The organism is Microbulbifer epialgicus (genome assembly GCF_041447265.1).
Lineage (GTDB): Bacteria > Pseudomonadota > Gammaproteobacteria > Pseudomonadales > Cellvibrionaceae > Microbulbifer > Microbulbifer epialgicus.
Genome location: NZ_JBGMEK010000025.1, coordinates 1 through 57671, shown reverse-complemented (window position 1 = coordinate 57671; position 57671 = coordinate 1). Strand labels below are relative to the sequence as shown.

Here is a 57671-nt window from a genome sequence, read left to right as displayed (position 1 = left end):
CATATTGCGTGTAGACCCCAGCCTGCAAATTCCCTGAGATCAATCAGTAGTTGCACTTTAGGGCTTTTTACACCCTCAAGAGCATATTCGAGCAATGGTGTGATACGTTCATAATCTTCATGTGTCAGCTGGCCGATTGCTTTAATGTAGAGAAAGAAATCATTGTCAATTCGCTCCATGCCAATAGAGATGCCGTGGCGCTTTATTTTCATACTTCCTCCTTTTAATAAACTTGTTACTAACTATGGCCCATCAGGCGAGGGCTTTTACAGGCCTTTCTGGCTGAATAAGATTTTCACGCAGTGATTCGTAGACTTTTTTCGTGCTCTCATTAAAAACTGGGCTGTTGATTTCCTCAACTTGTTTATGTATTTGCTTCCAATCTTCAGTGTTTAGATACTGTTCGACCTGAGGAAATATTGCCGAATTTTCCAGGTTGATATGGCTGCGCTGTAGCTGTACGTAGGCGTTGCAGGCCCCCTGTAATACCCTCCTTTCAACCATAGCGTCGTTGGCTACAGCGTAGAAGAGGGCACACATATGCTTGGTAGCTGTTGCAATCTGCTCATGTTGCATCTGTGCCTCATAAATCGAGTTCCGATCATGTACTGGCTTGGTTAACAGTCGAGCAAAAATTAAATCTTCGACTGGGTGGTGGTACTTGTTTGGGTAAACAGAGAAATAATCCAACGCATCGAGAATACAAGACAGTGTGTTGGGGTCACGGTCGCTACGCCCAAAGAGACCCAAAAGAAGCTGCTCAAAGACACCAAGCATTTGTTGCATATGTTTATGGTCACTGCACAGTTGCCGGTAGATGGTGTTCATCCCAGACCTCCGCGATCGGTTTCTGCATACATTGTTGCCGGCATAGGCAAGAAAGGATTGATTTGGATCAAGTGGTAAGGAAATTGTGAAAAGGCAGGAAGAATACAGCGAAAATAGCAGTCTTTTGTAATTGAATTTCTTTGGCTTAGCCATATTTGGCGGCTGTTACACCAGGTTAGCTTATTGATTACTTTCAAATTGTGAATAATTTTTGCTAATGCTAATTTGACCGCCTACCAATCCACGCTACTTTCAATCTAACCCCGCTAGTTTGTTCAATTTCTCGATTATACCTCATTAATCGAATTTTTTTTGGGGGGTAATTCTGCTTTTTTCTTAAAATTGTCACTGGCTTTAACTTGCCTGCATTGATCTGCTCTTAAGGGGGTAATCAGCCTTCGGTGCATGGAAAGAGGGAAGACATCAGGGCTTTTATTTCGCTGAAGCCATCATTTGGAAACCAGGGGAATTTCTATGAAAACAACTACAAAAACATTCGGTGCTTTAACAATTATCTTATCTTCCAGCGTATTTGCAGAGGGTGGCTACTGGGGAGCGACTGCGGGAGTAATGGATTTTGACTTCCAAGGTGTCGATAACCCTATGGGGCTTGGATTAAGGGCTGGCTATTCTCAGCTATCAGGATGGGGGCTTGAGGCGGAGTATATCGGCTCCTTGGTGAGTGGTGAGATAGAAGTGATCGGGAAGGAGGTTGATGTAGATATGCATAGCCTGGCTGGTTATGCCACCTACCGCTCCTTTGGTGATATCTATTTCAAGGGGCGCCTTGGATTGTTGTATGAGGATATCACTGTCGGGCGAAACAGTGGTGATGATTTTGGTGTCAGTGTCGGAGCTGGAGTTGGTTTTATTCTTTGGGGTGACAGCAATATTGAACTGGAATATACGATTCTTGAAAAAGATGTGGAATATTGGTCGGGAGCTTTCAGTTATCGGTTTTGAGGTTGTCCCAGTTTATCCATGGGTGACGCAGTGGAGTGGTCAAATTTTATACTTGATGTTTTGGCTTCAACTATTGTCGTATTTTCAATTTAGCCTTGGTTATCTCTAGCTGTGCGATGTGAGTACTTGCATACATTGCGCCCCTTCCTATAATCCGCCTGATTTTGTTTCTTTATAAAAATAGGGGGAGGTTGATGCATATTAATCTTAAGGCTCTAGCTGCAGCGGTAGCTTTAGTTTGTTCAGCTGCTGCTCAAGCGGAAGGCGCGTATGTCGGTGGCGTTTTTGGTGTGATGAAAACCGATGTCAGCGGAGTCAGCGGAGATAGCCCCCTGAATGCTGGCATCCGCGCTGGTTACACCTGGAATTCAGGTTGGGGTGTTGAGGCTGAACTCACCGATTCTCTGGTAGAGGGCGAGTTTGACTCCTACTGGGGGGATGAAAATTACTCCTTCGCTACCATGGCGCTTTATGCCACTTATCGTTCACAAGGCGATATTTATTTCAAAGGACGTCTCGGTTATCTTCGTGAGGAGCTGTATGTCGATTATTTTGGCGAGTATTCCGACAGTGGTACTTCTGCCGGTATTGGTGCTGGTTTCAAGCTCACTGAGAAGGTCACCTTTGAAGCTGAGTACACTATTATTGAGGCAGACGTGGATTACTGGTCTGGCTCTCTAGTTGTTCGTTTCTAAACTGATAGTATCGCCTCAAAACGCGGCCATTTGGCCGCGTTTTCGTTTTTGCGCAATCCCTTTGTCCTTGGTGTACAATGCGCGCCTTTCTAAAATGCTCAGGATTCTTTGAGTAGTCCATGTGGCCCGATTGGCGCCAGAAGCCAAGCTGTAAGACCTGAGCAAAGTGGTACCGAGCTACACAAATCTCTACTCAGCCCGCATTACCGAGGGAACACCATGTTTGATTCATCAGTCACACTCGCTTCTTATGATCCCGAAATCTGGGAAGCCATTCGGGAAGAAGACTCTCGTCAGGAAGATCATATTGAGCTGATCGCCTCTGAGAACTACACCAGCCCGCAAGTCATGGAAGCCCAGGGCAGCAGCCTGACCAATAAATACGCAGAGGGTTATCCGGGAAAGCGTTACTACGGTGGCTGTGAGTATGTGGATATGGTGGAAACTTTGGCGATCGAGCGCGCCAAAGAGCTGTTCGGTGCCGATTATGCCAATGTGCAGCCTCACTCCGGTTCTCAAGCTAACTCTGCTGTTTACCAGGCGTTATGCGCGCCAGGAGACACCGTTTTAGGAATGAGTCTGGCCCATGGTGGTCACTTGACCCATGGTGCTCGAGTCAACTTCTCAGGCAAGATTTACAACGCGGTCCAATACGGGTTGAACCCGGAAACTGGCGAAGTAGATTATGAAGAAGTGGAGCGTTTGGCTCTCGAGCATAAGCCTAAGATGATTGTTGCCGGCTTCTCTGCATACAGTCGTGTAATGGATTGGGCTCGTTTTCGTGAGATTGCGGATAAGGTTGGTGCTTACCTGTTTGTCGATATGGCACACGTTGCTGGCCTGGTTGCTGCTGGAGAGTACCCTTCGCCAATTCCCCATGCGGATGTAGTGACCTCTACGACTCACAAAACCCTACGGGGTCCACGCGGAGGCATTATCCTGGCACGCGCCAATGAAGAAATTGAGAAGAAGCTGAACTCCGCCGTATTCCCCGGTGGTCAGGGTGGCCCGCTGATGCACGTTATTGCAGCCAAAGCGGTTTCTTTTAAAGAAGCGATGAGCCCTGAATACAAGGCTTACCAGAAGAAGGTGGTAGAGAATGCTCGCGCAATGGCGGAGACCTTCCTGGATCGTGGTATCAATATCGTTTCCGGTGGTACCGATGACCACTTGATGCTAGTGGACCTGATTGGTAAAGAATACACTGGTAAAGATGCTGATGAGGCCCTGGGTAATGCAAATATTACTGTGAACAAGAACGCAGTCCCCAATGACCCGCGCTCTCCATTTATCACCAGCGGCCTGCGTGTTGGAACCCCGGCGATTACTACCCGTGGCTTCGGTGTGAAGGAAACCCAGCAATTGACTCAATGGATTTGTGACATTCTCGATGCCTTGGAAAAGGGTGATGCAGAGTCCACTATTACCGAAGTGAAGCAGAAGGTTCTTGAAATCTGTGCGCAATTCCCTGTGTACAAGAAGGCCTGATAGCTCTTCCAGTTAAAAAAGCGGCTTGTTGGGCCGCTTTTTTTATGGGAGTACATGCCCGTTCTTAACCTGTCTGACCGACTGCACCGGTGCGGTGCGTCGCGCAGACACACAGTGCAACGGCTGTGGTAAACTGCGGCCCATTTTCACTCCCCTGGGGGCGATCCCACATGCACTGTCCGTTCTGCAGCGCAGAAGAAACCAAAGTAGTCGATTCCCGCTTGGTGGCCGAGGGCGACCAAGTGCGCCGCCGGCGCGAATGCCTTGAGTGTCACGAGCGTTTTACCACTTTTGAAACAGCGGAATTGCTTCTGCCGCGGGTAATCAAACAAAACGGTCAACGTGAACCGTTTAACGAGGATAAGCTGCGCGCGGGTATTCAGCGTGCGGTGGAAAAGCGCCCGGTCAGCACTGAGCGGGTAGAATCTGCAGTATCTCAAATCAAGCATGCTTTACAGGCGACTGGTGAGCGCGAACTACCGGCGCGCGCTATTGGTGAACTGGTTATGGAGCAGCTGCGGGAATTGGACCAGGTGGCCTATGTGCGATTTGCTTCGGTCTATCGGCGCTTTGAGGATGTCAGTGACTTCAGTGAAGAGATTGAGCGCCTGACCAGTAAGGAAACCCAACGGAAATGATTCAAGTGGCTGTAAATACACCCCAATCCCTGATGGCCCGAGCTATCCAACTGGCGGAGCGTGGGCTGTATACCACTATGCCCAACCCCCGTGTGGGTTGTGTGATCACCGATAGCAAGGGTGTTGTTGTCGGCGAGGGCTGGCATCAACGTGCTGGTGAGCCCCATGCAGAAATTGAAGCCCTACGCGATGCAGGAGAGCGAGCCCGGGGTGCTACGGTCTATGTGACCTTGGAGCCCTGTAGCCATACTGGTCGCACTGGCCCTTGTACAGAGGCGTTGATCGAAGCTGGTGTCTCTCGTGTGATATACGGAATGCAGGATCCTAACCCCAAGGTGGGTGGCAAGGGGCTACAAAAACTACGCGATGCCAATATAGAAGTGGAGGGGCCTCTTTTAGAGGATCAGTGCCGCGCGCTCAATCCGGGTTTTATCAAGCGGATGACTTTGGGGCTTCCCCTAGTGCGCAGTAAATCTGCGATGAGCTTGGATGGACGTACGGCGATGGCCAGTGGTGAGTCCAAGTGGGTGTCCGGACCTGCGGCGCGTGCCGATGTACAGCGTTTACGGGCACGCAGTTGCGCAATTGTGACCGGCGTAGAAACAGTGCGATTCGACAACCCAAACCTAAATGTGCGCGCCGATGAAATGGCCCTTGAGCTGCTCGCTGCTGAACAGGCAGCTGAGGTACAGCCACTGCGGGTGATTGTTGATAGCCAGCTGCGCACCCCGGCAAAAGCCTTTATTTTACAGGGCGATGCCCCCACACTGGTGTGCACCACCGAGCGTGCGGACCCGGAGCGTCGCGAGCGCCTGGAACGGGCAGGTGCTGAAGTCATCATTCTGCCACAGGGCAAAGAGGGGAGGGTGGACCTGCTCGCTCTGCTCGAGGAGCTGGCGCGACGCCAATGTAATGAGATCCTGGTGGAGAGTGGTGCGACCCTTTCCGGTGAGTTCCTATATCGCGGCCATGTAGATGAGCTGATAGTCTATTTGGCTCCCAAGCTACTCGGCAGCACGGCGCGGCCGCTATTCGAGCTGCCAATTGAGCGTATGGGCTCGGTGCTGCCGATCACGATCACTGATATGCGCGCCGTCGGTCACGACTGGCGTATCACTGCAACTACCGATATTGAGCGCTGATGTTTACCGGAATTATTGAAGCTGTTGGTGAAATCGCCGAGCTGCAGCCCCAAGGGGGAGATCTGCGTGTGCGCGTCAGGAGTGGCAAGCTGGATCTTACCGATGTCCAGCTTGGGGATAGTATCGCAACCAATGGCGTTTGCCTAACAGTAGTGGATCTGCCTGGTGATGGTTATTGGGCGGATGTCTCTGCAGAGACTCTCGATGTTACTAGTGTCAGTAGCTGGAAAAAAGGTGACCGAGCTAATCTGGAAAAAGCACTGACACCCCAGACCCGCCTTGGTGGGCATATTGTCAGTGGCCATGTGGATGGCATTGGTGAGGTTGTGTGGCGTAAATCCGAGGCCCGGGCCGAGCGCTTTCGTTTGCGCGCGCCGGAAAATCTGGCCCGCTATATTGCGCTCAAAGGGTCGATCACTGTTGACGGCACCAGCCTCACGGTCAACGCGGTGGATGGTGCAGAGTTTGAACTGACGATTGTGCCGCATACGCTGCAGGAAACCATTATGGGAAGCTACAGCGCAGGTACCCAGGTCAACCTCGAGGTAGATCTTATTGCACGCTATCTTGAGCGCCTGCTGCTCGGTGATAAAGCAGCCAAATCCAGCGGTGAGGGTATGACTCTTGAATTTCTCGCCCAGCATGGGTTTTACAAGCGCTAGCCGGTTTCGTCCCGGCATGCCGCGCCAGTGAGGGCGGGTGGGAGTGAATAGCAGGGATAGCCGCTCAATTAGCAATTGATAAATTTATCCAGAGTTAACAATGGAACTAAATACGGTTGAAGAACTGATCGATGATATCCGCCAGGGCAAAATGGTGATCCTGATGGATGATGAAGATCGTGAGAATGAAGGTGACCTGGTGATGGCGGCGGAGCAGGTACGCGCCGAAGACATCAATTTTATGGCTACCCATGCCCGCGGACTGATTTGTATGCCCATGTCCAAGGAGCGCTGTGAGCAACTGGACCTGCCGCTGATGTCGCGGGACAACGGTGCCCAGTTCAGTACAAACTTCACTGTATCTATTGAGGCTGCTGAGGGGGTTACTACCGGTATTTCTGCTGCAGATCGAGCGCGCACCGTACGCGCCGCAGTGGGCAGGAATGCCAAGCCCAGTGATATCGTACAACCCGGCCATATTTTCCCGATTATGGCCCAGCCTGGGGGCGTATTGAGCCGTGCGGGCCATACCGAGGCAGGCTGCGATCTGGCGCGTCTGGCGGGTTTCGAGGCCGCCGCTGTGATCGTTGAGATCATGAATGAAGACGGCACTATGTCGCGCCGCCCGGATCTGGAAAAGTTTGCTAAGGAACACGATCTCAAGATCGGTACTATCGCCGACCTGATTACCTATCGCGCTTTGAATGAAAAGACCGTTGAGTGTGTTAATGAGCGCAAAGTGCGTACCGAATTTGGTGAGTTCAAATTGCGTACCTATCTCGATAAAGCACGACGGGAGAGACATTTCGCATTTATTAAAGGGGATCCCACTCCGGAAGAGCCGACTCTGGTGCGGGTGCATGTGGGCAATACACTGCGTGATGTACTCACGATTCGCCGAGGCGACGAAAAATTTGTCCCCTGGACTTTCCGCCGCGCAATGCAGCGTATTGAGAAAGAAGGTAAAGGCGTTGTGGTGCTTATCTGCCACAACGAAACCACCGAAGAGATTGAGGAAAGTATCGACTGGCTGATCAGCGGCAAGCAGCAGCGCCCCAGCCAGGACCTGGTCTACAAGCAGGTGGGCACAGGTTCTCAGATACTGCGTGACCTCAAGGTACGCAAGATGCGCCTGATGAGTGCACCGTTTAAGTTCAGTGCCATTTCCGGATTTGAATTGGAAGTGGAAGAGTATCTGAACGCCGAAGAGTAAATAGAGCTGTAACGTCGACAAGTACCGGCGTTATAGAAAGAAATATGGACTGGAAATTATGAATAATATTCAAGTGATCGAAGGGGATTTTGTCGGCAGCACTGGCAAGTATGCGCTGTTGGTCAGTCGCTGGAATAGTTTTGTCGTTGAGAGCCTGAAAGATGGTGCGCTGGATACCCTGCGTCGTAAGGGCATCAAGGATGAAGATATCACTATTTACTATGCGCCGGGTGCTTTCGAATTCCCATTGGCCGCTCAAAAATTGGCTGATACTAAGAAGTTCGATGCCATTATTGCCCTGGGAGCGGTGATTCGTGGCGGCACCCCACATTTTGAATATGTGGCTGGCGAGTGCACCAAGGGCCTGGCCCAGGTATCACTGAATACCGGTATCCCGGTGACTTTCGGTGTGCTTACCGTGGACTCTATCGAACAGGCGATTGAGCGATCCGGCACCAAGGCCGGTAACAAGGGTTGTGAGGCCGCCGAGACAGCCCTGGAAATGGTTTCCCTGCTCGGCAAAATTTAAATTGCCGAAGTGCCGGCCTATTTTGCCGGCACTCCCCATTCTGTGAAGTATCTACCGGAAAAAACAATGACCGTAACTGCATCCGCTCGCCGCAAGGCGCGTCACTACGCCATGCAGGCGCTCTATCAGTGGCAGATAGCCGGCGCCAGCCTCAATACGATTGAAGCCGAATTTCATGCTGACAATGATATGAGCAAGACCGACGTGGAATATTTCCGCGATATTTTCCACGGTGTTGCCAAGAACCTGGACGAAGTTGAGAGTGCTTTCACTCCACACTTGGATCGTAAAGTGGATGAGCTTGACCCAGTTTCCAGAGCCCTTCTGCGTATGTCCACCTACGAGTTAAAAAATCGTATTGATGTGCCTTACAAAGTTGTCATTAACGAAGCTGTAGCCTTGGCGAAAAAATTTGGTCCTACCGATGCCTTCAAATTCATTAACGGCATCCTGGATAAAACCGCTGCGGATCTGCGTGCGCCTGAAGTGGCGGCGGACAAGAAAGCCTGAAGCAGAAAATGGGAGCTTCACCGGGCGAGTTTGAAATTATCCGTGACTTTTTTGCCAGTGCCCCGCAAGGGGAGGGTGTGGTCCTGGGAATTGGCGACGATTGCGCCTTGCTACAGGCTCCCAGCCAGGGCCAATTGGCTACGTCTATGGATACTTTGGTGGCGGGTCGGCACTTCCCCGCCGATGCTGACCCGGCGGCAATAGCTGCCCGAGCGCTGCGGGTTAACCTCAGTGACCTGGCTGCCATGAATGCCCGACCACTCTGGTTTACCCTGGCGCTTACCTTACCTGAGAGTGATGCTAACTGGTTGCGCAAATTTTCCAGTGGCTTATTGCAAACCGCTGCACAGTTTGGCGTTTCCCTGGTGGGGGGCGACACTACAGCCGGCCCCCTGTCGATTACTATCCAAGTGATTGGACAGACTGCCCGGCCATTGCGCCGTGATGGTGCCGGTTGCGGAGATTCTATTTATGCTAGTGGCCCTCTGGGGGCGGCAGCTGCTGCCCTGCCGGTAATTCTCGGTGATCAGCGGGTGCCAGCTGAGGTGCAACATCAGGCTGAGCGCGCCTTTTATTTTCCCGAGCCGCAATTCGCCACTGCGGCAGCGATTTCTGACTTTGCCAGCAGCGCTTTGGATATTTCCGATGGCTTGATTGCAGACCTGGCCCATATTTGTGAGTCCAGCCACGTCAGTGCTGATATTTATCTGGAGCGCCTGCCTGTTTCTTCTCTAGCGCAGTCACTTGCTGGTGCGAACGCATTGTCCTTGTCTGCCGGTGGTGGCGATGATTACCAGCTTTGTTTTACTGTGCCCCCGGACAAGGTGGAATCAGTGGAAAAGCTGGGGTTGGGAGTAACTGCTATTGGCACTCTAAGTGCTGGCGATGCCAAAGTGCGTTGTTGGCACAATGGAGAGCCCTGGCAAGCACCCACGGCGGGTTACCAACACTTTTGAGCTAGTGTTTTTTTACGAAGGAATGCCAATAGAGGCCCTGGATACAAACATTATGAGTGCACAGAACCCGACTTTTTCCCAGCTCCTGCGTGACCCCACCATGCTACTGGCTTTTGGTTTTGGTTCCGGCCTCGCTCCAAAGGCGCCTGGCACCTTCGGCACCTTGGTTGCGATCCCTTTTTGGTGGTTAATGCAGGGGTTGTCACCGGCTTGGTATCTTGGGATTGTTGTTGTTACGGGCCTGCTGGGTTGTTACTTGTGCGGCGAGGCTGCCCGCAAGCTGGGTGTACATGATCACGGTGGGATTGTCTGGGATGAAATGGTGGGGTATTGGCTCACCATGTTTTTGGCCCCTGCTGGTTGGGCTTGGGCACTGTATGGTTTTGTACTTTTTCGCTTGTTTGATATTACCAAGCCCCCTCCTGTCAATTGGGCCGATAAGAAAGTAGGTGGTGGCATCGGGATTATGCTGGACGATATACTGGCTGCTGCTTACGCAGGGTTGGTGCTGCAATTGACCGCCTGGATATTGGGAGCCTAGCGTGATAAGGAAGGCGCGATGCGCAGTTACATACTGTTTTTATTTGGGTTGCTGATTACCGTCGAGGTAGGGGCACAGCAGGTGCAGTTGAAAGGCCTGTTCGGCGATAGTGCCTTATTGGAAATCGATGGTCGCCAGCGAATATTGAAAAGTGGAGATAAATCTCCTGAAGGCGTCACTCTTCTGGAGGCAACTACCAGCCACGCACGCATCAATGTGGCCGGGCGCGAGCAGAAACTCACCCTGGATGCACCCATAGCGGCAAGCTATACCAAAGCTGGAAAGGCGGAGGTCCGACTTTCCGCTGATAGTCTAGGCCACTACAGCATAGATGCCTGGGTGAATGGAATGCGGGTACCGATGATGGTGGATACTGGGGCAACCAGTATCTCTATCAATTACCCTACTGCGCGGCGCCTTGGTTTGAACCTCAACTCAGCCAGGAAAATACCCATTTCAACCGCAAATGGGGTGACGAGTGCCTACCTGATAAATCTCAGCAGTGTCACGATTGGCGGTATTAAATTGCACAATGTTGCGGCCACGGTGCACTCCGATGACTTCCCCCGCGTCGTCCTCCTGGGAAACAGTTTCCTTAGCCGGGTGGATATGGAACAGCAGAATGGCGTACTTGTTTTGCGCGCCCGGCACTGAATTGAAGAGGTATTAAGTTGACCATTCGATATGTAGAGTCCTCAAAGCTACCCACATCCTGGGGAATGTTTGAGATGCACGGTTTCGAGGAAGTGGAAACCGGTAAAGAGCACGTAGTGCTCACTATGGGTGACTTCGATACCGAAGAGCCCCTGCTGGCTCGGATTCATTCAGAGTGCCTCACCGGGGATGCGCTCTTCTCCCTGCGCTGTGACTGCGGTGCTCAGCTACAGCATGCGATGCATCGCATCGCTATGGAAGGGCGTGGAGCTATTTTCTATCTCCGCCAGGAGGGCCGTGGTATAGGCCTTTTAAACAAGATTCGTGCTTACCACTTGCAGGATTGTGGTGCGGATACGGTGGAAGCCAATGAGCAATTGGGCTTTGGCGCCGATATGCGGGATTACTCGATTCTGAAAGCGATGATCGAGCACCTGGGAATCCACGCCATTCGCCTGATGACCAATAACCCGCGCAAGGTAAAAGCGCTGGAGGATCTGGGCATTAATGTGACTGAGCGCTTACCGCACCAGTCCGGCCGCAACCCGCACAATGCCAAGTACTTGTCCACCAAGAAAGGTAAGCTTGGTCATTTGATTGAAAACGAGGATGAAGAAGGAGGAGAGGAAAAGTAACTCTCACTCCATTTCAGGCACCCCCAATAAAAAGGCTGGTTAATTCCGGCCTTTTTATGTTATGGAAATTATTTAAAGCCGAGTTCGGGTATTTTTAGCCCGGCTTTAAATCATATATCGGGCTCTTAATCTTTAAAGACCTTGCCCCCTTTCATTACAAAATCCACGTCTAGGAGTTCCTCAATATTATCCAGTGGCGAGCCTTCGGTGGCGATAATATCGGCGTATTTACCGGATTCAATGGTGCCCAGTGAATCGTTCATATCTATCAGGTCTGCGGCATTAACGGTAGCGGATTGCAGGATGGCCATATTGTCCATACCCGCTTCACTCATCAGGACTGCTTCGCGGGCATTGATGCCGTGCTTGGATACACCTGAGTCGGTGCCGAAAGCAATTTTTACCCCGGCACTTACCGCTTTGCGGAAATTACTGCGCATATCACTACCCACGCGAATCGCTTTTTCTTTCTGTGCCTCGGATAAAACATCGGTGTTTTTAGCCAGCTGCACCACAGTATCGCCGGCGAGCAGAGTTGGAACCAGGTAGGCACCGGTTTCTTTAAAGAGCTTATGGGCGCGGGGGCCTGCATAGGTGCCGTGCTCAATACTATCTACACCGGCTTCCAGTGCAGCGATAATGCCTTCTTCCTGGTGCGCATGGCTGGCGACTTTGCGCCCCATGCGCTGGGCTGCCTGCACGACTTCTTTCAGCTCATCCATTTCCATCTGCTGGCCGGTACCGGTAGCGCGATCAGTAAGCACACCACCGGTAGAGGTAATCTTGATAAAGTCAGCGCCGTATTTGATCGCATGGCGGGTCGCGCGGCGGCAATCATAGGGGCCGTCGCATACAGTTCTGGTTTTGTCGTCATGCAGCTCCATTAATTCAGGGCTGACTCCGCTGATATCTGCGTGGCCACCGGTAATACCCACTCCGCCGGCTGCGATAATGCGTGGGCCATCTACCCAGCCTTTGTTGATAGCGTCACGCATTGCATACATTTCTTCACCGCTATTGCCCGCATCGCGCACAGTGGTGAAACCAGATTTCAGAATACGCATGCCAAACATTTGCGAGCGCATCTGGGTCAGTGGCATGGACATCTTTAGGGCTTCGGAATCGTTTCTCGGGCCCAACTCAGTTTGTAGATGAACGTGCATATCCATTAAACCCGGCATCACGAAGCTGTCCTTAAGATCAATGACTTTGGCACCATCTCTGTTCACATAACCAGGGCTGACAGAAGTGATCTTGCCATCCTCGATAATTACGCTTTGCTCTTTTAAAGGTTTTTTACCGGGAACGGCGAGTAGTGTGCCTGCGTGAATAACCGTGGTTTCTGCCAGTACTGCGGATGAGAAAAGAGTCGCTGCGATACCGCAAAGAAGGAGACGCTTCATGATTTGTACACCTATTTATTATTTAGGCACACGCTAAATCAATCTGCGGAATATGACAATTGCGGGTTAATCACTTGGTGAGGGCCGGGAAATAGTTTCTAAAAAATGCAAAAAAAGGCCAAAAAATCCGGCCTTTTTAATTTTACGGAGAATTAATATCTACTGCGTGGCTGCACAAATACTGCGGTAGTACGGCCGGGCAGGGTAAAGGTACCGCTGCTCCTATCAAATTTCACTTTGTACAGGCGTGAGTCTACAGAGCGGCGCTGACGTGGGTGCTTGAACAGGTACTCACCAATGAGGTTTTCGCTGGTAAATTCCAATGATTCGTCATCGCCATTAAACAGCACCACAATACGTTCAAAGCGGCGATCGATGCTGCCACTGGAATCGGATAACTCCATCACAATCAGTCCAGGAATCTGGTCGGGTCCGGTGTTGAGGAAATTGAGGTGTGCCTCTACGGACTCTGCATCAGACAAGCGGAACAGGGGAGAGCTGTTGCGAATCGCCAGCTGCTCGCGGAATAGAGCGGAGCTCCACAAGCGGTGCCGGCGCTCGGGAGCCAATTCCGGGTTTGCCAGTAAAGGTTGCATCAGGGACCAGTTATCTTCGTTTTTATCGGCGATAGGCAAACCCGCACCCCAGTTATCGGTGGCGAGGCTGAAGTCCAGTGCATTAAACCAGTCACCGGAGTTGTAACTGTCCCGATCCATCGACTTTGAGCGCAGGAAATCCTGGCCTGCGTGGATAAACGGCACTCCCTGGGCGAACAGAACCAGGGAATTACTGAATGCCTGGATACGCACTCGTTCAGCCAAGTCGGCGCTGTCGCTGGCTTTGATCTGAACTCCGTCGAACAGCGTCTCGTTGTCATGGGCGGCAATATAATTAATGGATTCCTGCGGGTCGGCGGTATAGCCGGTGGGCTGGCCGTTATAGACCAGCTCGCTGCCGGTAATGATATTGCCGTTGGCATCTTCAAAAGGGTAATCCGCCAGGTTGCCGGCGAGGGAAACGCGGACTTTATCTGCCAGGGTTAGCAGTGTGGCACGCTCATCTTCTCCCTCAAACTTACCGTTGCTGTCGGTGAACAGACCGGTACCAAAGCCCTGCTCCTCAAAGCCTCCGAAGGGGTTGCCGCCACGCACGGAATCACGCAGGCGATCGTTAAAGGTGCCGACACCGCTGCCGGCCATATTTCCCTGGCGGGCCTGTACAAAGCGAGCATCGTCAGCCACCTCGCCAAAATTCCAGCCTTCGCCGTACAGATAGATATCGTTGCCATCGACACCATCGGCTGCCGGGGTCAGTGATTGCAATGCCGCTTGCGCATTGAGGATATTGTCGAGGCTGTGGTGTCCCATCAGATCGAAACGGAAGCTGTCCACCTTGTAGGACCGGGCCCAGGTGACCAGGGAATCGATCATCAGCTTTTCCATCATGGCGTGCTCACTGGCGGTATTTGCGCAGCAGCTGCTCATTTCCACACCGCCCTCCAGATTGCGGCGGTGATAATAGCCGGGGACGATTTTATCGAGTACGGAGTTGTCGTATTGGCCATAGGAGCTGGTGTGGTTGTAAACCACGTCCATCACCAGTCGCAGGCCGGAGTGGGATAACCCTTGCACCATTTGACGGAATTCGCGAATGCGCGCAGGTCCATCGGGAGCGCTGCTATAGCTGCCTTCGGGGACCGTGTAGTGCAATGGATCGTAGCCCCAGTTAAAGCCATCGGTATCGCGAACAGAATCCACCTGGGCTTGCTGCTCGCTGCTGTCCGATGCGTAGTCTGAGAGGTCCGGGGTTTGCTGCTGCGTGCGATCCTCATTGACTGTGGCAAAGTCAAAGGCCGGCAGCAGGTGGATATGGGTGAGGCCGGCGCGGGCCAGTTTATTGAGGTGGTGCATGCCGTCGCTGTGCTTGCGGGTGAAAGCCCTGAAGGTGCCGCGCTCTGCTTCGGGGATAGTTTGATCTGTAATACTGAAATCGCGTACGTGCAGCTCGTAGACACTGATATCTTCCGGCTGGGTTAACTTGGGCTTGCGCAGGCGGTCCCAACCGCGCGGCTTCAGGTCCCGGTCATCCAGGTTGACGATCTGGCTTTTGCCGCTATTGATGGAGAGACTCAGGGAGTAGGGGTCGGTGACCAGATTGGTTTCAATCTGGCGGCTGAAGTAGGAATACACCTCGACTTCGTAGAGGTAAAAGCTGCGGTCCCACTGCTTATCGATATCGGCACTCCAAACCCCGGTAGATTCATCGCGCAGCATGAATACCACCTGATCGGCGCTATCGCTGCTGGAGTCTGTAAACAGGTGCAGCTTTACTACCCGTGCGGTGGGAGCCCAAAGATCGAGCTGGATATTCTCCTCGCCGACACGGGCACCGAGTTCACCGTCGTAGTAGAAGCGATCATCGAGCGCGCCTGCCATCTGCACACCAGTCGCATCCAGTAACGTGCCCTCCGCATCGTAAGCGGCGAGGGCGAGTTGCTGGGTTACCAGATCACTAGTGGAAGCCTGCCCCGGCAATTGCCAGGCACTGAAACTGGCCAGGTGCGGGAATTTTTGTTGGGCGCTGTCGGGCAGGGTGGCGAGAGGGGTGAGATCGATGGTGCCATCGGAACGGATATCACCGTCCTCCAGTTTTAGCTCGGCGCTGTTGCTGTAGTGCAATTTAACCTTGGTGCCTTCCTGTACCTGGATATCCCAGGCAAAGCTGCTGGTATCCACCCAGTGAGCTTTATCGCTGCTCAGGTCACCCTTGGCGAAGCCGTCACTGCTGACGGTGACTTCTTTACTATTCGAGTCAAAAGCAAAGTAGATTTCGTCGTAATCGGCGACCACGGTAAAGCTGACGTTGGCTCCATTGTTGCCGTAGCTCTCCTCCCAGCCTTCGTGCAGTGCTACCTTGAATTCATAGGAACCGGCAGGAAGCGCTGAGGTGATAAAGGTGTAGGTGCCATCTCCATCGGCATCCTGCATCCAGCTGCGCAGGCAACTGGGTTGCCAGTCTCCCGGACACCCGAGCAGGGATTGGAAGTTGCCGGCTACAGCGGCGACCACGCTACTGTGGTTGTCGGTGATCCAGTGAGTCTCGTGGTCGTAGATAAATTTAACTTCGCGGGCCTCATCCAGGCTAAGGGAAATATTACCGCCGTCCCGCTGGCCGCCCCATCCATAATTTTCATCCCAGCTGTTGTTGAGAGCGGCTTTGTACTCCCAGTTGCCGGCGGGTATCCAAAAGCTGCCTTGCCATTTGTTGTCTTCGCTGTCATAGCTGAGCAGGGTGGCGACACAACCTGGTTGCCAGTCGCCATCGCAGCCCAGTTGGCTTTGTAGGTTGCCGGGAATATTGACCTCTGTGGGATCTGGTGTGTCAGATGCCCAAACCGGTATTTGGTTGGAGCAGAAGACTGCCCCCAGAATCAGTCCCACCCTTGTGCCGGGCCCTGTAAATTTTGTTGTTGGCATAGCGCTTCCCATTTTTTGTTGTACTTGTTGCGGTTCTCTCAGTTGGTATTGAATCGCAGTCACGCATTGACGGCCTCCCACCCCGAGGAGGTGGAGGTCTGGGGGAGGTGGTTGGGGGTGTCATAAAACCTTTATAAATTCGTCACTTGGTGGAAACACCCGCAGGAGAAGATGCTTCTCGAGTAAACGCGATGGCGAAAGAAAAAGCCGGATCTATACTCAACTGATCGGGTTATGGTGAGTCGAGAAAGGTGATGCACTCGCTGTAATCGGATTCGAAGGCCGGCTTTTGCCGGCTTTGCTTTTTGTGGCGGGGCAATTACTAAAAGGCTTCCCGGGATTATCCTTGCTCCTATCCCCGGGTAGTGCTAATTTGCCCATAGCCCGCCAGGTACTTTGGCGGAATCCAGAACTCAATGACTGCGGAGGATGATTGATGATTGTTGCAACCCTCCGTCGGGTCCAGTAGCAGCCTCCACCTGCCCACGCCCGGCGATAGATTCCTAGACGTCGGGCTTTCCCTGAGAAAGCTCTGTTGGCCGCGTATCTGCGGTCGCTTGGTGCTTTGTTGCGCCCAGAGGGTTTCAATCTTGAGTAAATCTCACTTTACCCGCCGGTCTGTTAATAGATTCGGCACTAAATCCCTATCTATCAAAATTGAGCGGGAAGCTTCTCTGCTACAAAAACTCGGTTGGAAGTCTTTTTTCCAACAGCAGCTGACGCTCGAAGAACTCGAGCAGTGTTTACCGCTGCGGATTATGGCTGTACACCGCAGTCGCCTGGAATTGGCCGGCGAGCAGGGGGCTGTGTCCCTTCCCCTAACCGGGAGTCTTGTGGCTAATTTGCCGGCGGTGGGGGATTGGCTGTTGTTAGAGAAGAGCAGTGGATATTTCGTGCGTTTGTTGAGCCGCAGCAGCCAGTTTGAGCGCATGGCAGCTGGGGGGCATCAGGTGCAGATGATCGCCGCCAATGTCGATAGTGTTTTTATTGTTTCGTCCCTGAATGATGACTTTAACCTCTCACGTATTGAGCGCTACTTGGCTCTGGCACGGGAGTCCGGTTGCCGCCCACACCTGATACTGACTAAGGCCGACCTGTGTGAAGATATTGCCCCTTTTCTTCAGGCATTGCGCCCATTCGGTGAATTACCTGTTGCAATGGTAAATAGCCTGGATCGAGAAAGCGTGGCACAGCTGCGCCAGTGGTGCTTACCTGGGGAAACTATCGCGCTGTTAGGTTCTTCTGGAGTGGGTAAGTCCACTTTGCTAAATGCGCTGTCTGGCGAATCCCTGGCTGAGACTGGGACCATTCGCGAAGCCGATAGCAAAGGGCGCCACACTACACGGAAACGCTCTCTTCACTCCCTGAGTTGGGGAGCGCTGTTACTCGATAGCCCTGGAATGCGGGAGCTGGGGTTGGTGCATGTTGAAGATGGCGTGGCGGAGACTTTTTCCGATATTGAGGCCTTGGCCAGGGAGTGTCGCTTCTCTGACTGCCAGCACCAGTCAGAGCCAGGCTGTGTGGTACAAGAGGCAATAACTGACGGTTCGCTGGATGATCGGCGCTTGCGCAATTGGCAAAAACTGCAACAGGAACTAAGCCGTAACGGTCAAACTCTGGCGCAGAAACGGGCAGGGGAAAGAGCGCTATCCCAGATGTACCGATCTGTGCAAAACCAGGCGCGTAAACACAAATATTCAGAAGATTAATAGAACTGGCACCCGGGAATTTTCCCGGGTGCTTCTCAATTAATGAGAGAGTTTTAAAGTGACAACGCCTACGATAATGAGCAAAACTCCCAGATAGCGTCCAAGGCTGGTGGAGTCTCCAAAGAACAGCACCCCTACCGCAAAGGCTCCGGCGGCACCAATTCCAGTCCAGACCGCATAGGAAGTACCAATAGGTATCTCCCGCTGCGCCAGCCACAGAAGAAATCCACTGCCCCCAATAAATACCACAGCCATAACCACACCCAGAAGGCGGGTGTTACTTCCCTGTGAAATTTTCAGTCCCAGCACCCAACCAATTTCGCATAGTCCAGCGAGTATTAAGTAGAACCAGGCCATGATATTCCTTTAAAAATAGCTTTGGGGATTTCAACTTCAGCGCCGCTTGTGACGCTTGCTTGTTGATAAACACATTGGATGGTCAATAGAAAAGATATAGCTGAGAATGGAGGAAACGCTTTTTATGAGGCTTGGGACAGGCTAAGCGGCAGATCACACTTTTCTTTAGCAGCTGCGATTTCCGATATAATCAGGTTTGAAGGGAAGTATCCGACGATAAAAATAAAATCAGTTATAGGGAGTTTGACCAAGTTGAAAATGATCCATGGAATAAAAGGAGCCTCATTATTTTTTGTGTCTGTCTGGTTATGTTTTCCCTCTGACTTTTCGTATGGTAATGAGACAAAGATAGAGACCCTGGTTGTTACAGCGGGCAGGTATGATCAGGGCATTGCAGAGCGGGTAGAGAGTATTTCTGTTGTCGACAATGATGTGCTCAAGAAAGCTGGTAACACCCATATCCAACAAAGCTTGGCGAGTGTGCCCGGAGCAAATCTGGCCCGAGGAAATGGGCAGGAATATCTGCCCGCCTTGCGCTCCCCAGTACTGACGGGTGCCGGAGCTTGTGGTGGTTTACTGACAGCAGAAGATGGCATTCCACTGCGCGCAAATGGCTTTTGTAATATTAATGAGCTATTTGAATCATTTAGTGAGACAGCAAGCCGTATTGAAGTCATCAGAGGGCCTGCTGGTACGTTCTATGGTTCTAACGCAATGCACGGGCTGATAAATGTTGTCAGTCGTGACCCTGTTTGGGGTGAGGGCGGATCACTTAATATGGAGGTGGGGCCCCATGACTACTATCGGATGGGTGTTTCAATAGATCATCCCCTGAGTAGTGAGGGCGATGGGATCGGTACAGACTTGTATTTAACGACCGATGGCGGATATAGGAGCCAGTCAGGACTGGATCAACAAAAAGCCAGCTTGCAGTATTTTGGCCATATTGGTGATAGCAGGGTTCGAACTCGCTTGGTAGCGACAAACTTGAACCAGGAGACAGCTGGTTATGTAGAGGGCGAAGTGGCTTATCGCGATCACCGGTTGAGCCGTACAAACCCCAACCCTGAAGCGTTTCGAGATGCCTACGCGCTAAGGCTGTATTCCCTGATCGATATACCTATGCATCAAGGTAGCAAATTACATTTGGCTCCGTACTTTCGCAAAACTGGAATGCGTTTTCTTCAGCACTATTTGCCAGGCCAGCCTGTGGAGGAAAATGGCCAAAAAAGTATTGGGGTAAGGAGTAGTTATTATCTGAATCTGAGTGGCAGGTTTAATCTGGTTACCGGTGTTGATACAGAATTAAGCGAGGGGTACCTCTTAGAAGAGCAGGAGAGTGCCACCAAAGGATCTGAATTTCTTCAGGCGACGATCCCGGTGGGGAAGCATTATAACTACGAAGTGACAGCTTGGAATATAGCTCCCTATGTGTCAGTAACCTGGCAGATTAGTGATAAATTAGGGCTAACAGGCGGAGTGAGATTTGAGTCTGCCCGCTATGATTACGACAATAAAATGCTTGCTGGGCGTACCGATGAAAACGGCCTGGCTTGTGATTTCGGCGGCTGCCGTTTTAGTCGTCCGGCTGATCGAAAAGATAGTTTTAACAATGTTTCTCCCAAGTTGGGTGCTCTGTTTCAGTTAGATAATGAATTCCAATTGTTTACTCAAGTTGCTCAGGGATATCGAGTACCCCAGGCGACAGAATTATATCGTCTGCAACGGGAGCAAACGGTTGTGGAGCTGGACCCTGAGGAAATTAATAGCTTTGAAATAGGTCTGAGGAAAGCGAGTGAGTCCTTTTCGTTGGAGTGGGTAGTGTATGCGATGGAAAAGCAAAATGTAATTTTCCGCGATGTCGACTACTTTAATCATTCCGATGGTGAAACTAGACATTGGGGGCTTGAGTTGGCAGTCGACTATGAACTTTCTGAAAGTTTACGGCTAAAGGTAGTTTCTAACTATGCTCAACATCGCTACGACGACCAGAGGGAAATACAGGGGATAGAGCTGGACGGAAATTATGTCGACTCTGCGCCAAAAACCTTCGGTAGCTATCGTCTGGTCTGGTCGCCTGAGTCATTTGTATCAGCTGAGTTTGAGTGGTTACATCAGGGAAGTTATTTCACCGACCCTGAAAATGCCCATAGATATGCGGGGCATGATTTGTTTAATCTTCATTTTGCTTGGCAATGGGAGCAATACGAATTATCTGCGCGATTATTGAACATCACTGATAAGGCCTATGCGGAACGCGCCGATTTTAGTAGTTTCAGTGGTGGCCGTTACTTTCCCGGTGAGCCTCGCTCATTTTATTTAGGGATTAATGTAGAGTGGTAGTGAGGCGTAAAAAGGTTTGGTCATTATTTGTTAGTTTGAAGCTTTCTCGGATTAAAGCGGCAAACCAGCATAGGCCGTTGGCCATCCCACATTCCCCTTTTCCTGCAAAAATTAATGCGCCGATGAGGTACTCATGGCGTACAAGCTGTAGCAATCGCGATTGGATTTGGATAGCAACAATGCCCCCCAAGTGACGACAAGGTCGTGGGGATTGTTCACCGATTGGAAACCCTTCTGCAATGGAAATTGAGTCCATCGCAGAAGGTAAGTGAAAGCCGAGGATAAATAGGTGGGCGAACATCGCCTGCCGCAAGAAATTATTAGCTGGTAGCGGGCCGGTCGACTTGTTGTGTAGCTGCGCGAACAGAAACTGAAGTCTGGCTTTCCAGCCAGTTGTCCATACGCTCCTCAAGGATATTGAGTGGCAGCGCGCCAGCGCCTAGCAGGGCATCGTGGAAACTGCGGATATCAAAATTACTGTTGAGGCTTTCCTCGGCTTTTGCACGCAGCTCTTTAATCTTTAATTGCCCTAATTTATAGGCCAGTGCCTGTCCGGGCCAGACCAAGTAGCGGTCAATTTCCACAGTGACATCGTGCAGAGGTTTGGCACTGTTCTCCATAAAGTATTCAATAGCCTGCTCACGGCTCCAGCCCAGCTGATGCATGCCCGTGTCTACAACTAGGCGCACGGCGCGCCACATATCGTAAGTCAGTGCACCAAACTCGCTATAGGGATCTTTGTACAAACCCAGGTCATATCCGAGGCTCTCGGAGTAGAGGCCCCAGCCTTCCACAAAAGCGGTATAGAGAGCCATGCGTCGCAATGGGTGAATATCACTTTGCTCCTGGGCCAGGGCAATCTGTAAGTGGTGGCCGGGCATTGCCTCGTGTACTGTCAGCGCCTCCATTTCCCACTTGGGCCGGCTGGGTAGGTTGTAGGTGTTGGCAAAGAAAATACCTGCGCGGCCAGCCTCATTGGAGCCAGGCTGGTAATAGGCTGTGGTCTGTGACTGCTCTGAGTAGCTGGGAATGGGTTTAACTCCATAGGGCAGCCTGGGCAGGGTGCCAAACAGGGCGGGCAGCTCACCATCGATGCGTTTGGCAATATCCCGGTAGTCTCGCAACAGGGCCTCACGGCTGGTGTGGTAAAAGCGGGGATCAGTGCGCAGGAATTCGGTAAAGGCCTTGAAATCTCCCTGGAAGCCAGTCTTCTGCATGACAGCCTGCATCTCTGCACGGATACGCTTCACTTCGGCCAAGCCTATGCGGTGAATTTCCTCAGGGCTTAGTTCTGTAGTAGTGTTTTGCTCCACCTCATAGGCGTACCAGCGCAGGCCGTCATTGCGGCTGCTAAGAGCGATATTTTTCTGCGCGCCGGGGATGTATTCACGCTCGATAAATTCAGCTATTTGCCGCCAGACCGGTATTAACTGCTTGTTGTAAATATCCAGGGCACGTTGGCGCAGGCTCTGTTGCCTGGCAACCGGAATGCCTTTTGGCATGTCTGCGAAGACCTTGAGCAGCGGGCTCTGTTCCGGAGTTGCTGGAATCAGGGCGCGGATCTGCCTCGGTAAATCACGCAGGGTAATCTGTGGTGGAGTAATTTCCCTCCTGAGCCCCTCACGCATCAATTCCTGGGTTTGCTCAACCAGGGTTGGCAACTTCTCCAAGCGAGCCAGGATATCCTCGTAATCGGCTACCGAGCGGCGCGGCATACTAGATAGTACTGCTGGCACGCTACGCTGGATACCGCTCATGTGGGTCACAGGCTGTAGGTGCTCAGGAAACTGGAAGCCCTTTACTTCGCCAAGCAAATCCTGGTAAAGCAATTGGTAGTCGAGTTGTTGTTTTTCGGACAGCTCGCTGATATCTAGGTTGCGAGTAGCACCTAAAAGGCGGCGGGTCTGTTCTTGACGAACTTCAATGCGTCTCTTTGAATTGTCCACCCAGCGGGCATTCTGGCCGGGGTAGCCTTCATAGGTGGCCATGCTGGGAAAGCTCTCCATAATCCACCGGTAGCGCAAGTCTTGCAGGGCTACCAGCTGTTCGGAGGCGTTCTCAGAGGGAAGGGCTTTAAAGGCCTTTCTGAAAGCTTTCTGGTCCATGGCGGTAGCACTGAAACTGGCAAGCAGGCCTATAGAAGTGACAAGGGCTTTTTTAAAAAACGACATCTTTCCCCCGAATCCAAGCTGAAATTGATAGAAATAAAGGGCTAGGAAAAAGCCCCAGTTGCGCCCGCGTACCTGGATAGAGCTGGGCACACTGCTGAAGTTATCGGCTCGTTGGCTTTGGGAGGCCCCTGGAACGAACCCGATTAGTTAGCCGCTGCTGTGCGGCCTTTGAAGTTGTGTTGGTTAAGTATCTGCAGCCGGCGATGTATCTGCTCTTCAATTCCGGCGGCATCAAGACCGATTCCGGCGAGTAGGTCCTTATGCTTACCGTGCTCGATAATTTGGTCTGGTAGGCCCAACTGCAATACAGGCATGGTCCTGGCAGTGGCATTGAGATACTCAAGTACCGCACTGCCGGCTCCACCGGCAATGGTGTTTTCCTCGATGGTCACCAGCAATTGGTGGCTATCTGCCAGCTCATCAATGAGCGACTCATCCAATGGTTTGACCCAGCGCATATCGGCGAGGGTGGCGCCAAGGCGCTCCGCAGCTGCCATAGCGGGGGCGAGCAGGGTACCGAAATTTAATATTGCCACGCCGCTGCCTTCGCGGAGTAAACGGCCCTTGCCGATGGGAAGCTCTTGCATTTCTTCTTCGATCGTAGCGCCCATGCCGATACCGCGAGGATAACGCACAGCGGCGGGGCCATTGTGGCAGTAGGCGGTATACAGTAACTGGCGGCACTCGTTTTCGTCGCTGGGCGCTGCGATGGCGAGATAGGGCAGGCAGCGCATAAAAGTCAGATCGAAGCTGCCTGCATGGGTTGGGCCGTCTTCACCTACAAGGCCGGCGCGGTCGATGGCGAAGGTGACATCCAGGTTTTGGATGGCAACATCATGCACCATTTGGTCGTAGCCGCGCTGCAGGAAGGTGGAGTAAATGGCCACAACCGGTTTTTGGTCCTCGCAGGCGAGGCCGGCGGCGAGAGTAACTGCGTGTTGCTCGGCAATGGCTACGTCTTGGAAGCGCTTCGGAAAACGTTTGGAAAACTCCACCATGCCGGAGCCCTCACACATGGCGGGGGTAATGCCTATAAGTCGCTCATCCTGGGCGGCAGTGTCACACAGCCACTGGCCGAAGATATCCTGATATTTGGGCAGCTTCTTTTTGCCTGGTACTGCAACCTGGACTTTACTCTCCGGTTCAAGCTTGTTCAGTGCATGGTATCCCACAGGGTCGGCCTCTGCCGGGCCAAAACCTTTGCCCTTGGTTGTGGCTATATGCAGCAACTGGGGACCGGGCTGGCTGCGCAGGTTGCGCAAGGTGTGCACCAGATCGTGCATATTGTGGCCGTCCAGCGGACCTACATAGTTGAACCCCAGTTCCTCGAAAAGAGTACCAGGGGTAATCATGCCCTTGACATGCTCTTCTGTACGTCGTGCCAGCTGCCAGGCCTTGGGTATCGCAGACAGGATCTTGCGGCTGCCCTCGCGCATATTGAGGTAGGTCTTGCTGGCAAGGATCTTGGCAAAATAGGTGGCCAGTCCGCCGACGTTTTTCGAGATCGACATACTGTTGTCATTGAGAACAACCAACATATCCCGACCGGTATGAGATGCGTGATTGAGCGCCTCGAAGGCCATACCTGCGGTCATGGCGCCGTCACCGATAACCGCTACGACTTTACGCTCATCGGGGGAGCCCAGGGCCATACCCAGGGCCGCGCCGATAGAGGTACTGGAATGTCCAACGCCGAAAGTGTCGTAGGGGCTCTCGCTGCGCTTGGGAAAGCCTGATAGGCCGCCCTGCTGGCGCATGGTGAGCATCTGTTCGCGGCGACCCGTGAGAATCTTGTGTGGGTAGGTCTGGTGGCCCACATCCCACACCAGGCGGTCTTCCGGTGTGTTGTAGATGTAGTGCAGGGCGATGGTCAGTTCCACCACGCCGAGGCCGGCGCCGAAATGGCCGCCTGTCTGGCCGACACAATACAGCAGGTATTCGCGTAGCTGACTGGCGAGTTCGGGCAGTTGGCGTTCATCAAGCGTGCGCAATTGGGCTGGCTCGTCGATGGCGTCGAGCAGCGGCGTATGAGGGCGTGTGCGTGGAATTTCTTCGAGCATCAATCGTATCAATGGCTACAGATAATGATAGTGAGGGGGATTGTATGCCCGTGACGGGCATATTGCATCCCAAAGGGAGGCGGGCGCCCCACCTTAGTGGCTACGCTGGACGATATAATCGGCAAGCGCTTGCAGTAATGAGGTATCGCCAGGCAGTGTAGCCAGGGCGTCCAGGGCCTGCTTGTGCAGCCCCTGCAACTTCTCACGGGCGCCATTTACTCCCAGTAGAGAGACATAAGTGGGCTTGTTTAGAAGGGCGTCTGCACCCTGGTTCTTGCCCAAAACCTCGGTATCTGCAGTGATATCGAGGATATCGTCCTGCACCTGGAAAGCCAGGCCAATGGCTTGGGCGTAGTGAGTAATAGTTTGTAGCTGAACACTGTCGGCGCCACCGAGCAGAGCACCCATCCGTGCACTGGCGCAGATAAGGGCGCCAGTCTTCAGGCGGTGCATTGGTTCCAGTTGTTCCAGGGTAAGGGTTTTGTTTACAGAGTCCAGGTCGATGGCTTGGCCCGCGACCATCCCCCGGCTGCCGGAAGCTGCTGTCAACTCCTGTAAAAGTTGCAACTTGAGTGCTGGTTCGGTGTTGTCTGCCAGTAGCAGTTCAAATGCCTGGGTCTGAAGTGCATCGCCGGCAAGGATAGCTGTGGCTTCGTCAAAGGCGATATGGCAGGTGGGGCGGCCCCGGCGCAGATCGTCGTCATCCATTGCCGGCAAGTCATCGTGGACCAGGGAATAGGCGTGAATGCACTCCAGAGCGGCCGCGGTTACATCACATTTGGCTGGATCAAAGTCTCCCCCATGGAAGGCCTTAGCGCAGGCATATACCAGGGCCGGACGCAGGCGTTTGCCTGGGCCCAATGCCGCATAGCGCATAGCCTCAAAGAGTTTTTCGGCATTGGGGACAGGTTGCTCGAGAGTTTCCTGGATTCTTGTTTCAACCCTTGTGGCCGCATCACGGAGAAAGGCCTGCAGTGTCACGGGTGGGGTTCTATTACTCACTCAGGCATCATCCGCGGATTCATCGGTATCGAATGGTATCTCGCGAATATTGCCGCTCTCTTCCATCAGCAGTCTGACCTTCTGCTCGGCACTGGCCAGTTTTTTCTGGCACTCACGGGTGAGCTTTACTCCACGTTCAAAGTCGGCCAGGGCCTCCTCGAGAGGGAGGTCTCCGGCCTCAAGGCGTTCCACCAATTCTTCCAGGGCCTCCAGGCTTTCTTCAAAAGTTGCCGATTTTTTCTTTGCCGCCATAGCATCGCCTCTTAATTCCGGGGCAACCTTAGCCGCTGGCGCGACAAGGGTCAATTAGAGTGCGCTCACTTCCTATAGCTGAGCTATCTCAGGGCTTCAAGGGATAGCAGGTAATGGGCCAGTGCTCTTTTCTGCTGATCGCTGAAGTCATATCTAGGCATAGGGGGTGTCGGTGTATCGAAGTAGCTGGCAAGTGTCTCCAAAGTGTATTTTTTACTCAGTTCTTTTAGTGGCACTTGTTGCTGGTGGCAATGGGCACATTCGTGACTCTGGTAGAGGGCTTTCCCTTCGCGAACGGCGTCGGAGTCTACAGCTAGTGGTTTTTTAGGTATGTTATTGGCGACCTTTAGTGGATAGGGAGCCGAAGATTTTAGCATGTTGCCGGGAGATAGGCGGTAAATCGCCCCAGCGTAGTCGTCGGTGATATAAATTGAGCCCTGGCTATCTTCGGCAATGGCCACTGGTCGGCCGGAAACCTCTGTGCGATCGTCGCTGAGAAACCCCCAGAGGAAATCCCGCTGGGAGATATCCCCACTGTCGTCCCAGTGTAGGGATACCACTTTGTAGCCGTCTTTGACGCTTCGATTCCAAGAGCCGTGCAGGGCTACGAGAGCTGCTCCCCGGTAGTCTTCCGGTTGTTCCGGGCTGCGCAGGAAGCGAATACCTAATGGCGCATTATGCGCGGCAAACTCGTGTACCGGCGGAATTGAAGATGCGATCATCTCTTTTACTGTTGGGTTTTCATCATTAATGAAATCTGGGTCGGGTACCCGGTCTCCATAGGCATAGGGCCAGCCATAGAAGTTGTCTGGCCGGATCAGGTTGAGTTCATCGGGCGGGAGGTCGTCGCCGAGCCAGTCGCGGCCATTGTCCGTGGCGTAGAGACCGCCGTCTTTGGGGGACCAGTCGAATCCAACGCTATTGCGCAGTCCAGTGGCCAGGATTTTAAATTCACTGCCATCGGGCCGCATACGCATTATCGTGGCGCGCCGTGGGTCTTTTTCGATACAGACATTGCAGCTGGAGCCGCTGCTTAGATAAAGCCAGCCATCTGGACCCATTTCGATGGTTTTAGTCCAGTGTCCACTGTCCTCCAGGTTTTTGATAATCCTTTGGTAACTTCCTGCCAGGCGCCCATCGGAATGGTCGAATGGAACCCGCCCAACGGCATCGCTCTCTGCGATGTAGAGCCAGTTTTCATGTAGTGCAAGACCGTGAGGCCGGTTCAATTTGTCGATTAATACGCGCTGGGCATCCGCTTGTCCGTCGCCGTTACGGTCGGGGGATAGCAGGGATACCTGTCCCTTTTTTGGTTGCGATACGAGGATATCGCCCGAGCGGGTGATCACTAACCAGCGCGCCCCGGGAACATCGTCGGCAAATAATTGAAGATTGTATCCCTGAGCGTTTGAGAGCCCACTTAAAACCTGCTGCTCGTTAGTTTTAATGCCACCAAAAAGTTGGCGCCAAGGAATACTTATTCCTGAAGCAACTGCGGATAGGGCGCCTGAAACTACGGCGATAAAGATAAGCAAAAAAATTAGCGTATATTTCAACGTTATTTTCCCTAATTGGATTGCACTTGAAATAAAGGTGTTTATAGTGGCCGCGCTTACCTAATGACCCTTGTTTTACCACAGCGCGCCTACAGGGTCTCCCCCTCCTTTTGTGAAGGAAATATTTCACTTTGTGAGATATGTCTTACACAAATTTCAGCAGATTGCCCCTACTTTTTTCTCGCTTGATGTCCATAATTAACTGGCAGGGACGCACAAGGGACTGCACCTCTGCGGCAAAGGATAAATGGATTGCGCCGCTCGCCCTAGGGATATGGGCACCATCCTGTGAGACGCACCGCCCGGGCCGGATTGCCTGGGCGGTGTTTTAGTTACTCTGCCGAATTTTCCTCTCACTATGCTATTCAAATTAAATTGGTAATTGGTTTGCCTATTACCATGCTCTGGCATTTCTTAAGGAATTTACACGTCTTAGGCAAGACCTCTAGCTGTCTGGAATTTGTAATATTTATCCGCTTTAATGATGAGGTGCCGGCCATAATTTCCCGGGCTGGCGGAGGGTGGCGCATTCAGTAATCTACTATCAGCAGTGCCCGTTTTTCCCCTGGCATCATCGCGCTGCTGGGCAACTGTCTTCATGTCGGTGAACTGGTCGGCTGCTCAACTTCCTGTACTCACTCGTTATTTATTACCGTTGGCGCCTAATCTCCCTTTTCAAGCTGAACCCTGTCTGCTTTTTATGGCTTCGGCTTTTCAAAGTACTCGCTTAATAACTTGTTACTTCTTAAAAGTGTATATTTCTTTGATTGTGGGGAGTCGAATTTATGCAAGCGCGGATTTTACGCCTAAATTTGGCAGGTCAGCCATTGGAGTGGCTCACTTGGCAGGAAGCTTCCTGTCTGTATGTACGGGATTTGGTTACTTGGACTCTCGGTGGAATTGTACAGAGGGTACGCGGTGGATTTAATTGTAGCGGTGAGCGTTCCACTTTGGATTTGGCAGCAATTATTGCTTGCGGAGGTGCTCGTATGGCGCGGCCGCGTAGGCGACCGCCGCTGACAAACCGGGCCTTGTTTTTTCGCGATACCCATACTTGCCTCTACTGCGGCAATATCTTCAATTCAGTTGAGCTTACTCGAGATCATGTTATGCCGGTATCGAGAGGCGGCTTTGACTCTTGGGAGAATGTTGTGACGGCCTGCCGACGATGTAACCAGCATAAAGGCAACCATTTGTTGGAGGATATTGAAATGGAATTATTGGCACTGCCATTTTGTCCAAATGCGGCGGAGTATCTGGCACTGATCAACAGTGAACGGATTCGCGGGGACCAGATGGAATTCTTGCGAGGGCAATTTTCCCGGCGAAGGCAGCAGGGATGGCTACTGCATTAGTTGTGTTTTGTAGAGGCCTGAAATAAAAGAAGGGAGAAGGTGTCCCTCCTTTTATTAATAATATGATGTGTGGGGTTACTGCGGTTTCCCATTCTTCTCAGGGACTGCGGTGCGAATCAGGCCGGTTAAATACTCAGCAAAATTGTGGCCATGATTTTCCATCATTTTTGGAAACATGGATTTGGGAGTCATTCCCGGGAATGTATTCACCTCATTGAGATAGAGTTCGCCTTGCTCTGTCAGAAAGAAATCGATGCGGGATAAGTCTTTCAGCTTAAGAGCTTTAAACGCGCGTACTGAAACTTCATGAATCCACGCCAATTGTTCTTCATTTAGGCCTTCTGCCTCAATAAAGGTTTCAGCGCGACTGGCTGCTGCATACTTTTCTTTATAGGTGTAAAAAGTATCAGATGGTGCACGGACCTCCCCGGGAAGTGTGGCGATTAGCTCTTCCTCAAAGGTGTAAACAGCCACTTCAAGTTCCCTGGCTACCAGGGCTTTTTCAATCAGCACATAGGGTGAAAGAGTAAATGCTTTCTCTATTGCAGCCGCCAATTCCTCCTTGCGGGTGACTTTAAAGCAGCCGACAGAGGAACCCTGGTTGGAAGCTTTTACAAATATTGCTTCCCACTTTTCAAGGGCCGCATGAGCTTTTTCCAACTCCTTTTCTTCCAGGCTGTGCAGGAACAGGTAAGGGGTATTATCTATTCCCAGGGCACTCAGCCACATCTTGGTCTTGATTTTGTTAAAGCAGGTTTTGCTCGCTTCGGGCGCAGATCCAAAGTAAGGGATTCCGAACATCTCCAACTGCGATTGCAGGTCACCGGTCTCCCCAGGGTAGCCATGGATGGCGGGGATTACGTAATCCACATCCCAGGCGTTGTCGTTCTCATCGCGAATCTTGCGATCGTAAAAGATATGGTAAACCCGGCCCTGCTTGTCGGTGAGGCAGCCGCTGGAATCCATCTCCACCCGCTTGAGGGCGATGTCATCAGCTTTGGCCAACTGATCCTCAATGAAATCAGCGGTTCGTAGGGACACTTGGTGCTCGCTGCCGCCTCCGCCGCAGATAAGCAAGGTGTTGATCATAGAGTTATTCCGTCTTGGTGCCGGCCGGCGGTGCCAATAAAACCTGCTGGCATTGTTGTGGCATCGTCTTCGGTTTGGGCTTTGTCGGTTGGGGCTTAGTGCCGCTAAGTATTGCGTAGAATTCGTCGCTAAACCACCAGTCCAGGTCATTGCCGCAAGGATCTGTGCGGACCGGTGCCTGGGGCTTACAATTACTGCTTCCCTTGGGGCAGGCCAGGCGCACATGGAAGTGATAATTGTGCCCCCACCAGGGGCGCACCTTACGCAGCCATTCATTATCTTTACCGGTAATTTCACATAGCTGGCGCTTGATAGTGGGGTGTACAAAGATACGTTCCACCCGCTGGTCCTCGGCGGCCATGCGTAGGATTTTGGGGACTCGTTCGTCCCAGTTTTCCTCAATCAGGCGGTGCTCTTTTGCATCTGCCAGAGGAATAGCTGAGATATTATCGCGCTCCCACTGCGTTAGGGGCCGCTTAGCAGCGCGCTGATCCTGGGAGTACCAGATGTCCACATCCAGGCCAGTTTGGTGGCTGCTATGTCCACCGCTGCCAAAGGGGCCGCCGCGGGCCATGGACATATCACCAATCTGTATTCTGCCCAGGTCATTCTGCGCCACGCTTTGCGAGAAGTCTTTCAGGAAGGCGATAGTATCCGGGTGTGCAAAATGGCGTTCACGGCCTGTACGCACCAGTTGGTAACCCTCACCTCGCAAGGGCAGGGTTTCTCCCCCGGCAAGGCAGCCATTGGTGTAGGTACCGATGCTAGAGGCAGCCTGTGCGCTGGGCTTTTCAGTCTCTTCCCAGGGGTTGGCCTGGGCGATGCTACTGAAAGCGATTGAGGTAATAGCCAGGGCGCGGGCAATCAGCTTGGGGTGTTTGATAGTGGGGTACGTTGATGGAAAGTACATAGATCCCATATTACCGGTAAGTCACTGAAGTCGGACCGCAGTCAAGCAGACCCGACGAGTATAGACAGGCTGCCTGCTAGCTCTGTGACGCAAGTATCTCTTTGCAGTTCCGTATAAGCTGGTCCATTTCATCATCTGTGCCGATGGAAATTCTCAAGTATTCGCTGATACGGGGCTTGTTGAAGTAGCGTACCAGGATATTCCGCTCGCGCAGCGCCAAGTATAGGGTTTCAGCCCCAGGCTCCGGCGGTTTTGCCAGGATGAAGTTTGCCTTGGAGGACACGACCTGGAAGCCCAGCTCTTGCAGGGCTTCCTCACTGCGCTGGCGCGTAGCGATGACCTTGCCGCAGTTATCTGCATGCCAGGCGCTGTCGCGTATAGCGGCGGTTGCAACCTGTTGGGCAATGGCGTCTATTGGATAGGAATTAAAGGAGTTTTTGGCGCGAAGCAGCCCCTCAATCAAATGCTTCTGTCCCATCGCAAAACCGAGGCGCAAGCCGGCCAGGGCATAGGACTTGGATAGGGTGTGGATCACCAGTAGATTAGGGTGTTGATCAATCAATCGAGTCGCACTTTCTCCGCCGAAATCGATATAGGCCTCGTCAATAATCACCACCTGCTCTGATTGCAGGCGCAACAGTTCTTCGATTTGATCAAGTGGCAGGTAGCGGCCAGTTGGTGCATTGGGGTTGGGGATAATGATGCCCCCGGCATTACCGGCAAAGTCCTCTACCGCAAGGGTGAAGTCCGCGCGCAGAGGGATGGTACGGGGTTCAATATCAAAAAGCTGGCAGTACACCGGATAAAAACTGTAGGTAATATCGGGGAATAGCAGGGGGTCGCTACGACGGAAAAAACTGTAGAAACTCAGCGCCAGAACCTCATCGGAGCCATTGCCTACAAATATTTGATTGTCATTGAGATCGTAGCGCTCGGCAATGGCTGCGCGCAGCTCACAGGATTCCGGGTCCGGGTAGCGGCGCAGGGCATCAGCAAAATCGCCTTGGGCTAACAGAGAGAGCGCCTCTGGTGAGGCAGGGTAGGGGTTCTCATTTGTATTGAGTTTGACCAGGTTTTTGCTATTGGCTTGTTCGCCTGGAGTATAAGGTTCCAGCTTTTCCAGTCCAGGGCTCCAAAACGACTTGTTCATTGCTCAACCTCAATGTTACTGCCCGCGTCTTCTGCAGTAGAACTGTCCTTATTCCCCGTTTCTGACTCGTCTTTCTCGATGGGAATATCAAACAGTGCCGGTGAGCCGGCAATAAATTCCTGCATCGGTACCGGTTTGCGCAGCAGCATATTATCGTACTTGAGTTCGGTGGAAATTTCCGGGGCTTCACTGAAGTCGTTGAGCTTGCTGAGGCTTTCAATCAGGCTGAGGCCCAAAAAGCCGATGGGCATTACTAGCGCTACAGCCCAACGCCAGCCGCGCCCAAGGTTGGTGGCCAGATAACAGGCGCACCAGAGCATGGCCGGCAGTATGATTGCGAGCACCAGGAAGTCGAGAGCCTCCATCATATCGCCGATAGCGAAGTTGTAGTTCAGCACCCCGCCAAACCACTCCCAAACGGTATAGCTAAGAGCGCCGATAGCGGCGATAGACAGGTGGGCGAAGAAGTGGGTTTCATGTTTTACCACCCGGCCGATAAAAGCCCAGGCACCGGCGTAAATGACTAGGCCGATGATTGCGCTGGCCAATATATTGACAGCAATTGTCCATTCATAGGTGCGCGCATAGTTGACGTAACTGAGCAGAACCGTGGAACAAGCCACTGCCAATACCAGCAGTATGGCGTTTAATGGGCGAGACAGCCCTGAGAAAAAACTTTCCAGAGAGTGCAACGGCGCAGCTTCTGGCACAGCAGCATCAGAATGGAACAGGCGCAGCCGAGATTTTCCACACTGCACTAAGTCCCCTGAGGTGATTTGGTGTGAGGAGATTTCGCCTGGCTTGACCGACTTGTCCTGGAGGTTGCCCAGCAGTTGGCTGCCATTAATAGAATTCAGGTCGTGCAGAGTGTAACTGCCGTCCTCTTCGTGGCGTATTTCAGCGTGGCGGCCATCGGCATGAATATCCTCAAGGATAGCATCGTTACTGAAAGCGCGGCCCAGAGTGAATTTTTCCCCATCCATGCGGTAACGCATCTGCACCCGGTGGGCACGGTTGAGTTCTTCAATAATCAGTGCCATTGGATCTCGCTTGTGAACTTCTCGGTAAAGGCGTCGGCGGACTCCTGGGTAAAACCGGAGAGGGTAAAGTGGCTGACCAGTGCGCGGTTTTTCTGGTCCACACTGAGGCTCAGGAAGAAGATGTCATATAAATCAGGGAAGTCTTTATAGCGCCTTACACAATAACTGGTGCGTGCAATCAGTGGTTTTTTACTGCGATCTGGTTTTGACACTGGGACATCGCCAGTACGTGGTTGGGAGGTAAAGCCCTGGTGACACCGATAATTGGTTACATCTTCTTCACCAGCACTATTGCCTGGATAAAATGTGCTCATCTGTTGTTCATATTCGGCGTAAAAACGAGCGGGCAACAAATTGTCTGCCTCCAGCCAGAAAAATTCATACTCCACTCTGCCAGTGTTGAACTCGTCAGAAAGGAAAATAACATCTTGCCCAGTGCAGCCTTTATCGATGCGTTTAATGGGGCTTTCATCATCGTCCAGGGTATTGCCCCAACACTTAATGGCCGGCACGATCTCCCCAACTACCTTAGCGTCACCAAGTGAGCGGCGCTTCCAGTCGGCCTGCAGTATCGAGTCGATAATTCGCTGCTGGTTGTCGATAAGCTGCTGGTAGGTGACAGCCTTTAAGTCCAGGGCTTCATCGCGCTGGTGGAAGTGCTGTACTAGCGTGGAAAGCTTGTCTACTGGCACCAGGAAACTCACTTGGTTTCCAGCAGTGGCAACATTAATGCCTACTACTTGGCCGCGGGTATTGATTGCTGGGCCGCCACTCATTCCGGGGTTGATGGAGCCGGCAAAGTGGATACGATCGTAAAAACTGCCGCCGGCAATCCCGTTGTAGGTACCGGGAATCAGTGTCATACCCAGATCCAAAGGATTGCCGAGGGAAACAATGGTTTCGCCCTTCTTGGGGGTGTCGGTGGCAAGTTGAAGATACTCCTTGCCGGGATTGTCCTGGCGCAGCAGGGCCAGGTCGTTCACCACGTCGATATCCAGTAGCTCCAGTGTACCTTTGATGCCGTCAGTGGATAGGTACTCCAATGTGTATTTTTCGGGATCACTGACGGCCTGAGCGACTACATGGTAGTTAGTGGCGAGTAATCCATCGGCGGAAATTTGGAACCCCGAACCGAGACCTGCTTTGGAGTTGGAAGATTTTTCAATTAGGCGAATTTGATAAAGACTGCCGCGGTAATCGCTGTAAAGCTGCTCATAGCCCTGGGCCAGCGCTAGTGCAGACAGGCTGCAGAGCACCCAGGCCAGAAGGCATGCGGGAAATTTGGGCATTTTTGTTTGATTAAATTATGGACAGAAACGGCGATACTACGGGATTTAGGGTAGTGCAACAAGCTCGGCGCAGTGGTAGTGACCAACTGCGCCGTTTTTATCTATCTATTTCTTATCGGTGTCTTTCACAGATAATCGGCAATTTTCGGCTGTGCTTCCGCCACTTTTTGGTGGGACTGCATATAGAAGCGGGTAAAGAGCGCGTCGGCCTCTTCGGGTGTAATAAAGCCTTCACTGAACCCTGGGCTTACTGGGTCCAGGTGCAGGCGAGCGGAATTAATCACATGGGCCGCGAGCTGGGCCATATTCTCATCTCCGACGGAAATTCGAATTGTGGTTGGGAATATGCCCGCAGCTTCCATCGCTTCTGGCGAAAGCTCTGAGTGGGAGGTGAGGGCCGGGCAGAGCACCATGGTGTTGGTTTGTCCCAGGCTTACCATCTGTCCGAAGGCGGGCTCCAGCGCATCAAAGAAACTCTTGAACGCTTCAGTGGGAATCTGTGCCGCCTCCATATCAATACTGAATAACGGTGTTGGGAATTGGTAGCGCATTAAGGACTCGCGCATTTTTGAATTCGGATGACTTTCTACTGCATGGCTATTCACACGGATTTTATTGTGGCTGGCAAAGAAATGGCTAAGGCTCAGTGTATTAATACATTTAGTGAGCATACGCATTTCCAGGGTACGCATGCCGCAGTGTACCTCCCAGGCTTTGTCTGCATCCAGGAATGCACCTTTGATGTAATACACATCCCAGAACATGCACTGATCCCAGTTGAGTCCTTTGGCGCTGTCCCCTTTGGGAATAAACATACGGTGGTTTTCCCCGATAACTACGCCAGCTGTCGCGGCTCCGGTGCCGCCAATATCCTTGGTGTAGGAGTGCACAACAAAATCCGGGCGCTCTTCCCTGTCCTCTCTACGCAATGGTTGGTATAGGAAAGGAGTGGCTAGGGTGGCGTCCAGGCTGACAAGGAGATTTTCCTGGTGCGCGGCCTTACAGATGGCCGGCACATCCAGCATGATACCGTGGGGGTTACAGGGTGATTCGATATAGGTGTGGATCTTGGCTCCCCCAGCAAGAGCATCCGCATAATCTCGCTGGGTTTCATTTAATAGCTTTTTAAATTCCTCTCCACTGGTACCATCAAACCAAACCAACTGGATAGCGAGCTTGTCTTTGCGCGCATAAAAATCCTGTAGCAGTTGGTGCACGCCGCCGTAGATATTGCGCGAGACAATCAATATATCATCGCGGCGCAGCTGGTTGGAGAGCAGTGCATCAATGGCGGCCATACCGGAGTTAAAGTTCCAGGCCATATATTCGTTTGCCGCAGGGCCACACTCGAGATCCACAATGGCGTTGGCCAGGGAAATAGAAGTGGGGTTGAGTAGACGCGAGTAGATATCATGGCTGGGTTCGCGGCCGCGAAAGGCATCATCGACCCACTCGGTGCAGGCATAAATGTAAGTGGCAGTACGTGCAATTACCGGCGTAGCAGAAAAAATCGCGGGAATATTGTCGAACAACGGGTAACCACCACGGGTGGTGATATTAAAATCATCTCCCTGCAGGCTTTGAAAACTAGCCCGTAACGGATTTTGTAAAGTGTCTAACAGCTTTGCCAGCTGGAAACTCATAAAGCGCTTGGCGTTGAAGTAGGCGATTTTATCTGAGCGGTCCAAGCGCTGCAGGGTCTCTGTAACCTGACTCCACAGTTGGTTCAGGTTGCCCTGAGCCTGATATAGCAGTGCCGCAGTTTGCTCCAGTAACCGGCCGTGCTCCGACTTTGTATCGATACAGAAATGCTGCAACTGCTCCCGGGCCAGCTCCTTAATATTTGTGGCTTCGGTAGTATTGCGGCGGGGAGAAAGAATTTTTACATCTTCGAGATTCGCTTCCATCGTATCCTCACTAAGCGACGCTTTTTGTTATATGACGACTCTAACAGCCTATACCGAGGCATAAAACACTTGGCGCGTAATTTTCTGTAATTGGGTGTGATAGACCTGTAATTCGTAAATCCGTACAGTGGATTCCAGTTGAGGGGGTACGGGAGATTGTGAAAGCTATCTCCTAGCCATGGACAGGCAGCCCTCGCAACATAACTTCGGATGAATTTGGTTTTCTCGTGCTTTTTACTAGTGCGACGGATGGGAAAGGATTCAGCGCAAGCTGAACGGTCAAGCTGGAGCCGACAGGTGCAGAGTCTTAGTCGGAACTTTTGGATGAGCTTGCCCGAGGCATGGATGCCAAATTTTGCTCTTGATAGTGTTGTTGTAACCGTCGATGGTTGGGACCATCATTCGGGCCGGCAGTATCAATACCGCCGGCTTTTTTTTACACCGGGACCGGTTATGATGACGCAGTCACAGACGTAGTTTACATTAGATAAAACGTCTTCTGGTGACACCAAATAACAAATTCTTACGAGAGGGATGAACAATGGGCGCTTGTGCCGACTTACCCGTACTGGAGTGCGAGGTACCTAAAGAGGGATTGAAGCTGGATCTGGTTTTGCAGCCCAGGGAGCAAAAAAATGGTGAGCCCCAGTATTGGCCGCTGTTTAATGCCGATAATCCGGAAGAGCATTTTGGCAATATGCACTTCAACCTTCATGAAGGTGGGGAGCTCACTTTGAAGATTTCCTTGGATCTATCAGAGGTATTTGGTCGGGAACTGGAGTTTGTTTGTTATCGCCAAAATTACAAGCTGGATGGGATTATTGCCTTAAGTCCTGATTTCCGTCACCAGTTCCGTTCTCGCGCAAAGGAGGTGGACGGCGATTACACGAAGCTGGTCATTAAAGTTAAAGATAAAGAGCGCATCCCTGACAATTTCTCATTTTTGTGGATGTGTGTAGATGCGGAAACAGGAATGCACTTTGTTTCTGGTGATCCTAATGCTGTAATTAACCCTGTACCAGACTAAGGACAGATAGTTTTTATTACAGCTTGGGAGGCTTGTCGTTTGGTACAGATGCGCTGAAACGCAGGCAGCGAAAACCATTCTGGAGTAAACCCTTGCTGTATTAGCTGCTCCAAATGATAGCTTGCGGATTGCCATTCTTCGGCGAGAGTATAAACTAAAGCTGCGGAGTGCATTACGTTGATGCTATCAGGTGCATCTCGTAAAAGGCCTTTTATTAGTGCGATTGAGTCGGCGGCTCTTCTGTGATGGGCAAGAGCTTCGGCTCTGTATCTTCTTGATAAGATATCTTTTGTATCAGTCTCATCTGTGAGTGCTATTATTTTACTAAAGTACTCATTAGCTTTTTTGTTATCTGATAGCATTAAGTGTACTTCAGCAAGGTGGTAGATGGCTGTTAAGTTATTCGGAGATTCCTGGTACAGTAAATTGTGGTGAAATAGTGCTTTTTCATATTCACCTTTTAGGAAGTAAATGGTTCCGAGATTGGACTTGGTTTGCCAGTCCCGTAGAGGCTCAGGGATGGAAATAATAGCTTTTTCTGCTTTTGATAAATTGCCAGTTTGTAATTCGATTACCCCCAGTAAATTGTAGGCCTTCCACCTTTCAGGGTAGGTTTTTATCATCTTTTTTAACGTGGTTTTTGCAGATGTGTAATCTCCTAGTGCCATTTCATTAATAGCAATATAATAAAAATTATTAAAGGATGGGCTAAGTGCAGCGGCTTCCTGAGCATAAGCTAAGCTAAGCTAAGCTGGTGGCTACCATGCATGTATTGAAAACGGGAGTATTGGGCTAGAAGGTGTGCTGAAGGGTGGCCTCTAGTTTGTAGCTTCTTTAATATGGACTCAAATCCTTTGCGGTCCGAGCCTAAAGACTTTATTAGTAATTTAGCCTCTAGCAAGGCTGTCTCATTAGTGATAAAGCCTTCGGCGCTAGTCAGTATGCCTAGGGCCTCGGACAGAAGTCTATTATCATTGGTGGTCGCGAATAGAACTGCAGAAGCTTTCGCATAGGCTGAATAAAGATTTGTATTTTGAGGATATGTTCCAATTAGCTCTTTTAGTATTTCTTGGTCGGCAGCTTGTATTGTTTGGTCGCCACCAATTTTGGAGAGTAGAGTTAAGTATCGGCTGTAATCCTCGTTGTCCATTCTAATTTCTTGATTAGGTTCTTTCCGGTAATTCTTGGAGAAGAGTTGGAGAGCATTATTACCGATGGTGTATTGGGCTTCTTGCCTTTTGTCACTAAGGAAGACGAAACCGGTTTGCTGGCGAATTTGGCTGTCTACAGGATTGATCCTTTGTAGTTCAATGTTGCAACGAAGTTGCATACAGTCAAGGCGGGCAAGTAAGGCATCAGTAACGCCTTTATTTTGTAATTTTTTTAGCTGTTCCTCATAGTTTTCCCCTTCAATGGGATTATAGCTCACTAAGGCGCTAGACTTGAGTTGGGACGGTGTGCCAAGCAGAGCTTGGCGTACCATAGCCTTTACCAGTACCTCAGCATTCTTTCCACCCCTTACCGTTCCATTAATCTCTACGGGAAGTACGGCAATATACTGTGGTGGTAACTGCATAAAGGTTTTCCAGCCCCAAAATGCAGTAGTTCCGGCTAGTATGAGGCCCATAAATACCGTGGTAATTTTCCCAGTTTTTTTTCTTGGTTTGATCAGTAGCTGGGTAACGGTCTCAGAATACTGTTGCGTATTAGCATCTATACCATGCTTTCGAACAAGCTCAAGTGCTTCATAGACTTGTAAGGCAGAATCGGGGCGCTGTTCTGGTCGTTTGCTAAGTAGCCTGTCCAAGAGGGCTGCAAGCGGTTTGGGGATCTCCGGCCAAGACTTCTGAGGGAGTATATGAGGTGAGCTAGTGATTTGCTGGGCAAAAGCAAGTGCGCTCTTGTCTCCACGCTCAAAAGGTTTGGCCTGACAAAGTAGCTCATAAGTAATACTGCCTAGGCTAAATAAATCGCTGCGAGCATCTAGCTTGGCTCCTTGCAATTGTTCCGGAGACATTGCTTGAACACTACCTGCAATATGGTCCTCGCGAGTGAGTTGCTGTTCGCAGTCCAACGCTTTGGCAATTCCAAAGTCGGTAATTTTGGCAATACCATCGACGGTTACGAGAATATTTTCTGGTTTAAGATCCCTGTGGATAATGCCCAGAGAGTGGGCCTTACTGAGTCCTTGGCAAATCTGCATCAATAAGTCAAGCTTTTCCGCTAAGGTTGGGGTGTGCTCACGCATCCACTCCTTAAGGGTTACCCCCTCAACCAGTTCCATGACTAAGGCAATACTGTGCTTCTCTTCGAGCACATCGTACAATCGTACAATATTTGGGTGGTTGAGCCTGGCTAACAGTTGAGCTTCGCTGCGGAAGCGGGCTTCAGCAGAATTACCAGTCATATCTGAGCGAAGTTGCTTAATGGCAACTTTGCGACCAAGCTTCATATCCTCAGCGAGGTAAACGACCCCCATGCCGCCTGCGCCCAAAGTGCATTCTACCCTGTATCGACCCTGATATTTCTCTGTCTTCTCCAGTGCAACTACGTCCATTGTAATAAATTCTTCTTGGATGGATGGGCCATTCTACCCGATGGTACATTTTCGTGAAGCTATCTGTTTTCTTTCTGAAGGAAATGGTTCACGATATTCTATATCTTTTGGCTTGATGGCCTCTAGTGTACGCCTACTGTTGGGTTAGTATAAAGGGGGCAGCGCAGAACGCCAAAACTGACTTGACTTAAAGTATAAGTAGCCCAGAACTCGATAGTTGTGAGTTAGGCTAAGCTATTTCCAACTCTAAAGACTTGCGACTAAAAAGTTACCCGAGAAAATTTTATCGTTGTTAGTTATATAGCTTTTGTCTGTTCATGGTTTCTAAGTAAGACAAGGCTTCAGGCGCCGAACCGTCTATTTTTAGATAGTATCTCAATCGCTGAACACTTGGTCCAAATCTTCACAGCCTCCTGCTCATAAAGGTAGCTAGAGCTGGGGTGAACAACTAGAATTTGGCTCACCTTGTAGTAGGCGATAGTAAAAAGGAAGTTACAAGGATATTGGAAAGTTTTCTAAGACTCTTGCTTTCTAAGTACTCTTCCCTGGCAATAAAAGACCGGGTGAGAGAAGAAGGGGTGGCTAGCCCCGGGACTCCTTGATATATGTCAGCTACGCTTCTTGCGTTTCAGTCTTCGCCTCCAATTGAGTGCCTTTATAAATCTCAAACTGATGACAACCAAGGCGAATCTCCCAGGAGCGGCGCTCCACGAGATTTGAGGTATCAACAGCATCTGGCAGAGATTCTGAAATCTGTTTGCGCGCACGGAAGATCTGTGTATTCAAGTGGTTGACGGTAATACCCAGCTCGTGGGTAGCTACTTGTATGGAAACCCAACCCTGAGAGTCTGTATCCATGCCGTTTTGCATGTCGCAGAAGCGGGCGCGAGCAAGATACAGAAGTAGGTAGTTGTGAATACGTGCTGGTAGGGACTGCTTCATGCCTTCCCGTTGCAACTGTAATTGTACGTGTTCTTCATGGGAACTAACCGAGAAGCGCAGGCCAAAGTCGGTGATCGAGAGTTGTTGCAAGGATAGCTCCTTGGTTGCGCCCTGATTGTCAGCCAAGAATAACTGCCAGCTTTTAAGGCCACAGTCGACCCTGTCGCCATGGTTCACTTGGAGCTTGTTGCCACCCTCGGTGGAGTTACCGGTAAATTCATACTGCCACTGGGCAGTTACCGGGCTGAAGTGCAGGCTGGCTAGAGGTTCGCTCTCATCCGGCAGCAAGTGGTATTGCTCTAGTAGCTGTGCTTCTCCGGTCTGCAGGTCGATCAATAGGTTTTCGGGGGCGTCGAGGTTTTCAACGATCCATTCAGGGTTATTGACCCGACCAAAACAGATTTTGTCACCGGTTTGTAGTGGATAGCTTTTGGCGGGGACCAGCTGTTGGCCATTGAGCCAGGTTCCATTGCGGCTGAGGTCGCGAATATTCCAGTGGGTGCCGGTCCACTGGATTGCTGCATGGATGCCAGATATTTCGGCGCTGGTGATACGGGTGTCCACGGCGCCCTGCCGGCGACCAACAGTGTGGTGCGCCATGAGATAAACTGGTTGTTCCCTATCTGGATGCTCTAAGCAAGCCATTATTTTGTCCTTTTCACTCCGATCCGATTATCGGAACTTTCTGCAAGTCTGATTCTTCGACACTCAAAACGAGGCGAGCGCACTGACTTAAGAGAAGTAAAGGAAACCTGTATTGATAAGGTTAATCTCTGTTCAAGCGCTTGCTCAAAACCGCAATGTATCAGGTTGTTAGCCATATCGACCATGGGTGATGGTAATTTAACCGTCTGTTCCGGGGGATTACTAACCTTCCTGTAAGTAAGTGGTTACTAAGAGTTTGAAGTTGCTCTTGTATTGTCGTCCCATTTATACCTATCTAAGGAACGATTGCAATGATTGATACTAATTCTCACTATTTTCGCTGAAAAGTTGCTCTGACGTCAAAAGCGCCGTAATAGTTTGTGCTTACTCAGTGTGAACTGGTTCGAATTTCTATAGTTTTTTGCAGCTTTTAATTGGTGCTAACGTTCCTGGTAGGTGCACCTTCTCCAGGCTCTAAACGAATGCCGCTGGGGTGCTGTCTTTTGCCAAGAGCCGGTCAAATGTTGTCCAGAGCTGGATTGTTTACACATTCCCTGCGTATCTTAGTTACTAAAAAGCTGCGCTGATAACGCTTAGCTTGGCACTCATGATCAGCGCACTTTGGCCGACGGCTGATTAACCGAGTTGGATTGGTGGCTTTGGTCTTGCTATTGGTTTTCTACTTGCCCAAGAGACTAATGACGGGACTGGAATGTGCCAGGTGTCTGTATTGATGGAGTGGCTGATTAGTATTTGGTTTTTCGGCGTAATTGATTTTATCCCATTGAATTGAAGGCTAGTCCGGCCATGGGAATGAAAGGGGGCCCTGGCTTATATGGCATTGCCCCCTAAAGCAGTCGAATATTTACATACCGATTTAGATACGGATACCCTCGATATCCAGGATCATTTCAACCTTCTGAGAGGCGGGGCCTAGATTGTAATCAATACCAAAATCTTTTAGTTCAAACTCTGTAGTGCCACTGAAGCCTTGACGGTAGCCACCCCAGGGGTCTTTGCCGCCACCAATGTTGGTGACATCTATAGTGATTGGCTTGGTAACACCGCGCAAAGTCAATTCACCTTTTAGTACTGCTTTACCATTGTCGAGTGGCTCAAAACTGGTGCTTTTGAAGGTGGCTGAGGGAAATTTCTCTGTATAGAGGAAGTCAGTACCGCGCAAGTGCTTGTCGCGCTCAGCGTGGTTACTGTTAAGACTGGTTACGTCGATATTGACATTGACCGACGACTTCTCCGGTGCTTTATCGTCGTAAACAAATGAGCCATTAAAATCGTCAAAGCGCCCATATAGCCAACTGTAGCCAAGGTGCTTGATACGAAACTGCACAAAGGCGTGAGCCCCTTTGGTATCGATCTTATACTGGGCAGCCTGGGCTGTAGTGCCAAGTAGCGCAGCGAAAAGAATTGCAGCTAGCTTTTTCATATAGTTTTTTCCTTTTTTGTGGTTGTGATGGGGGGGGATTCTTCTGAGCGGAGAGATTTATCCGGGACTCCGAGAATCTTAAGCAAGGTTGAGTCACGGTTGATAAAGTGATGTTTAAGCGCTGCCAAGGCGTGGATGGTTATCAGCGCCATTAGGGTCCAGGCCAGAATTTCATGGAAACTTCCAGAGATGTCCTCCTGGTTGGGGAGGTTTTGGATGGTGGCAGGCACGCTGAACCAGCTAAAAACTGTTATGGCCTGCCCGTCGGCGGTAGAGATCAGATACCCAGACAGCATGATCGCAAGCAGCAGTATATAGATGAGGCTGTGGGTGGTTGTTGCGGCTAGCATTTGCCAGCGCGGTGTGCTTGGCTCGGCGCGTGGGGCTATGTTAACCAGGCGCCAGAGCAAGCGGACTGCCAAGAGGATCAATAGCAGAATGCCAATGCTTTTATGAATATTGGGAGCCTGTTGGTACCAGGGGTCGTAGTAGGACAATTGGCGCATCCACCAACCCAAAGCAAAAAGGCCAATGATGGCCGGTGCCATCAGCCAGTGCAAAGCAATGGCAACCCAGCCGTAGCGAGTCTGGTTATTCCGTGCCTGCACGCTTTACCTCCCGAGGTCTCTTCCCGCTGTTTGAATTTGACTGGCGCTAGGGTACAGCCTTTGAGCCTCGCGACCAATGGTTGGGTAGCGACTCTGGGAGGGAGATCAAATGCGGCCGCCGTGAGTGGCCAGTTGGCTGATAGATAAGCTGCGATTAGTGTGTTTGGTTATGGGCTCGCTCGCGCTCCGCGGCCAGAAGTACTTTCTCGCAGGCATTGCGATCCAGTGACTCTGAACGCTGCGCCAGCTGTTCTGCCAGCCAGCTAGTGGAGTGCTGCTCTCCACCCAGAGCTAATTGTTCCAACTGCCAAATAACATCAAGTAGTAAATGGCGTTCCAGGCCACTGCTGGATTCCGTTGAAGAGAATAGACGCGGTTCCAGCTGCTCTAGATCGCTGCGCTTTAACACCAGCTCAGCCAGGCTGGGGTACCAGCGGCCGCTATAGGGCTCCGGTCGAACTTGGTAATCGAACGTGATGCGCAGGCGATTTCCCTGGGCATCCTCTAGCAGAGGGGTATCCTGCTCATAGGCTGGCAGGGCTGGGCTGTGGCGCAATACACCCACGATAGCTTGCCAGTCACTATGGTTATCTGTACATAACCGCAGGGGCTCCACCAGCTCTCGACTCCCCAAACCATCCAAGAAGGTTAGCTTTTGCCCGGGGCGATACCAGTAAAGATCAAGGAGCTTTTCCTCGGCCAGGTCGGCCAAGTGGGAGCTGGTGAGGGGTTCCTCCGCTAAGGCACTCAGGTGATTGACTGCCTGCTGTACGCTCAGCCACTGTTTACGATGGAAATGTTTGCCAGCCGTTGTTCCCATGCGCGACTCCCGGCGTGGATTTGGTATCCGAGGAAGCGGATAGTCCAGTAACAGCAAGTAGTTAAACCGAGCCTCTTGGTACAGAGCTGACGGCGTAGAGCGGCACGCAACTGGATCTATTACCACTGGAAAGTTTAGCAGTAGGGAAATGCTGGTTAGGCACTAGGTTTCAGGGGCTTGTGACGATAAATACCATCGGGACTGTGTTGAAAAGGTGAGTCATACTAATGGGTCGGGATGTACAATGGCGTTTTGACTCACTTCGAGTAATTATGAAGCTGAAACTACTCTCTTATCAATGTTCTTGTCGGTTTCTCTATCGGCTCAAACGATAGCGATACCCTGGCCGCAGAATACTGCGGACTAAGCAGTCGAGAAGTATGAGGAGGCCGAGCTCGTGGTTATCGGTGGTTCCACTAATGCTGTAAGTTTTGGTCCCTCTATGCCTAGCACAGCCTATCCGGTCATAGCGAACATGAGTTTATTTCTTTGGAGCAGTTCCGGCGGAATCTAAAAATGTACACAGCCATGACGGTTGAGATTGGCCATCTTTAGTGTTGTCCGGCAATTTGCTTTTTCCACTGAGCGTAGATTGCCATACACTCGGTCTGAAAGGAGTCTCCCCGTTAGTTTGAGTGGTGACTTGTATGGTTCTTTAAGGGAGCTGAGCAAAGCGCTTTATTTGTTATTCATTTAATTTAGAAATGCAAGATGTTAAATTTTCTTCCTTCTTTTGTGTTGTTGATATTAGCCTCGGCTCTGCTGGTAATCGGTACGCTCCTTTGCTTTATACCCATGCTGTTTTTCATTGTTCTGCGATTAATACTCCCGTTCCCGGCATTGCGTAAGTATTTTGCTTCTGTGTTCATGGCCATTGCTGAAACATGGAATACCCTGAACAAAGGTTGGATGAGACTTACTCAGAGAACGCATTGGGACATTGAGGGAACTGAACATCTCAGTAAAAATGCTTGGTATTTGGCGACTTCAAACCACCAAAGTTGGGTGGATATTTTTGTGCTGGAATTTGTATTGAATAGGAAAATTCCACTTTTAAAATTCTTCATTAAGCAGGAATTGATCAGGGTCCCGGTGATGGGGTTGTGCTGGTGGGCCCTGGATTTTCCCTTTATGAAACGTTTTAGTAAGGAGTATCTTAAAAAGCATCCAGAAATGCGCGGTAAGGATATTGAGGCTACCAAGAAAGCCTGTGAGCGCTTTAAAGATACCCCTACCAGTATTTTAAATTTCCTTGAGGGTACGCGTTTTACTCCTGAAAAGCATGACAGGCAGGGCTCCCCATTCAAACACTTACTCAAACCCAAGTCCGGAGGGATTGCGTTTGCCATGCATAGCATGGGTGAACAGTTAAATCGCCTATTAAACGTCACCATTGTATATCCCGATGGTATTCCTTCATTCACTGATTTTCTAGGTGGAAAAGTAAAACGAGTAATAGTTCGTATCGAGCAAATTCGTATACCAGAAAAATTCTTTGTTTCAGATTATATGAATGATCAAGTGTTTCGTGCTGAATTTAACCGGTGGGTCTACGATCTATGGCGCGAGAAGGATGTACTTATTGATAAGCTATTAGTCAATGCTAACAGGATTTGACTTTTCCAATGATTAAATAAAAAGGGCTGATTTATCAGCCCTTTTTCTATTTGCGCGGATAAAGTATTATTATAGCCAGATAGGTAGTTGTGCCCGTATTTCATCTGGTTGACTTTCTACCAGGTTTTTGCCAGTTTCTCCGGCAATAGTTGCTCGAGTTGGCGTCTTTAAAGCATCACGCAGGCTGCCTACCATATAGGGCTCCGCAACGATATACAGTTTTTCGTAACGCCCCTCCTGGCGTCCCCGTTCTAGCGTGTGGGCTATTTTCTTGGCAAATTTCTCCCCATTACGACGGCGCAGATCGGCAAAATTTCCCATAGCGTGTCGACCCTGACCGTAGCTGTCAAAACTGCGTCCTGGGGCATCACTGTCTAGATCACGGCCTGATAATCGGGATTCGGGGTGGAGGAGGGCTTCAATTTCATGGAGGTTTCCGGCGCGTTTTTGTGCTTCGAAAATCCTGGCTTGCGATTGGTTGGCCACAAGGACCCATGCTAGAGCCATGCGCTTCTCCTCTTTAATTTGTCTGCCACTATCCTAGTTAAATATGACGCCATCGACGATCAGCGTAATCAGTGGTCAGATGAGTTAATTTTTCATAGATGAAAAATGAATAAAAAGAATTTTTTAATGTAATTTGTGATGGCTACTTCAGGCACTTCTTCCTGCCGAGTGTCGCTGAATTACCTAGAATGTAGTCAAGATGTGAGAGGCGCGAGCCAGATTCCTGTGATCTTGCTTGCGCCTCTTGCGACATAGCGGAAGCAAAGAGGTTGTTGATATGAGCCTGATACCGAGAGGGTCCCTACTGGACCTGGACAATATGTTTGAACAGATGCTTTCCCCAAGCCGAGGCATCACTAGTGAGAGGGAGGGTTTTTTCTCGCCGCGCATCGATGTGAGCGAGCGCAAGAATAGGTATGAAATCAGTGCTGAACTACCTGGGGTTGGCAAGAATGACATTAATGTAACCTTGGAAAACGGCGTATTGACCCTCGAGGCGGAAGTGCATCGTGAACTGAAGGAAGAGAAAGATGGCCGCGTGCTTCGCCAGGAGCGCCGTTATGGCAAATTTTTGCGTAGTTTTAACTTGGGTGAAGATGTCCGTGAGAGTGAGATAGATGCGAATTTTAAAGATGGCATTTTGACTCTGAATGTACCTAAGCATGAGGGGCAGCCGCCGCAGAGAAAGCGTATTGAAGTGCACTGATTTTTATCCCGTGCAGATGGCAGCTTGAGCTGCCGTCTGACAAATTACATTCAGGAACTGGCGGAGGTGAATGATGAAAGTGAAACAGGCAATGCATCAGGGAGCTACTTGGTGTACTCCGGACACTCCGTTACAGGAAGTGGCGAAGATTCTACGGGATGAAGATATAGGTGCTGTCCCAATTGGAGAGAATGATCGATTGGTTGGTATGGTCACCGACCGCGATATCGTATGTCGGGGGGTAGTGCAAGGGGGTAAGCTCTCCTCTCTGACTGCCCGCGATGTGATGACTGAGGGTATCGAGTGGTGTTGGGAGGAGGACGATTTACTTTCTGCCGTGCACAAGATGGAGCAGCAGTTGCTTCGTCGCATGCCTGTGCTTAACAGCGAAAAGCGTATGGTGGGTATATTGAGTCTGGGAGATATCACTTCTGCTATTGCGAACAAACAAGGTGGGCAATTCGCCTCGGCGATTTCCGCACACCATTAGTACAGCATTAATTGAGTAGTATAAACAGGGGTCCCAAGCCCCTGTTTCACTTTTCTTCTGTGGTATTTCAATTTATTGCCCGGGTTAATTGTCAAGGCAATATTCTATTCTGCTTATTCGAATAAAATATCCCTCGTGCCGGTGATGCTAAGTCGATTACTACTCATGCTGATACAGAGTTAAGTAAAATGATCTGTACTAGCGCGGCTAAGAAAATAAGTGCGTATACTGCGTACTTTTTGAGGATATCCATGGCTAATCAGGAACAGCTGCAACAGCGCAGTGGAGGGCAATGTGAGCTTTGTAAAGAGAAAGAAAACCTTGCGGTCTATGAACTCCCAGGGTCTTCCGGGCAAGCAGACCCGCAAGTACTGCTGTGCCAAGCTTGCCGGGATCAATTGGATAACCCCGCGAAACTAAATAGTGCTCATTGGCAGTGTCTCTCCGACAGCATGTGGAGTCAGGAGCCGGCGGTGCAAGTACTGGCTTGGCGGCTGCTCAGGCGCCTTTCAGGCGAGACTTGGGCACAGGACCTGTTGGACATGCTTTATCTGGATGATGATCTGCTCGGTTGGGCCCAGGCCGGTGCACTACCGGAAGAGGGTGAGCTGATTGTGCACCGCGACTGCAACGGCATACAGTTGCAAACGGGAGATAATATCACCATTATCAAGGACCTGGATGTCAAGGGTTCGAGCCTGGTTGCCAAGCGAGGCACTGCTGTGCGGGGCATCAGCCTTACCGATAACCCTGAGCATATTGAAGGGCGTGTGGAAGGTCAGCGCATCGTGATTCTGACCAAGTTTGTGAAAAAGAGCAGTTGAATCCAGCCTTGCCCGCGCGAGTTTTTCTAATGGCGAGGGTAGTTGATCCTTACCCGGCCCGCTTGTTATCAGGTTTGTAACTTGAATATTTCCGGCCAGTTATTATGACACCCAGTCGTTTACCCGAGTTCTTTTCCCTGTGCAATCTAACAGCGGTCAATTTAGGCGATGTGGGGCCTCGGATGATGGCAATTGATGCAGGACAGGCCGAACTCTGGAGGTGGATTAATGAATCCCACTTATGAAATTCGTAGTGGCACTCTCGCGGGTTTCAATACGCTGGTGCCTCAGCTTGGGGGCGAACCCGCTGAGCTCTTGGGTCGTGTCGGCCTCCCTGCGAATTGTGTACGCCGTCCAGATATCCTTATTTCCATATCCACTCTGTTAGACCTGCTGAATCTCTGTGCAAGTGAGTTGCACTGTGAGGATTTCGGCCTGCGTCTTGCCGAGATGCAGGAACTGCGTATGCTCGGTGTGCTGGGGAAGCTGTTGCTCAGTGAAGGAAACCTGGATGCAGCCCTGGGGATAAGTCATCGCTATATGGTGTTGCATAACCAGGCGGACCATTGGCAAATATCGGAGCGAGAGGGCCAACTGGTGGCCTGCAGGATTAACCATTTCGATGGGCCCAACTCGGTGGAACAGTACAGTGAGCTTGCTATGGGTGCAGCTTGTCGATTATTCCAGGAGCTGGCTGGCAAGGATATCCGTCCCCTACAGGTACAATTTCACCACGCTCCGATTTCCCCACTACAGCACTATAGGGAGTACTTTGAAGCAGAGGTACTCTTTACCCAAAAACGCGATTGCCTGATATTCAATGCCGATCTTTTACAGCGGCCTCTCAACGCTCCAAGCCCGAGCCTGGTGAGTTATTTTGAGGAGTTTACCTGGGGTCTGCTCAAAGGGCACGAAGGGGATATTTCCAGCCAGGTACGCACGCTGATATTGCAAACCTTAGGAGCTCAGCAGCACAGCTTGGTCCAGGTTGCACAGTTGGTGGATACACCTGTGCGCACCTTGCAGCGACGTTTGAGTGAGGCGGGGACTTCCTTTACACAGTTGTTACAGGAAGCGCGTATGGAGACTGCCCGCTGGCATCTGCGCGCTTCCAGTATTGATATTGGTTTGCTCTCGGCGAGTTTAGGGTATACAGACACCAGCGCTTTTTCCAAGGCTTTCCGCGCCATTCATGGCAGCTCCCCACTGCAGTGGCGCAAGCGACAGAGGGAATTCGCCTGTTAGTTTTTCATTGGCTATTGCCAAAAATCCATCAGTACAAAATTTTCTGCTGCATGGCCAATAAAAATGCTACTTTATCCTCTCTCCTTTTTGCCTCCCCTCCGGCTGCGGGCTATGCTGGCCCCCTGCTAAATTCAATATGTATATGAACAAGGAAAAAATCTATGGGTGCAGAGACCATTCGCTGTAAAGCTGCGGTGGCCTGGAAGGCGGGTGAACCGCTCTCCATTGAGGAAGTTGAAGTGATGCCACCACAGAAGGGCGAAGTTCGTATCAGGCTGATGGCCACCGGCGTTTGCCACACCGATGCCTTTACATTGTCGGGCGAAGATCCCGAGGGTGTATTTCCTGCGATTCTTGGTCACGAGGGCGCGGGTGTTGTCGAGTCGGTGGGCGAGGGAGTCTCCGGTTTACAGGTCGGTGATCATGTGATTCCCCTGTACACTCCGGAATGTGGAGAGTGTAAATTTTGTTTGTCAGGAAAAACCAATCTTTGCCAAAAAATTCGGACTACCCAAGGCAAGGGCCTGATGCCCGATGGCACCACACGTTTCTCTGTTAATGGGCAGCCTATTTACCACTATATGGGTACGTCTACTTTTTCCGAATACACGGTTTTGCCGGAAATATCTCTGGCAAAAATTAATCCCGAAGCCCCCCTTGAGGAAGTGTGCTTGCTTGGCTGTGGTGTCACCACTGGCATGGGGGCAGTGATGAATACTGCTAAAGTGGAGTCCGGCTCCACTGTTGCTATTTTTGGTCTCGGAGGAATCGGTCTCTCGGCAGTGATTGGTGCAAAGATGGCTGGTGCCGAGCGGATTATCGGAATTGATATCAATGAAGATAAATTCGCTCTTGCGAAAAAGCTTGGCGCAACAGAATGCATTAATCCAAAAAATTATGAGCAGCCAATTCAGGACGTGATTGTTGATATCACTGACGGCGGTGTAGATTATTCCTTTGAATGTATCGGCAATGTACAGGTGATGCGCTCCGCCTTGGAATGCTGCCACAAAGGCTGGGGTGAGTCGGTCATTATTGGCGTTGCCGGCGCTGGGCAGGAAATCAGTACCCGTCCTTTCCAGTTGGTAACTGGAAGAGTGTGGCGTGGCACTGCTTTTGGTGGAGTTAAGGGGCGCTCAGAGTTGCCGGATTACGTGGAGCGCTATTTGGCTGGGGACTTCAAGCTGGACGATTTTATTACCCATACTATGTCGCTTGAGAAAATTAATGATGCCTTTGATTTAATGCATGAAGGTAAGAGCATCCGCAGTGTGATTCATTATAAGGAGGCCTGATCGGATTCGTTACCATGCCTATTGAACTTGTCAGCAGCACCAAGTCTTTTGATGGTTTGCAGCAGCAATATCGCCACCAGTCCGCTGTCCTAGACTGCCCAATGCATTTCTCCATCTTCGTGCCGCAAAAGGCCGATCGTGAAGAGAAGCAGCGTTATCCGGTCCTTTATTGGTTGTCAGGTCTAACCTGTACCGATGCGAACTTCAGTCAAAAGGCCGGGGCCCAACGGCTCGCTGCAGCACTGGGTATAGCCCTCGTTATTCCCGATACCAGTCCGCGAGGCGATGATGTCGCTGATGATCCGGCCTATGATCTGGGACAGGGAGCAGGATTTTATGTTAATGCCACCCAGCAACCCTGGAAACAGCACTACCGCATGTATGACTACATTGTGAAAGAGCTTCCACAGTTGGTCGAAGCTAACTTTTCTGTGAGTCAGCGGCGTGCTATCAGCGGTCATTCTATGGGTGGACACGGAGCCTTGGTGATAGCGTTACGCAACCCGGAGCGATATACCTCTGTTTCCGCTTTTAGTCCGATTTGTAATCCGATTGCTTGCCCCTGGGGCGAGAAGGCTTTGGGAGCCTATCTGGGAGCGGATACCACTGGCTGGGAAGAGTACGATGCTAGTGTATTGGTGGGGCGTGCAGAGACGCATCTGCCGCTACTGATATCCCAGGGAGACAAGGATGAATTTCTTGAAGATCAGTTGCGACCGGAGGCTCTGCAGTTGGCTGCAGAGGCCTGTGGTTATCCGATTCGCTTGGAACATCACGCAGGATATGATCACAGCTATTATTTCATTGCCTCATTTATTGAAGAACATCTGCGTTTTCATGCGGATTTTCTTCTAAAAAATAATCCTGTCGCCTAGAAAGGCTCCTGCTTTCGTCAAAAGTGAGCTTTGTAACCGGGTACTTAAAGAGCGTCTGGTTACAGCAGCTTTGTATTTCATTGGAAGCAAGAATTTTATTTATTCTGCTGTCGTGTGGCGTGGCCGTGCGACAGTCTCGATATTACCTGCGCTGGACCTACTCCGCCTGGTTGTTCCCTCCAATGTGACCACCGCCGTATATACTAAAAAGAGGGAAAGAAAGAATACACTGCGCTCGGGACCCTATGAGGCATGGATGCCGATTACGAGCTTACAAGGATGTATTCACAGTGCGTCTCGAGTACAGTGTACTTTTTCCTTCTGACCCAGTAATACCATTTAGTGTTTTGCCTCGCTTGGCTTATCTACCCGTCATTTGGAGGACTCGCCTTTATGATTCTCAGGCTCGCCGCCTCTGAAAAGAAAGCAAGCCGACAGAAGCCAGCGTTTTTAATACTGAGGCCCAAGCACTCATATTTGGTTTCGTTGGCTTACCCTTGCCAATACGCGCCAGCTGTTGCTCATACCAAGTGACATCCAGCATAGCCATGAAATCCAGGCTGGGAATGCCTGTGGTGAGTTTTTTCAATGTTATCTTATGGCTGCCATCCGATAAAAGTTTGTGCGATAACCGTGGATCAACCGCTAACGGGCGGGCAAGGCCGATCATATCCACAGCATTTGATGCAAGGGCGGCCTCCATGGCAGCTGCGGAGCGGAAGCCACCGGTGACTACGACGGGAATTTTCAGCCGTGCTCGCGCCTTTTCTGCATAATCGAGAAAATAGGCCTCCCGCTTTATAGTGCTTTCTTTTACATTGGCACCAACCATACTTGGGTTTTCATAGTTGCCGCCGGAGATTTCAATTAAGTTAATACCTTCATCCTGTAGGGCTTTTAAAACCTGCATGGATTCCTCTTCGCTGAATCCACCTTTTTGAAAATCTGCTGAATTGAGTTTTACACCTACTGGAAAATCTTCACCAACCGCTTCACGAATGGCACTATACACCTCGCGTAAAAATCGTAAGCGATTTTCTAAGGTGCCTCCCCACTGATCATTTCGTCGATTGTGGTGAGGGGACAGAAACTGATTGATCAGATAACCGTGAGCAGCATGTATCTGAATTCCAGTAAATCCAAATTTTTTTGCCTTTGCGGCGGCCCAGGCAAATTTTTTAATGATAATTACTATTTCTTTTTCTGTTAGTTCTCTTGGGCAGTTGAAGGTCTTCTCTAAGCCATTAGCCAGTGGAATTGCAGAAGGTGCGACGGGTTCGGTGCTTAAAAAGTTGGGTGTTTGCTTACCTGGATGATTTAATTGCATCCAGATTTGCGTACCGTTTTGGCGCCCGGCTTCAGCCCATCTCCGGAACAGAGAGAGATCCGACTCCGTGTCCAATACCACATTGCGCGGTTCACCCAGAGCAGTACGATCAACCATGACATTACCGGTGACCAGCAAACCTGTGCCCCCTTCTGACCACGTGCGATATAAGTGAACCAGCTCCTCGGTGGGAGCGTGATTGCGATCCGCTAATTGCTCACTCATAGCAGATTTAAACAAGCGGTTTTTCACACTGGTTCCCGCCAGAATACTCAGCGGGCGAGCGAGAAGTGTAGCTCGATCGGTGTTTTTTAAGGGGGTAGTGCTATTTTTCAAAGTGAATGTCCTGCCTGTAAGTTTCAATGCTGCTCAGTGTTTGTGCTCCTTGTTGTGTCACCAAGGTGCTAAAAAAAGTCCGTAGTTGCCTGAGTAAATCATTGGGATCACCGGATACCTGGTATTGCAAAATACTGCCCTGCCAAACGCTATAACACAGCGTCGCCAGGCTATTGGCGGGGATGTCACTGCGTAGATCTCCTTGATCCTGGGCCAAATGCAATATCGATCGAAGATTTTCCAGCCACCTGTGCTCTACAGATTCAATGGCTTTTCGGCAAAGAGGGCTGGCTTGCGCTACTTCGGCTGACATCGCCCCAAGTAGGCAGGCACAAGACTGGCCAGCTTTTACTTTGTACTGAATACGGTTTTGGAAGCTGCACCAAAGCTGGATCAAGCCGGGTGCCTGAACCAGGTTTATTTTTGTCTGAGCGAGTTCCGCATCAATCTGCTCGCCATAGTAGTGAATAATACTGGCAACGAAGGCCTCTTTACTGGGGAAATAGTTGTAGAAAGAACCCTTAGGTACGCCTACTGCATCCAGCACTTGCTTGATACCAGTGCCGTGATATCCCTGGCTGGCTAGCATCGCAGTGCCTGTTTCTAGCAATGCTTCTTTGGTGTTTTCGCTTTTACGTGGTCGAGCCATAAAAATTAGACCGGTCGTCTACTAACTGGTGGCCAATATATGACCTGTCGTCTTGGGATGCAAGAGGGAGTGTTTTTTTTTTGGTAGTTTTAAGCTAGGGATCAGGGAGAGGTTGCTTATATACGTAGAAATCGGCACCGAAGACCCATGCTGCTCAGTGCCTGGTCGATTTTAGATCCCGATAGAAATTGTCAATAATGTTTGTTCACAATAGATAACTGAAATCGAAAATACTCTCACAAAATAAGATTTACCCAAGATAACGTTTTCAGTTTTTTGGGGTCAATCTAAGGTTTTTTGTGCTCCTTACATTACTAATTTAAGGTTCAAATTACCTGATTTGGCAGGATCGCTACTCTTTTCACCATCACATACTTAAATGGCCTCTCTATCACCCTGTATACCCTCGACTAAACGGTCCGCCTCAAAGTTAGCTAAGTAAGTAAATCAGCTGTGATTGAGTTCGCGACGGTAAATAGGAAGAGTTTCGATCTGGATATTCTTGGGATCGAGTTGTTATGGAAGGTGAGAGTTGTTTTAGTGGAAGAAGAAAGGTGCCTCTTCTCACTGTTTTTGATTGGTCAAAAATCAGGTCCAAGATTGTTTTCAGGCATTGCAAATATCGATGGCGCAGAGTAAATGACGGCAAAAAATGACAATTGCAGCAGGTTTGATTGTCAATCTGCTAAATTAAGAAGTAGAACTCGATGTCCTCCGTTATCTGGAGATTACAGTGTAGAATTCAGGGACTTTGTTGCTTGCACAGAAGACGATCTTACACCCTTCTTTACCGCAGATTTGCGTCTAGCATAAAACACTAAAACAAAGAGCCCTTCTATGAAAAGAAAACTGCTTGCCCTGCTTAGCTGCACCTTTGCGGGATTCTGTTCCGCGGAGACATTGACTGTTGAGCGAATATTCTCCGATCCAGCCCTTGGAGGCACAGCGCCCCGCGCCCTCGAGTACTCTCCCGATGGTCGCCGGGTAACTTTTCTAAAGGGACGAGATGAAGATTACAACCGCTATGACTTATGGGAGTACAACATTGCCGATAGGCAGTCCCGTATCCTGGTGAACTCTGACAGCCTCCACAGTGGTAATGAGGTGCTGTCCGATGAGGAAAAAGCCCGACGTGAACGCCAACGAATCTATGGCAGCGGTATTATGGAATACAGTTGGTCTGAGGATGGGAAATCCTTGTTATTTCCGTTGGCGGGAGATGTTTATTATTACAACTTGGATAAAAAATCCGCACGGCGCTTGACTGAAACTGAAGCTTTTGAGACCGATGTTCGCGTTTCCCCAAAAGGGCGATATGTCTCTTTTATTCGTGACCAGGATATTTTTGTTGTTAACCTGAAAAGTGGTAAAGAGCGTGCGCTAACCACTGATGGCCAAGGGCCTATCAAAAATGGCATGGCCGAATTTGTTGCCCAGGAAGAAATGGGTCGTATGACTGGTTATTGGTGGTCTCCAGACGACAGTCATATTGCTTTCCTACAGGTTGATGAGTCTCCTGTAGATGAAGTGACTCGCAGTGAGATATATGCCGATCGCATCGAAATGATAAGCCAGCGCTATCCCGCAGCAGGGAGAGCTAATGTTAAGGTTCGTCTGGGTGTGATGGAGGTGGCGTCTGGAAAAATCCGTTGGGTAAATCTGGGGGAAGAGCAGGATATTTACATTCCTCGAGTGGACTGGGCTCGCGATAATTTACTGACCTTTCAATGGCAGTCTCGGAATCAGCAGAAACTTGAGCTTCGCGTTTTTGATCTCAATAACGGCAAGACTCGCAAACTGCTAAAAGAGTCCAGTGACACCTGGGTAAACCTCAGCGATGATTTATATTTCCTGGAAAACAGCGACCAATTTATCTGGTCATCTGAGCGGGATGGCTTCAAGCACCTCTATTTGTACAGTTTAAACGGAAAATTGCAGAAGCAGTTAACAGCTGGTAATTGGATAGTTGATGAGCTGGAGGCTGTGGATGAAAAGAAAGGCGTTGTGTATTTCAGTGGTCGTAAAGATTCTGACATAGAAAGGCACCTCTACAGTGTACAACTGCAAGGTGAAGGGGGTATTCAGCGAATATCCACACGCAGTGGTATGCACGGTATTGAGTTTGCTGAGGATGGTTCTGGTTACCTGGATAAATTTACCAGCATCACTACTCCTCCACAGGTAAGTTTACACCGTTCAAATGGTAAACGTATTACCTGGCTGGAGGAGAACGCTGTTGTTGAAGGGCACCCCTTATTTCCTTATATAGACCAGTGGATTACCCCGGAGTTTGGCACTATCAAAGCTCCACAGGGACATAGGCTTAATTACCGCCTATATAAGCCGGCCAATTTTGATGAGAGTAAACGTTACCCGGTCATGGTATTTGTTTATGGCGGTCCCCACGCTCAGGTAGTAACCAATAGTTGGGACAAGCACATCAACCAATTTATGGCTCAACAGGGTTACATAGTTTTCTCTCTGGATAACCGTGGTTCTGCAAACCGGGGTACAGCGTTTGAAAATCCCATTTTCAAAAATATGGGAGGCCCGGAGGTAGAGGACCAGGTAATAGGTGTTAAATTCCTGCGCTCACTACCTTTTGTTGATAGCAATAATATTGGTATCTATGGCCACAGTTACGGTGGCTATATGGCACTAATGAGTATGTTTAAGGCCGGAGATTATTTTAAAGCTGGCGTTTCTGGTGCTCCTGTGACGGATTGGATGCTTTATGATACTCACTATACCGAGCGCTATATGGGTAATCCCAATACAGATGCTGAGGCCTACCAGGCTTCCTCTGTATTTCCCTATACGGATGGACTGAAAGGCCCTCTGCTGATTTATCATGGGATGGCAGATGACAATGTATTGTTTACCAATACTACACGCCTGATTAAACAGTTGCAGGATAATGGCCAACAGTTTGAACTTATGACCTATCCAGGTAAGAAACATAGTTTACGTGGCAAGCAAACTCGTATTCATCAATACACTATGATTAAGGACTTCTTTGATCGACATCTTCGTGATGATAGTTAAGGCAGGCTAAGGAAATTAGAATTTTATATTTTATTCGTAAATCAATAAAAGCCAGGACTAGCCCTAATACAAGTCAGTTACCACTGGGTCAGAAGAGGATGTTCAAAACTCTGTGTCAGCCAAATGGCCTCATAAGCTGATGTATTTTTCCAAGCGATCTGGAAAGTGGATCGTCAGTTGTGACAGTGT

The 57671-nt window shown here is 50.5% G+C and carries 50 protein-coding genes (1 of these 50 running past the window's edge); 25 read left to right on the top strand and 25 right to left on the bottom strand.

Going from position 1 to position 57671, the window contains the following annotated elements; translation table 11 throughout:
• On the bottom strand, positions 1-212 hold the start of the coding sequence (locus ACCI49_RS12475) for a SpoIIAA family protein (protein ID WP_371839339.1). Its footprint begins 232 nt before the window's first position; the window shows 212 of its 444 coding nt (coding positions 1-212); its start codon is at positions 210-212; the stop codon falls past the left edge of the window.
• Positions 213-252: 40 nt separating this feature from the next.
• The gene (locus ACCI49_RS12470) at positions 253-828 is read right to left on the bottom strand and encodes a hemerythrin domain-containing protein (RefSeq protein ID WP_371839338.1); all 576 of its coding nucleotides are present in this window, start codon (positions 826-828) and stop codon (positions 253-255) included.
• A 474-nt stretch (positions 829-1302) separates the two neighbouring features.
• Here ACCI49_RS12470 and ACCI49_RS12465 point away from each other — a divergent pair, with 474 nt between their 5' ends.
• The 13 genes from ACCI49_RS12465 to ribA all read left to right on the top strand — a co-directional run bounded on the left by ACCI49_RS12465 (position 1303) and on the right by ribA (position 11454).
• Positions 1303-1791 (top strand): outer membrane beta-barrel protein, encoded by a 489-nt coding sequence (locus ACCI49_RS12465; protein ID WP_371839336.1) that lies wholly within the window; start codon positions 1303-1305, stop codon positions 1789-1791.
• 194 nt (positions 1792-1985) lie between these two features.
• Positions 1986-2486 (top strand): porin family protein, encoded by a 501-nt coding sequence (locus tag ACCI49_RS12460; RefSeq protein WP_371839334.1) that lies wholly within the window; start codon positions 1986-1988, stop codon positions 2484-2486.
• Positions 2487-2705: 219 nt separating this feature from the next.
• Entirely contained in the window at positions 2706-3974 is a 1269-nt protein-coding gene (gene glyA, locus ACCI49_RS12455; RefSeq protein ID WP_371839332.1) for a serine hydroxymethyltransferase, read from the top strand.
• Positions 3975-4144: 170 nt separating this feature from the next.
• A complete protein-coding gene (gene nrdR / locus ACCI49_RS12450) occupies positions 4145-4612 on the top strand; it encodes a transcriptional regulator NrdR (protein WP_020414506.1) in 468 nt (155 codons plus the stop codon).
• Positions 4609-5754, top strand: coding sequence for a bifunctional diaminohydroxyphosphoribosylaminopyrimidine deaminase/5-amino-6-(5-phosphoribosylamino)uracil reductase RibD (ribD, locus tag ACCI49_RS12445; RefSeq protein ID WP_371839331.1), 1146 nt, complete (start codon positions 4609-4611; stop codon positions 5752-5754). Before nrdR ends, ribD begins: the two co-directional genes overlap by 4 nt.
• The gene (locus ACCI49_RS12440; RefSeq protein ID WP_371839330.1) at positions 5754-6416 is read left to right on the top strand and encodes a riboflavin synthase; all 663 of its coding nucleotides are present in this window, start codon (positions 5754-5756) and stop codon (positions 6414-6416) included. Before ribD ends, ACCI49_RS12440 begins: the two co-directional genes overlap by 1 nt.
• 100 nt (positions 6417-6516) lie before the next feature.
• Positions 6517-7629, top strand: coding sequence for a bifunctional 3,4-dihydroxy-2-butanone-4-phosphate synthase/GTP cyclohydrolase II (gene ribBA / locus ACCI49_RS12435; RefSeq protein WP_371839329.1), 1113 nt, complete (start codon positions 6517-6519; stop codon positions 7627-7629).
• A gap of 58 nt (positions 7630-7687) precedes the next feature.
• Complete coding sequence (gene ribH / locus ACCI49_RS12430; RefSeq protein ID WP_371839328.1) at positions 7688-8158, top strand: 6,7-dimethyl-8-ribityllumazine synthase; 471 nt, start codon at positions 7688-7690, stop codon at positions 8156-8158.
• A 66-nt stretch (positions 8159-8224) separates the two neighbouring features.
• Complete coding sequence (gene nusB / locus ACCI49_RS12425; protein ID WP_282952413.1) at positions 8225-8668, top strand: transcription antitermination factor NusB; 444 nt, start codon at positions 8225-8227, stop codon at positions 8666-8668.
• 8 nt (positions 8669-8676) lie between these two features.
• Positions 8677-9624, top strand: a complete 948-nt coding sequence (gene thiL, locus ACCI49_RS12420) for a thiamine-phosphate kinase (RefSeq protein ID WP_371839327.1) — start codon at positions 8677-8679, stop codon at positions 9622-9624.
• A gap of 52 nt (positions 9625-9676) precedes the next feature.
• Positions 9677-10165 (top strand): phosphatidylglycerophosphatase A family protein, encoded by a 489-nt coding sequence (locus ACCI49_RS12415; RefSeq protein ID WP_371839326.1) that lies wholly within the window; start codon positions 9677-9679, stop codon positions 10163-10165.
• Between the two features lie 18 nt (positions 10166-10183).
• Positions 10184-10819, top strand: a complete 636-nt coding sequence (locus ACCI49_RS12410) for a retropepsin-like aspartic protease family protein (protein WP_371839325.1) — start codon at positions 10184-10186, stop codon at positions 10817-10819.
• A 17-nt stretch (positions 10820-10836) separates the two neighbouring features.
• Positions 10837-11454, top strand: coding sequence for a GTP cyclohydrolase II (gene ribA, locus ACCI49_RS12405; RefSeq protein ID WP_371839324.1), 618 nt, complete (start codon positions 10837-10839; stop codon positions 11452-11454).
• A 125-nt stretch (positions 11455-11579) separates the two neighbouring features.
• On the opposite strand, the gene ACCI49_RS12400 is transcribed toward ribA, so the two are convergent.
• A complete protein-coding gene (locus ACCI49_RS12400; RefSeq protein ID WP_371839323.1) occupies positions 11580-12857 on the bottom strand; it encodes an amidohydrolase family protein in 1278 nt (425 codons plus the stop codon).
• Between the two features lie 152 nt (positions 12858-13009).
• Complete coding sequence (gene pulA / locus ACCI49_RS12395) at positions 13010-16333, bottom strand: pullulanase-type alpha-1,6-glucosidase (RefSeq protein ID WP_371839322.1); 3324 nt, start codon at positions 16331-16333, stop codon at positions 13010-13012.
• Between the two features lie 590 nt (positions 16334-16923).
• Between pulA and rsgA the strand changes: the two genes are divergently transcribed.
• A complete protein-coding gene (rsgA, locus tag ACCI49_RS12390; RefSeq protein ID WP_371839321.1) occupies positions 16924-18042 on the top strand; it encodes a ribosome small subunit-dependent GTPase A in 1119 nt (372 codons plus the stop codon).
• A 39-nt stretch (positions 18043-18081) separates the two neighbouring features.
• Here the strand turns inward: rsgA and ACCI49_RS12385 are convergent, their stop codons facing one another.
• Positions 18082-18399 carry a DMT family transporter gene (locus ACCI49_RS12385; protein ID WP_371839320.1) on the bottom strand — a complete coding sequence of 106 codons (318 nt, stop codon included), beginning with the start codon at positions 18397-18399 and terminating at the stop codon, positions 18082-18084.
• 294 nt (positions 18400-18693) lie between these two features.
• Here ACCI49_RS12385 and ACCI49_RS12380 point away from each other — a divergent pair, with 294 nt between their 5' ends.
• Positions 18694-20742, top strand: a complete 2049-nt coding sequence (locus ACCI49_RS12380) for a TonB-dependent receptor (protein WP_371839319.1) — start codon at positions 18694-18696, stop codon at positions 20740-20742.
• Between the two features lie 320 nt (positions 20743-21062).
• Here the strand turns inward: ACCI49_RS12380 and ACCI49_RS12375 are convergent, their stop codons facing one another.
• The 5 genes from ACCI49_RS12375 to ACCI49_RS12355 form a co-directional block, all read right to left on the bottom strand.
• The gene (locus ACCI49_RS12375) at positions 21063-22913 is read right to left on the bottom strand and encodes a DUF885 domain-containing protein (RefSeq protein WP_371839318.1); all 1851 of its coding nucleotides are present in this window, start codon (positions 22911-22913) and stop codon (positions 21063-21065) included.
• Between the two features lie 143 nt (positions 22914-23056).
• Positions 23057-24973 carry a 1-deoxy-D-xylulose-5-phosphate synthase gene (dxs, locus tag ACCI49_RS12370; RefSeq protein WP_371839317.1) on the bottom strand — a complete coding sequence of 639 codons (1917 nt, stop codon included), beginning with the start codon at positions 24971-24973 and terminating at the stop codon, positions 23057-23059.
• A 93-nt stretch (positions 24974-25066) separates the two neighbouring features.
• Positions 25067-25975, bottom strand: a complete 909-nt coding sequence (locus ACCI49_RS12365) for a polyprenyl synthetase family protein (protein ID WP_371839315.1) — start codon at positions 25973-25975, stop codon at positions 25067-25069.
• The gene (locus ACCI49_RS12360; protein ID WP_371839314.1) at positions 25976-26281 is read right to left on the bottom strand and encodes an exodeoxyribonuclease VII small subunit; all 306 of its coding nucleotides are present in this window, start codon (positions 26279-26281) and stop codon (positions 25976-25978) included.
• Positions 26282-26310: 29 nt separating this feature from the next.
• Positions 26311-27783 (bottom strand): DUF7133 domain-containing protein, encoded by a 1473-nt coding sequence (locus ACCI49_RS12355; RefSeq protein WP_371839313.1) that lies wholly within the window; start codon positions 27781-27783, stop codon positions 26311-26313.
• Positions 27784-28568: 785 nt separating this feature from the next.
• On the opposite strand from ACCI49_RS12355, the gene ACCI49_RS12350 reads away from it, so the two are divergent.
• Positions 28569-29138, top strand: a complete 570-nt coding sequence (locus tag ACCI49_RS12350) for an HNH endonuclease (RefSeq protein WP_371839312.1) — start codon at positions 28569-28571, stop codon at positions 29136-29138.
• Between the two features lie 75 nt (positions 29139-29213).
• Here ACCI49_RS12350 and ACCI49_RS12345 read toward each other — a convergent pair whose 3' ends face one another.
• From ACCI49_RS12345 to ACCI49_RS12320, 6 genes are all read right to left on the bottom strand, one after another.
• Positions 29214-30227, bottom strand: a complete 1014-nt coding sequence (locus ACCI49_RS12345) for a D-alanine--D-alanine ligase (RefSeq protein WP_371839311.1) — start codon at positions 30225-30227, stop codon at positions 29214-29216.
• 4 nt (positions 30228-30231) lie between these two features.
• On the bottom strand, positions 30232-31137 hold the full coding sequence (mepA, locus tag ACCI49_RS12340; protein ID WP_371839309.1) for a penicillin-insensitive murein endopeptidase: 906 nt from the start codon (positions 31135-31137) through the stop codon (positions 30232-30234).
• Positions 31138-31213: 76 nt separating this feature from the next.
• Complete coding sequence (gene hisC, locus ACCI49_RS12335; RefSeq protein WP_371839307.1) at positions 31214-32287, bottom strand: histidinol-phosphate transaminase; 1074 nt, start codon at positions 32285-32287, stop codon at positions 31214-31216.
• On the bottom strand, positions 32284-33327 hold the full coding sequence (locus ACCI49_RS12330) for an FHA domain-containing protein (protein WP_371839306.1): 1044 nt from the start codon (positions 33325-33327) through the stop codon (positions 32284-32286). The genes hisC and ACCI49_RS12330 overlap by 4 nt, the downstream gene beginning before the upstream one ends.
• Positions 33318-34616, bottom strand: coding sequence for a S1C family serine protease (locus ACCI49_RS12325; protein WP_371839305.1), 1299 nt, complete (start codon positions 34614-34616; stop codon positions 33318-33320). Before ACCI49_RS12325 ends, ACCI49_RS12330 begins: the two co-directional genes overlap by 10 nt.
• A gap of 125 nt (positions 34617-34741) precedes the next feature.
• The gene (locus ACCI49_RS12320; RefSeq protein ID WP_371839304.1) at positions 34742-36523 is read right to left on the bottom strand and encodes a trans-sulfuration enzyme family protein; all 1782 of its coding nucleotides are present in this window, start codon (positions 36521-36523) and stop codon (positions 34742-34744) included.
• 541 nt (positions 36524-37064) lie between these two features.
• Between ACCI49_RS12320 and ACCI49_RS12315 the strand changes: the two genes are divergently transcribed.
• On the top strand, positions 37065-37550 hold the full coding sequence (locus ACCI49_RS12315) for a hypothetical protein (protein WP_371839303.1): 486 nt from the start codon (positions 37065-37067) through the stop codon (positions 37548-37550).
• On the opposite strand, the gene ACCI49_RS12310 is transcribed toward ACCI49_RS12315, so the two are convergent.
• From ACCI49_RS12310 to ACCI49_RS12285, 6 genes are all read right to left on the bottom strand, one after another.
• Positions 37547-38233 carry a tetratricopeptide repeat protein gene (locus ACCI49_RS12310; RefSeq protein WP_371839350.1) on the bottom strand — a complete coding sequence of 229 codons (687 nt, stop codon included), beginning with the start codon at positions 38231-38233 and terminating at the stop codon, positions 37547-37549. The genes ACCI49_RS12315 and ACCI49_RS12310 overlap by 4 nt on opposite strands.
• Before the next feature lie 53 nt (positions 38234-38286).
• Positions 38287-40107, bottom strand: coding sequence for a serine/threonine protein kinase (locus ACCI49_RS12305; RefSeq protein ID WP_371839302.1), 1821 nt, complete (start codon positions 40105-40107; stop codon positions 38287-38289).
• Positions 40108-40719: 612 nt separating this feature from the next.
• Complete coding sequence (locus ACCI49_RS12300) at positions 40720-41694, bottom strand: FHA domain-containing protein (RefSeq protein ID WP_371839301.1); 975 nt, start codon at positions 41692-41694, stop codon at positions 40720-40722.
• 877 nt (positions 41695-42571) lie between these two features.
• Positions 42572-43138 (bottom strand): YceI family protein, encoded by a 567-nt coding sequence (locus tag ACCI49_RS12295; RefSeq protein ID WP_371839300.1) that lies wholly within the window; start codon positions 43136-43138, stop codon positions 42572-42574.
• Positions 43135-43746 (bottom strand): cytochrome b, encoded by a 612-nt coding sequence (locus ACCI49_RS12290; RefSeq protein ID WP_371839299.1) that lies wholly within the window; start codon positions 43744-43746, stop codon positions 43135-43137. Before ACCI49_RS12290 ends, ACCI49_RS12295 begins: the two co-directional genes overlap by 4 nt.
• A gap of 154 nt (positions 43747-43900) precedes the next feature.
• On the bottom strand, positions 43901-44566 hold the full coding sequence (locus ACCI49_RS12285) for a hypothetical protein (RefSeq protein ID WP_371839298.1): 666 nt from the start codon (positions 44564-44566) through the stop codon (positions 43901-43903).
• 711 nt (positions 44567-45277) lie between these two features.
• Between ACCI49_RS12285 and yihG the strand changes: the two genes are divergently transcribed.
• Entirely contained in the window at positions 45278-46183 is a 906-nt protein-coding gene (yihG, locus tag ACCI49_RS12280) for a 1-acylglycerol-3-phosphate O-acyltransferase, YihG family (protein ID WP_371839297.1), read from the top strand.
• 69 nt (positions 46184-46252) lie between these two features.
• Here the strand turns inward: yihG and ACCI49_RS12275 are convergent, their stop codons facing one another.
• A complete protein-coding gene (locus ACCI49_RS12275; RefSeq protein ID WP_371839296.1) occupies positions 46253-46690 on the bottom strand; it encodes a host attachment protein in 438 nt (145 codons plus the stop codon).
• A gap of 277 nt (positions 46691-46967) precedes the next feature.
• Between ACCI49_RS12275 and ACCI49_RS12270 the strand changes: the two genes are divergently transcribed.
• The 6 genes from ACCI49_RS12270 (at position 46968) to fghA (ending at position 52125) form a co-directional block, all read left to right on the top strand.
• Positions 46968-47396 (top strand): Hsp20/alpha crystallin family protein, encoded by a 429-nt coding sequence (locus ACCI49_RS12270; RefSeq protein ID WP_371839295.1) that lies wholly within the window; start codon positions 46968-46970, stop codon positions 47394-47396.
• A gap of 70 nt (positions 47397-47466) precedes the next feature.
• Positions 47467-47886, top strand: a complete 420-nt coding sequence (locus ACCI49_RS12265; RefSeq protein ID WP_371839294.1) for a CBS domain-containing protein — start codon at positions 47467-47469, stop codon at positions 47884-47886.
• A gap of 251 nt (positions 47887-48137) precedes the next feature.
• A complete protein-coding gene (locus ACCI49_RS12260) occupies positions 48138-48710 on the top strand; it encodes a PhnA domain-containing protein (RefSeq protein ID WP_371839293.1) in 573 nt (190 codons plus the stop codon).
• Positions 48711-48938: 228 nt separating this feature from the next.
• Entirely contained in the window at positions 48939-49955 is a 1017-nt protein-coding gene (locus ACCI49_RS12255; protein ID WP_371839292.1) for an AraC family transcriptional regulator, read from the top strand.
• A 161-nt stretch (positions 49956-50116) separates the two neighbouring features.
• Positions 50117-51250, top strand: coding sequence for an S-(hydroxymethyl)glutathione dehydrogenase/class III alcohol dehydrogenase (locus ACCI49_RS12250; RefSeq protein ID WP_371839291.1), 1134 nt, complete (start codon positions 50117-50119; stop codon positions 51248-51250).
• A gap of 14 nt (positions 51251-51264) precedes the next feature.
• The gene (gene fghA / locus ACCI49_RS12245) at positions 51265-52125 is read left to right on the top strand and encodes an S-formylglutathione hydrolase (protein ID WP_371839290.1); all 861 of its coding nucleotides are present in this window, start codon (positions 51265-51267) and stop codon (positions 52123-52125) included.
• A 400-nt stretch (positions 52126-52525) separates the two neighbouring features.
• On the opposite strand, the gene ACCI49_RS12240 is transcribed toward fghA, so the two are convergent.
• Positions 52526-53788 carry an NADH:flavin oxidoreductase/NADH oxidase family protein gene (locus tag ACCI49_RS12240; RefSeq protein ID WP_371839289.1) on the bottom strand — a complete coding sequence of 421 codons (1263 nt, stop codon included), beginning with the start codon at positions 53786-53788 and terminating at the stop codon, positions 52526-52528.
• Complete coding sequence (locus tag ACCI49_RS12235) at positions 53778-54437, bottom strand: TetR/AcrR family transcriptional regulator (RefSeq protein WP_371839288.1); 660 nt, start codon at positions 54435-54437, stop codon at positions 53778-53780. Before ACCI49_RS12235 ends, ACCI49_RS12240 begins: the two co-directional genes overlap by 11 nt.
• 837 nt (positions 54438-55274) lie before the next feature.
• Here ACCI49_RS12235 and ACCI49_RS12230 point away from each other — a divergent pair.
• Positions 55275-57482 (top strand): S9 family peptidase, encoded by a 2208-nt coding sequence (locus ACCI49_RS12230; RefSeq protein ID WP_371839286.1) that lies wholly within the window; start codon positions 55275-55277, stop codon positions 57480-57482.
• Positions 57483-57671 lie beyond the last annotated feature (189 nt).

Coding starts and splice junctions, on each gene's coding strand:
- ACCI49_RS12470 (WP_371839338.1), bottom strand. CDS start 828: ATGAACACCATCTACCGGCAACTGTGCAGTGACCATAAACATATGCAA.
- ACCI49_RS12315 (WP_371839303.1), top strand. CDS start 37,065: ATGGGCGCTTGTGCCGACTTACCCGTACTGGAGTGCGAGGTACCTAAA.
- ACCI49_RS12350 (WP_371839312.1), top strand. CDS start 28,569: ATGCAAGCGCGGATTTTACGCCTAAATTTGGCAGGTCAGCCATTGGAG.
- nusB (WP_282952413.1), top strand. CDS start 8,225: ATGACCGTAACTGCATCCGCTCGCCGCAAGGCGCGTCACTACGCCATG.
- glyA (WP_371839332.1), top strand. CDS start 2,706: ATGTTTGATTCATCAGTCACACTCGCTTCTTATGATCCCGAAATCTGG.
- ACCI49_RS12345 (WP_371839311.1), bottom strand. CDS start 30,227: ATGATCAACACCTTGCTTATCTGCGGCGGAGGCGGCAGCGAGCACCAA.
- ACCI49_RS12325 (WP_371839305.1), bottom strand. CDS start 34,616: ATGCCCAAATTTCCCGCATGCCTTCTGGCCTGGGTGCTCTGCAGCCTG.
- ACCI49_RS12300 (WP_371839301.1), bottom strand. CDS start 41,694: ATGGCTTGCTTAGAGCATCCAGATAGGGAACAACCAGTTTATCTCATG.
- ribD (WP_371839331.1), top strand. CDS start 4,609: ATGATTCAAGTGGCTGTAAATACACCCCAATCCCTGATGGCCCGAGCT.
- ACCI49_RS12275 (WP_371839296.1), bottom strand. CDS start 46,690: ATGGCTCTAGCATGGGTCCTTGTGGCCAACCAATCGCAAGCCAGGATT.
- ACCI49_RS12305 (WP_371839302.1), bottom strand. CDS start 40,107: ATGGACGTAGTTGCACTGGAGAAGACAGAGAAATATCAGGGTCGATAC.
- ACCI49_RS12410 (WP_371839325.1), top strand. CDS start 10,184: ATGCGCAGTTACATACTGTTTTTATTTGGGTTGCTGATTACCGTCGAG.
- ACCI49_RS12385 (WP_371839320.1), bottom strand. CDS start 18,399: ATGGCCTGGTTCTACTTAATACTCGCTGGACTATGCGAAATTGGTTGG.
- ACCI49_RS12255 (WP_371839292.1), top strand. CDS start 48,939: ATGAATCCCACTTATGAAATTCGTAGTGGCACTCTCGCGGGTTTCAAT.
- nrdR (WP_020414506.1), top strand. CDS start 4,145: ATGCACTGTCCGTTCTGCAGCGCAGAAGAAACCAAAGTAGTCGATTCC.
- ACCI49_RS12375 (WP_371839318.1), bottom strand. CDS start 22,913: ATGTCGTTTTTTAAAAAAGCCCTTGTCACTTCTATAGGCCTGCTTGCC.
- fghA (WP_371839290.1), top strand. CDS start 51,265: ATGCCTATTGAACTTGTCAGCAGCACCAAGTCTTTTGATGGTTTGCAG.
- ACCI49_RS12270 (WP_371839295.1), top strand. CDS start 46,968: ATGAGCCTGATACCGAGAGGGTCCCTACTGGACCTGGACAATATGTTT.
- thiL (WP_371839327.1), top strand. CDS start 8,677: ATGGGAGCTTCACCGGGCGAGTTTGAAATTATCCGTGACTTTTTTGCC.
- yihG (WP_371839297.1), top strand. CDS start 45,278: ATGTTAAATTTTCTTCCTTCTTTTGTGTTGTTGATATTAGCCTCGGCT.
- pulA (WP_371839322.1), bottom strand. CDS start 16,333: ATGCCAACAACAAAATTTACAGGGCCCGGCACAAGGGTGGGACTGATT.
- ACCI49_RS12295 (WP_371839300.1), bottom strand. CDS start 43,138: ATGAAAAAGCTAGCTGCAATTCTTTTCGCTGCGCTACTTGGCACTACA.
- dxs (WP_371839317.1), bottom strand. CDS start 24,973: ATGCTCGAAGAAATTCCACGCACACGCCCTCATACGCCGCTGCTCGAC.
- ACCI49_RS12440 (WP_371839330.1), top strand. CDS start 5,754: ATGTTTACCGGAATTATTGAAGCTGTTGGTGAAATCGCCGAGCTGCAG.
- ribBA (WP_371839329.1), top strand. CDS start 6,517: ATGGAACTAAATACGGTTGAAGAACTGATCGATGATATCCGCCAGGGC.
- ACCI49_RS12250 (WP_371839291.1), top strand. CDS start 50,117: ATGGGTGCAGAGACCATTCGCTGTAAAGCTGCGGTGGCCTGGAAGGCG.
- ACCI49_RS12320 (WP_371839304.1), bottom strand. CDS start 36,523: ATGGAAGCGAATCTCGAAGATGTAAAAATTCTTTCTCCCCGCCGCAAT.
- ACCI49_RS12265 (WP_371839294.1), top strand. CDS start 47,467: ATGATGAAAGTGAAACAGGCAATGCATCAGGGAGCTACTTGGTGTACT.
- ACCI49_RS12330 (WP_371839306.1), bottom strand. CDS start 33,327: ATGGCACTGATTATTGAAGAACTCAACCGTGCCCACCGGGTGCAGATG.
- ACCI49_RS12465 (WP_371839336.1), top strand. CDS start 1,303: ATGAAAACAACTACAAAAACATTCGGTGCTTTAACAATTATCTTATCT.
- ACCI49_RS12285 (WP_371839298.1), bottom strand. CDS start 44,566: ATGGGAACAACGGCTGGCAAACATTTCCATCGTAAACAGTGGCTGAGC.
- hisC (WP_371839307.1), bottom strand. CDS start 32,287: ATGAACAAGTCGTTTTGGAGCCCTGGACTGGAAAAGCTGGAACCTTAT.
- ACCI49_RS12400 (WP_371839323.1), bottom strand. CDS start 12,857: ATGAAGCGTCTCCTTCTTTGCGGTATCGCAGCGACTCTTTTCTCATCC.
- ribH (WP_371839328.1), top strand. CDS start 7,688: ATGAATAATATTCAAGTGATCGAAGGGGATTTTGTCGGCAGCACTGGC.
- ACCI49_RS12260 (WP_371839293.1), top strand. CDS start 48,138: ATGGCTAATCAGGAACAGCTGCAACAGCGCAGTGGAGGGCAATGTGAG.
- mepA (WP_371839309.1), bottom strand. CDS start 31,137: ATGTACTTTCCATCAACGTACCCCACTATCAAACACCCCAAGCTGATT.
- ACCI49_RS12235 (WP_371839288.1), bottom strand. CDS start 54,437: ATGGCTCGACCACGTAAAAGCGAAAACACCAAAGAAGCATTGCTAGAA.
- ACCI49_RS12460 (WP_371839334.1), top strand. CDS start 1,986: ATGCATATTAATCTTAAGGCTCTAGCTGCAGCGGTAGCTTTAGTTTGT.
- ACCI49_RS12415 (WP_371839326.1), top strand. CDS start 9,677: ATGAGTGCACAGAACCCGACTTTTTCCCAGCTCCTGCGTGACCCCACC.
- ACCI49_RS12230 (WP_371839286.1), top strand. CDS start 55,275: ATGAAAAGAAAACTGCTTGCCCTGCTTAGCTGCACCTTTGCGGGATTC.